General features: G+C 41.7%; 48 protein-coding genes, 1 rRNA gene and 2 pseudogenes. 7 read left to right on the forward strand and 44 right to left on the reverse strand.

Annotated elements, in window-relative coordinates; translation table 11 throughout:
- The 11 genes from M3221_RS22290 to lacZ all read right to left on the reverse strand — a co-directional run.
- Positions 1 to 104, reverse strand: a 16S ribosomal RNA gene (locus M3221_RS22290); the annotation flags it as partial.
- A gap of 788 nt (positions 105 to 892) precedes the next feature.
- Entirely contained in the window at positions 893 to 2,470 is a 1,578-nt protein-coding gene (locus M3221_RS22295; RefSeq protein ID WP_251273878.1) for an FAD-dependent oxidoreductase, read from the reverse strand.
- A gap of 185 nt (positions 2,471 to 2,655) precedes the next feature.
- Entirely contained in the window at positions 2,656 to 3,498 is an 843-nt protein-coding gene (locus M3221_RS22300) for an STAS domain-containing protein (protein WP_251273880.1), read from the reverse strand.
- A 399-nt stretch (positions 3,499 to 3,897) separates the two neighbouring features.
- Positions 3,898 to 4,665, reverse strand: coding sequence for a TIM barrel protein (locus M3221_RS22305; RefSeq protein ID WP_251273882.1), 768 nt, complete (start codon positions 4,663 to 4,665; stop codon positions 3,898 to 3,900).
- A gap of 194 nt (positions 4,666 to 4,859) precedes the next feature.
- Entirely contained in the window at positions 4,860 to 6,218 is a 1,359-nt protein-coding gene (locus tag M3221_RS22310) for an RNA-guided endonuclease TnpB family protein (RefSeq protein WP_251273884.1), read from the reverse strand.
- 374 nt (positions 6,219 to 6,592) lie between these two features.
- Entirely contained in the window at positions 6,593 to 7,861 is a 1,269-nt protein-coding gene (locus M3221_RS22315) for an ATP-binding protein (protein WP_251273885.1), read from the reverse strand.
- Between the two features lie 300 nt (positions 7,862 to 8,161).
- Entirely contained in the window at positions 8,162 to 8,944 is a 783-nt protein-coding gene (locus M3221_RS22320; RefSeq protein ID WP_251273887.1) for a hypothetical protein, read from the reverse strand.
- Between the two features lie 385 nt (positions 8,945 to 9,329).
- Complete coding sequence (gene cstA / locus M3221_RS22325) at positions 9,330 to 11,123, reverse strand: carbon starvation protein CstA (protein ID WP_251273889.1); 1,794 nt, start codon at positions 11,121 to 11,123, stop codon at positions 9,330 to 9,332.
- A gap of 132 nt (positions 11,124 to 11,255) precedes the next feature.
- Positions 11,256 to 12,005: a LytR/AlgR family response regulator transcription factor gene (locus tag M3221_RS22330; protein ID WP_251273891.1), complete on the reverse strand. Its 750-nt coding sequence runs from the start codon at positions 12,003 to 12,005 to the stop codon at positions 11,256 to 11,258.
- On the reverse strand, positions 11,980 to 13,758 hold the full coding sequence (locus tag M3221_RS22335; protein ID WP_251273893.1) for a sensor histidine kinase: 1,779 nt from the start codon (positions 13,756 to 13,758) through the stop codon (positions 11,980 to 11,982). Before M3221_RS22335 ends, M3221_RS22330 begins: the two co-directional genes overlap by 26 nt.
- Before the next feature lie 239 nt (positions 13,759 to 13,997).
- Positions 13,998 to 17,135 carry a beta-galactosidase, LacZ type gene (gene lacZ / locus M3221_RS22340; protein ID WP_251273895.1) on the reverse strand — a complete coding sequence of 1,046 codons (3,138 nt, stop codon included), beginning with the start codon at positions 17,133 to 17,135 and terminating at the stop codon, positions 13,998 to 14,000.
- A 349-nt stretch (positions 17,136 to 17,484) separates the two neighbouring features.
- On the opposite strand from lacZ, the gene M3221_RS22345 reads away from it, so the two are divergent.
- On the forward strand, positions 17,485 to 18,099 hold the full coding sequence (locus M3221_RS22345; RefSeq protein WP_251273897.1) for a restriction endonuclease: 615 nt from the start codon (positions 17,485 to 17,487) through the stop codon (positions 18,097 to 18,099).
- 67 nt (positions 18,100 to 18,166) lie between these two features.
- Here the strand turns inward: M3221_RS22345 and M3221_RS22350 are convergent, their stop codons facing one another.
- The 18 genes from M3221_RS22350 to M3221_RS22435 all read right to left on the reverse strand — a co-directional run bounded on the left by M3221_RS22350 (position 18,167) and on the right by M3221_RS22435 (position 31,320).
- Positions 18,167 to 19,846 carry a glycoside hydrolase family 13 protein gene (locus M3221_RS22350; protein WP_251273899.1) on the reverse strand — a complete coding sequence of 560 codons (1,680 nt, stop codon included), beginning with the start codon at positions 19,844 to 19,846 and terminating at the stop codon, positions 18,167 to 18,169.
- A gap of 209 nt (positions 19,847 to 20,055) precedes the next feature.
- Positions 20,056 to 20,457, reverse strand: coding sequence for a gas vesicle accessory protein GvpU (gvpU, locus tag M3221_RS22355; RefSeq protein WP_251273901.1), 402 nt, complete (start codon positions 20,455 to 20,457; stop codon positions 20,056 to 20,058).
- 1 nt (position 20,458) lies between these two features.
- Positions 20,459 to 22,252 (reverse strand): GvpT/GvpP family gas vesicle accessory protein, encoded by a 1,794-nt coding sequence (gene gvpT / locus M3221_RS22360; RefSeq protein ID WP_251273903.1) that lies wholly within the window; start codon positions 22,250 to 22,252, stop codon positions 20,459 to 20,461.
- A gap of 15 nt (positions 22,253 to 22,267) precedes the next feature.
- Positions 22,268 to 22,600, reverse strand: coding sequence for a gas vesicle protein (locus M3221_RS22365; protein ID WP_251273905.1), 333 nt, complete (start codon positions 22,598 to 22,600; stop codon positions 22,268 to 22,270).
- A gap of 24 nt (positions 22,601 to 22,624) precedes the next feature.
- The gene (locus M3221_RS22370) at positions 22,625 to 22,909 is read right to left on the reverse strand and encodes a gas vesicle protein K (protein WP_251273908.1); all 285 of its coding nucleotides are present in this window, start codon (positions 22,907 to 22,909) and stop codon (positions 22,625 to 22,627) included.
- On the reverse strand, positions 22,875 to 23,150 hold the full coding sequence (locus M3221_RS22375) for a gas vesicle protein (protein WP_251273910.1): 276 nt from the start codon (positions 23,148 to 23,150) through the stop codon (positions 22,875 to 22,877). The genes M3221_RS22370 and M3221_RS22375 overlap by 35 nt, the downstream gene beginning before the upstream one ends.
- Before the next feature lie 15 nt (positions 23,151 to 23,165).
- The gene (locus M3221_RS22380) at positions 23,166 to 23,972 is read right to left on the reverse strand and encodes a GvpL/GvpF family gas vesicle protein (RefSeq protein WP_251273912.1); all 807 of its coding nucleotides are present in this window, start codon (positions 23,970 to 23,972) and stop codon (positions 23,166 to 23,168) included.
- Between the two features lie 13 nt (positions 23,973 to 23,985).
- Positions 23,986 to 24,240, reverse strand: coding sequence for a gas vesicle protein GvpG (locus tag M3221_RS22385; RefSeq protein WP_251273914.1), 255 nt, complete (start codon positions 24,238 to 24,240; stop codon positions 23,986 to 23,988).
- Positions 24,240 to 25,007 (reverse strand): GvpL/GvpF family gas vesicle protein, encoded by a 768-nt coding sequence (locus tag M3221_RS22390; RefSeq protein WP_251273919.1) that lies wholly within the window; start codon positions 25,005 to 25,007, stop codon positions 24,240 to 24,242. The genes M3221_RS22385 and M3221_RS22390 overlap by 1 nt, the downstream gene beginning before the upstream one ends.
- A 14-nt stretch (positions 25,008 to 25,021) precedes the next feature.
- Positions 25,022 to 25,942 (reverse strand): gas vesicle protein GvpN, encoded by a 921-nt coding sequence (gvpN, locus tag M3221_RS22395; protein WP_251273920.1) that lies wholly within the window; start codon positions 25,940 to 25,942, stop codon positions 25,022 to 25,024.
- A gap of 24 nt (positions 25,943 to 25,966) precedes the next feature.
- A complete protein-coding gene (gvpO, locus tag M3221_RS22400; protein WP_251273922.1) occupies positions 25,967 to 26,230 on the reverse strand; it encodes a gas vesicle protein GvpO in 264 nt (87 codons plus the stop codon).
- 62 nt (positions 26,231 to 26,292) lie between these two features.
- Positions 26,293 to 26,553, reverse strand: a complete 261-nt coding sequence (gene gvpJ / locus M3221_RS22405; protein WP_242234394.1) for a gas vesicle protein GvpJ — start codon at positions 26,551 to 26,553, stop codon at positions 26,293 to 26,295.
- Positions 26,554 to 26,579: 26 nt separating this feature from the next.
- Positions 26,580 to 26,981: a gas vesicle protein GvpQ gene (locus tag M3221_RS22410; RefSeq protein WP_251273924.1), complete on the reverse strand. Its 402-nt coding sequence runs from the start codon at positions 26,979 to 26,981 to the stop codon at positions 26,580 to 26,582.
- Between the two features lie 37 nt (positions 26,982 to 27,018).
- Positions 27,019 to 27,561: a YtxH domain-containing protein gene (gene gvpT, locus M3221_RS22415; protein WP_251273926.1), complete on the reverse strand. Its 543-nt coding sequence runs from the start codon at positions 27,559 to 27,561 to the stop codon at positions 27,019 to 27,021.
- A 51-nt stretch (positions 27,562 to 27,612) separates the two neighbouring features.
- On the reverse strand, positions 27,613 to 27,873 hold the full coding sequence (gvpJ, locus tag M3221_RS22420; RefSeq protein ID WP_251273927.1) for a gas vesicle protein GvpJ: 261 nt from the start codon (positions 27,871 to 27,873) through the stop codon (positions 27,613 to 27,615).
- A gap of 378 nt (positions 27,874 to 28,251) precedes the next feature.
- Positions 28,252 to 29,265 carry a FecCD family ABC transporter permease gene (locus tag M3221_RS22425; RefSeq protein ID WP_251273929.1) on the reverse strand — a complete coding sequence of 338 codons (1,014 nt, stop codon included), beginning with the start codon at positions 29,263 to 29,265 and terminating at the stop codon, positions 28,252 to 28,254.
- Positions 29,262 to 30,266, reverse strand: coding sequence for a FecCD family ABC transporter permease (locus M3221_RS22430; RefSeq protein WP_251273931.1), 1,005 nt, complete (start codon positions 30,264 to 30,266; stop codon positions 29,262 to 29,264). The genes M3221_RS22425 and M3221_RS22430 overlap by 4 nt, the downstream gene beginning before the upstream one ends.
- Before the next feature lie 76 nt (positions 30,267 to 30,342).
- The gene (locus M3221_RS22435) at positions 30,343 to 31,320 is read right to left on the reverse strand and encodes an ABC transporter substrate-binding protein (protein WP_396395287.1); all 978 of its coding nucleotides are present in this window, start codon (positions 31,318 to 31,320) and stop codon (positions 30,343 to 30,345) included.
- A 365-nt stretch (positions 31,321 to 31,685) separates the two neighbouring features.
- Between M3221_RS22435 and M3221_RS22440 the strand changes: the two genes are divergently transcribed.
- Positions 31,686 to 32,234, forward strand: a complete 549-nt coding sequence (locus tag M3221_RS22440; protein WP_251273933.1) for a ribonuclease H-like YkuK family protein — start codon at positions 31,686 to 31,688, stop codon at positions 32,232 to 32,234.
- Between the two features lie 178 nt (positions 32,235 to 32,412).
- Here M3221_RS22440 and M3221_RS22445 read toward each other — a convergent pair whose 3' ends face one another.
- Positions 32,413 to 33,768: an aspartate aminotransferase family protein gene (locus M3221_RS22445; RefSeq protein ID WP_251273942.1), complete on the reverse strand. Its 1,356-nt coding sequence runs from the start codon at positions 33,766 to 33,768 to the stop codon at positions 32,413 to 32,415.
- A gap of 223 nt (positions 33,769 to 33,991) precedes the next feature.
- Between M3221_RS22445 and M3221_RS22450 the strand changes: the two genes are divergently transcribed.
- Both M3221_RS22450 and M3221_RS26410 read left to right on the forward strand, forming a co-directional pair.
- Positions 33,992 to 35,629: a PucR family transcriptional regulator gene (locus M3221_RS22450; RefSeq protein WP_251273944.1), complete on the forward strand. Its 1,638-nt coding sequence runs from the start codon at positions 33,992 to 33,994 to the stop codon at positions 35,627 to 35,629.
- Positions 35,630 to 35,684: 55 nt separating this feature from the next.
- Positions 35,685 to 35,816, forward strand: a complete 132-nt coding sequence (locus M3221_RS26410) for a hypothetical protein (protein WP_285881855.1) — start codon at positions 35,685 to 35,687, stop codon at positions 35,814 to 35,816.
- A 38-nt stretch (positions 35,817 to 35,854) separates the two neighbouring features.
- Here the strand turns inward: M3221_RS26410 and M3221_RS22455 are convergent, their stop codons facing one another.
- From M3221_RS22455 to M3221_RS22500, 10 genes and pseudogenes are all read right to left on the reverse strand, one after another.
- A complete protein-coding gene (locus M3221_RS22455; protein WP_251273946.1) occupies positions 35,855 to 37,357 on the reverse strand; it encodes a sodium:solute symporter family transporter in 1,503 nt (500 codons plus the stop codon).
- Positions 37,358 to 38,164: a carbon-nitrogen hydrolase family protein gene (locus M3221_RS22460; RefSeq protein WP_251273948.1), complete on the reverse strand. Its 807-nt coding sequence runs from the start codon at positions 38,162 to 38,164 to the stop codon at positions 37,358 to 37,360.
- A gap of 344 nt (positions 38,165 to 38,508) precedes the next feature.
- Positions 38,509 to 38,853 (reverse strand): annotated as a pseudogene (locus M3221_RS22465) (biotin/lipoyl-containing protein); the annotation flags it as partial.
- 277 nt (positions 38,854 to 39,130) lie between these two features.
- Positions 39,131 to 40,484: pseudogene (locus M3221_RS22470) on the reverse strand (aminotransferase).
- Positions 40,485 to 40,514: 30 nt separating this feature from the next.
- Complete coding sequence (locus M3221_RS22475) at positions 40,515 to 41,972, reverse strand: CoA-acylating methylmalonate-semialdehyde dehydrogenase (protein WP_251273952.1); 1,458 nt, start codon at positions 41,970 to 41,972, stop codon at positions 40,515 to 40,517.
- A 1,360-nt stretch (positions 41,973 to 43,332) separates the two neighbouring features.
- On the reverse strand, positions 43,333 to 44,769 hold the full coding sequence (locus M3221_RS22480; RefSeq protein WP_251273955.1) for a DHA2 family efflux MFS transporter permease subunit: 1,437 nt from the start codon (positions 44,767 to 44,769) through the stop codon (positions 43,333 to 43,335).
- A gap of 39 nt (positions 44,770 to 44,808) precedes the next feature.
- On the reverse strand, positions 44,809 to 45,549 hold the full coding sequence (gene nfsA / locus M3221_RS22485; protein WP_251273957.1) for an oxygen-insensitive NADPH nitroreductase: 741 nt from the start codon (positions 45,547 to 45,549) through the stop codon (positions 44,809 to 44,811).
- Between the two features lie 26 nt (positions 45,550 to 45,575).
- On the reverse strand, positions 45,576 to 46,910 hold the full coding sequence (locus tag M3221_RS22490; RefSeq protein WP_251273964.1) for an NtaA/DmoA family FMN-dependent monooxygenase: 1,335 nt from the start codon (positions 46,908 to 46,910) through the stop codon (positions 45,576 to 45,578).
- A 494-nt stretch (positions 46,911 to 47,404) separates the two neighbouring features.
- Positions 47,405 to 47,830, reverse strand: coding sequence for a MarR family winged helix-turn-helix transcriptional regulator (locus M3221_RS22495; RefSeq protein WP_251273966.1), 426 nt, complete (start codon positions 47,828 to 47,830; stop codon positions 47,405 to 47,407).
- Positions 47,831 to 48,142: 312 nt separating this feature from the next.
- Positions 48,143 to 48,502 (reverse strand): winged helix-turn-helix transcriptional regulator, encoded by a 360-nt coding sequence (locus M3221_RS22500; RefSeq protein WP_251273968.1) that lies wholly within the window; start codon positions 48,500 to 48,502, stop codon positions 48,143 to 48,145.
- 225 nt (positions 48,503 to 48,727) lie between these two features.
- On the opposite strand from M3221_RS22500, the gene M3221_RS22505 reads away from it, so the two are divergent.
- Positions 48,728 to 49,474, forward strand: a complete 747-nt coding sequence (locus M3221_RS22505; RefSeq protein ID WP_251273970.1) for an NADPH-dependent F420 reductase — start codon at positions 48,728 to 48,730, stop codon at positions 49,472 to 49,474.
- 228 nt (positions 49,475 to 49,702) lie between these two features.
- On the opposite strand, the gene M3221_RS22510 is transcribed toward M3221_RS22505, so the two are convergent.
- The 4 genes from M3221_RS22510 to M3221_RS22525 all read right to left on the reverse strand — a co-directional run bounded on the left by M3221_RS22510 (position 49,703) and on the right by M3221_RS22525 (position 51,638).
- Positions 49,703 to 49,975, reverse strand: a complete 273-nt coding sequence (locus M3221_RS22510; RefSeq protein WP_251273972.1) for a DUF1871 family protein — start codon at positions 49,973 to 49,975, stop codon at positions 49,703 to 49,705.
- A gap of 142 nt (positions 49,976 to 50,117) precedes the next feature.
- The gene (locus M3221_RS22515; protein WP_251273974.1) at positions 50,118 to 50,552 is read right to left on the reverse strand and encodes a DUF4275 family protein; all 435 of its coding nucleotides are present in this window, start codon (positions 50,550 to 50,552) and stop codon (positions 50,118 to 50,120) included.
- Positions 50,553 to 50,812: 260 nt separating this feature from the next.
- Positions 50,813 to 51,004, reverse strand: coding sequence for a hypothetical protein (locus M3221_RS22520; RefSeq protein WP_251273981.1), 192 nt, complete (start codon positions 51,002 to 51,004; stop codon positions 50,813 to 50,815).
- 175 nt (positions 51,005 to 51,179) lie between these two features.
- Positions 51,180 to 51,638 (reverse strand): hypothetical protein, encoded by a 459-nt coding sequence (locus M3221_RS22525; protein WP_251273985.1) that lies wholly within the window; start codon positions 51,636 to 51,638, stop codon positions 51,180 to 51,182.
- A gap of 250 nt (positions 51,639 to 51,888) precedes the next feature.
- On the opposite strand from M3221_RS22525, the gene M3221_RS22530 reads away from it, so the two are divergent.
- Both M3221_RS22530 and M3221_RS22535 read left to right on the forward strand, forming a co-directional pair.
- On the forward strand, positions 51,889 to 52,632 hold the full coding sequence (locus M3221_RS22530; protein WP_251273992.1) for an amidohydrolase family protein: 744 nt from the start codon (positions 51,889 to 51,891) through the stop codon (positions 52,630 to 52,632).
- Between the two features lie 420 nt (positions 52,633 to 53,052).
- Positions 53,053 to 53,257: isocitrate/isopropylmalate family dehydrogenase (locus tag M3221_RS22535; RefSeq protein WP_251273994.1), on the forward strand; the 205-nt coding region annotated here is incomplete at its 3' end.

The following is a 53,257-nucleotide window of genomic DNA, read 5'->3' on the forward strand; positions in this document are numbered from 1 at the left end:
CCGCCGCTGACTTCCGGGAGCAAGCTCCCTTCTGTCCGCTCGACTTGCATGTATTAGGCACGCCGCCAGCGTTCGTCCTGAGCCAGGATCAAACTCTCCAAAAAAGTTTGACTTGCTCATTTGTTTCCATTAAAACACGGGGTGTTTTTAATGGAAGATAAAAATTTAAAACGTTGACGTTTATTTTGTTCAGTTTTCAAAGATCAATTTTCTTCATTGTCGTTATCGACAGCTAAATAATCATATCATGCATCAACTTTTAAGTCAACAACTTTTTATCAAAAAATTATTTTAATAAATCATTATTGTGACTCAAACTTCTTTAACTTTACTATACCGTTAGAACGGCAGACAATCACCTTAATGCATCTAGCGCATAAAGTCCATAACATTTTTCCGTTAGTAAATTATATTGAAATAATTAAACCAAATGAATACATGTTATTAGTTTAGGTTGCCGCAGAAGCGACGTTTAATAATATAGCATGCTTATTTTTCTTTATCAACAAATTTTTTCGTGTTTTTTATTCCCTTTTCAGGTTTTTATTTCTGACAAGGAATACAACGACAATAGCTGTATGTTTGAATAAGGAGCAGCCTGCGTAAGATACTACTGCTTAAAAGGATCTTCCTTCTTCATAAGGCTTGCATTTTTGCCGGGTAATGAGGTGATTAAAAAAGGCCGATAAACCCGTCGCTTTTCCAATTATACTGTCTATGTTTCAAACACACTTTCTGCTGGATTTGTTCTCTTCTTAACAATGACGGCGAAAACATTTTGAACATAACATTGAAAATGAAACAAGAAGCCCTTATGCTCACCCTACAATTAAGGACTTCTTCATTTATTATAGAAGCTGTTTAATTTTTTTGATCAATAATTCATATTAGCTCAATATCCCGAGTCTTCTGAGGTGAGATTGTCCAGCATGCGGTGATCGTGCCGCTGTAATGGCTTTTCGGCCGGCCCTTCCACTACTTCTCCTGTATAGGAAAACCGAGAACCGTGGCACGGACAATCCCACGTACGATCGCCGCTGTTCCACGCAACTTCACAACCGATATGCGTACAGGTTGTATCGACAATATGCAGATTTCCTTCGGTATCCCGATATGCCCCTTTACGGTGTCCATTAATTGTAATCGCTGCTCCTTCATCATTAGCCAAATCCTCTACACTTTTCGTCGGTTTTTCTAGTTTTCCCTTGATCAAATGACCGACCACATCTGCATTATCCAGCAGGAAGTTTTTTAAGCTTGGATGGGCATAAAAACGTGACGGCGAATATAAATCCTCATAAGGATTTGATTTTTTCCGAACGATATCCCGAAATAAAAGCGCAGCTGCCGTACTATTGGTCATTCCCCATTTTCTGAAGCCGGTCGCAATTAAGACATTTGATACTTCCGAAGTGATTTGGCCGATATAAGGGATTTTGTCGAGCGTCACTAAATCCTGGGCTGACCAGCGATAAAGAACATCCTCGATTCCTAAAACATTCTCTCCAAATTCTTCAAGCGCGTTGTAATAGTCAATGGTGTCTTTTCCTTGGCCTGTTTTATGGTTTTCTCCTATAACCAGTACCATTTCTTCTCCATTGATTGTCACAGAGCGCAGGGAACGGGCGGGCTCTTCAACATTGCAGTACATTCCGCCTGGATAAGGCTTTTTTGTTTTAGCCGCAAGAACGTAAGAGCGGTCTGCATGCATTCTGGTTGAGTAAAGCCCGGTCCCTTCGTAAAAAGGAAAATGAGTGCAGGCAAGAACAAATCTTCCTTGAACACGAGATCCTCTGCGGGTGAGAACAGTTGGATACTCTCCTGTCTCAATATTCACGCATGTCGTATCTTCAAAAATCAAACCGCCCTTGTTCGTAATATCCTCGACGAGATGAGCGAGATATTTCAATGGATGAAATTGAGCCTGGTCTTTCATGACAAGTGCTTTTTTTACATCCATTTCAAAAGGAATACGATCAACCAGGCCGCCGTTAATACCAAGACGCTGATAAGCTTCTGCTTCTTTTTCAAGTTTTCGTGTATACTGGTCTGCAGACGTGTACAGGTACGCATCTTGTATACGGAAATCGCAATCAATTTGATGTTTCTCTACGGTTTCTTGAATAAAGCGAAGCGCTTCTGCGTTGGCCTCATAATATAATTTGGCTTTGTTTGTTCCGAAATTGTGCATAAATTCGTCGTAAATCAATCCATGCTGAGCAGTAACTTTCGCGGTCGTATGCCCAGTTGTACCATTTAACAATTTCCCTGCTTCTAAAACGACCACTTTTAATCCTTCGTTCACTAAAAGATAAGCAGAAGTAAGGCCGGTGATTCCCCCGCCTACAATTACAACATCTACAGAGAGATCCTCTTCTAAACGAGGAAACGCCGGCAAATCAACGGAATCTCTCCAAAATGACTGCGTATCCCCCGGCAGCTTCCCATTCAGCCTCTTATTTTGCTCCACTTAAAAACCTCCATTTATGATTTCAGTTATACGGCCAGCCGGCTGGCTGAGGTTCACTTATTTTGCTTGACCATTCCCCTATAGGTTGCCATTTTTTTCATTGACATATACATAAAAGGAGCTACTGAGAAAATACATGTAAAGAAGCTGCATGGACATAAAAAAGAAGCTGCTCTGCAGCTTCTTTATAAAAGACCAAAAGACTCATTTAAGTCTTTTAATGCCTGTTCTAAATTGGATTTGATTTTTAATTGGCCTGTATCAATGCCTAGATTTGTCATCGTTTGGGCTACTTCCGGCCTGATGCCAATTAAAATGGTTTCTACACCAAGCAGTCCCAGCGCTTTTTCGATTTTAAAAATTTGATCTGCGACCATGGTATCAACGACTAATACACCCGATAAATCAAAAAGAAGATGGGACAACCGCTTTTCAGAAGCTTTCTGCAGCACTTCTTCCATTAAAAGACGCGCTCTTTCTGTATCGATATTTCCAATAAGCGGCAATACAGCCACTCCTTTTGCGAGTGGTACAACGGGTACGGATAATTCTAGAAAAGCGCGTTTTGAATTTTCAAGGGTTTCTTCGTGGCACTGAACGTAGGCAGAGCTGAATGCATAAACGGCTTGATCTAAAAGCGGGTCTAAAATAGAACCTACCTTTAGCGACGTGGCCAGCGACATATCGTGATTCAGCATTTCCTCCCCCAGCACTTCCCAAATACAAGTTCGATAATAACTCGTTCCTTTTAATGCTTGATCTAACGGAATACCTAAATCACATACGCGCTTGCCTGTTTCTTTTCCCCATTTTAAAAAAAGCTGGCCCCCTGTGTCTGCATCAGCTTCCTGAAGAAGACTTTCCCCGAATAACTTGACGAAATTCGCCCGGATGTCGATGATTTCTTTTTCAGTCATTGGGAGTTTTTGTGCTGCTGCTTTGTTGATTGCTTTCTCATGTACCCGTTCGGCAATTTGATATTTTTTTTCTAAAATTTTCTCCCCAAGAAGTTGCAACTCGTTCTTCATTTTTTCCTCCAAGACCTTATGTATTTGCTGCATGTATAGATATATACCCAATTATAAAAAGGCTTCAATCCTTTTCACTCTTAAATTACACTCCGCTAATAAGCTGTAGTTTGTCGCCAATAAAACTGCTCTTATCTTTTTGTGGGTTCAATTATATCGTAAAAAAGCTGATTCGAAGGACTCAACTTTGCAGGATAGCTGCTCACTTACACGAGATCATTCAACATTAAACCTGTTCAAAAAGTTATGTATTTACAAAAAATAACAAAAAGGTGCGGATGCCTGCTTAACTTGTAAAAAAAGAAAGGCACAAGGCCTTTCTTTCTTTATTATATTACAGAAAACAGACTACATCTATTCTCAAATAGATAGCAGATATAGGGTTCCAACAGTGCCCCTTTATCCTGTGTGATGTTTTTGATGAATTTGGACTAAATCTTCGACTGGATTATGAATCGGGAAGTATTCAATGCCTACATACCCAGAATAATCGGTTTGTTTAATTGCATCGAAAATATTATCGTAATTTAACTCGCCGATAAACAGCTCATGTCTTCCCGGAGTACCTGCTGCTTGTATATGGGCGATGTGATCAATGTTATTAATCATTCGAGAAGTCACATGTCCTTCCATAATTTGAACATGATAGATATCGTAACAAACTTTCACCAAAGGATGATTTATCTCTTTTACAATATCAAATGCTTCTTCTGATGTATTCAAATAATAACCACTTAACTCTGCATCTACTTTTATATTAAGCGGTTCAATGGCCGTTGTAACATTGTGTTCTTCTAGAATAGGGATGCTTTCTTTTAACCCTTCAACTAAGCTTTTCCTCATCTCCTGGCGTGTTAAACCGTCCACTTCAAAACCAACCATGTGAACCATCAGTTTGCTACCGAGATAATTAGCCGCTTTTGCTGTTTCTTTTAGTGCTTCCAGCGCTTTTTCCCGATTAGAAGGATCCACAAAACTTTCGGGCTTCACAACAATGCATGCAATATCTATCCCTAATTCCTCTTTTGTTTCTTTGATTCTTTGGAGGTCCTTGTCATGAGGAGACCAAAATTCAACAATGTTCAGCTCTTTTTCGTGCAGTATGCGCATTGCCTCACAAGGATCCTGATCTTGAAATAAGCTTTCAATATTAAAAGAAATTTTCATTTCCCTACTCCTTTATCGTGATTAAACCAGCGCTTTTGTTGATTTTTTGACCATGCTATAGCCTGATTACAAGGACTATAAGAATAGATAAACGTGTTATACCCGCTATCAAAAATAGTTAGTGAACCTCTCCACCTAAATCAAAGATTTTGATGGAGCATCCCTTATCTTGAATACAGTACAACATCAGCTGGTTAAGCTTCCTCCGGAAGCCCGAGTGCATGATGGAGACTAATGAACGAAGATAAGGTCTGAGATGTTCTTATTGCCAGCTCAGGGACTTTTGCCTGAAGTGACAACCATTTCGTTTCCGAAATGGATTTTTGAAAAGCCCGAATGAAATAACGGGCTCCAATATTATAAGAAGCGGACAAATCCGCATGATAGACTTTGCCAGTTGAAAACGTGGCAAAGTCTTTTTTCGGGTTCCGTTCCACGTTTCCAGAGCCATCAAGTGCAAGGGCGCTGGTGTTTCGCGGATTGACCCGGGATATGCGCATGCCGAGGCAGTGCGCCATTTCTTCTACCTTGTTTTGGATGCCTATTTTCCCCCACCCGTGAAGCTTGAAACGAAATTTCCTGGCTCCATAAAACCCCTTTGGGGTTTTCATTCTACCCAGGTATTCGAATACAATGACATCACACCCGTGCTTTGTCGCAAATTTTATAATTTCATGGCTTGTGTGGCGGACAATATGCTGCTGGTACCCATTGATCTGCCGCCAAAAATTCGGTGCATGAATGCGGCCGCTTGCCCGCTGGGCTTTCCGCAGTTTGTTGGTTAACGTCTGCAGACGGTCTTTTTCTTTAGGCTGGTTAATAAATGTCCGGCCTAAGACAGTGCCTTTTGCATCGATAACCGAGCAAACCGCAGAGTTCGTCAGTCCGAGGTCTACTGCACACACTTTTTGCTCTTGAATAGCCGTTTTTGTTAAAGTAACTTTATTTTTATAGCTGATAGAAAGGAAGAATTTCTTTCCCCGCTTAATCAGCTTAGGATTGTTCTCTTTCCATTCCCAAACACCGCGCTTATAATGGTCCTGCCCTTTAAATTCGATATCCACCCATACCCAGTCATTCTGGTAAAATACCTTAATTTGTGCTGATGTATCGGATGTTCTGTTGAACATGTTCTCTCGATAAAAAACAGGGAATTCCTTATGTTCCGCCTGCAGACGGGGCGGCTGTTTCTTGAATTTTTTTCCTTCGGAAAGAGCATACTTCTGCTCTTTTTCCCAGTTTTGGTAGTTAGAGCGAAAGCTCTTTACTTTGCCAAAAGCAGAAGCAATGGCACTTCTGCGGAAGTAGGAAGGAAATTTGTAAAAACGTTCGTTAAACTCTTTATATTTTGGAAGAGGGTTTGATTTGGTTGCGTGAATCAGTTTTTCTACTGCTGGCACAATTGACTTTGTTGTCAGGCCCTTGATATCATCAAATTCTTTGTCAATGACCTCAATCACATAGGTCAAAGCGGCATTGTAAATATCCAGAGTATCATTGAAGATTTCGGTCTGGTTTGTAATTTTGTGCAGGAGTGACTTCGCAACTTTCATAACCAAACCCTCTTTTCCATTTTTTAGTCCTTATAATAAGTTGATCGTATCAAAATGGAAATCAATTGTAAAACGAAAAGGAGGATCAGTATGAGTGATGAGAAGTAAGAAGCGGCAACCGGTGTAATGAAAAAATATATAAAAGAACAGGGAGAATAAAGACCTTAGCGCCTAACCCCCACTAAATCGAAGATTTTGAAGGGGAATGCGGCGCTAATTTTTTGTTCAATGGTCTTTCCTCCTGCCAGCCTGAAAGTTAAAACTTTTATGGTTGTTCTATCGTAAACAACCACTTATAGCTATTAACAAGCGGCTGGCACCTTTTGAACCGAAAAGCTGCTTTATTTACAAGGAGAAAGGCTCACCGTGACAGTTTAAGACATCTCTGTAGAAATAGCCGGCAATACAATAGAAAAACAAGTTCCTTTATCGATCTCACTTCTTACTGTAATGCTCCCGTCCATACTTTGAATAATACTAAACGAAACCATTAACCCTAATCCCGTTCCTTTTTCTTTTGTTGTAAAATAAGGTTCGCCAAGACGGTCGATCTGCATTTGGGTCATCCCTTTTCCCGTATCGGAAATGTTAATAAAGAGACGACGGACCTCATACTCTATTTGGATGGACATTTCCCCGCCGCTTTCCATCGCTTCTATTCCATTTTTCATAATATTAATGAGAGCCTGTTCTAATTTTTTTCTTTCACCCAGCACATAGAAGGACTCATTTTCTTTAAAGCTCAACTTAATATTGACGCTGTTCATGTTTGCTAAAGGCGTAAGAATATTCACGACCTGGTAAATCTCTTGATGTACTAGGATTTTCTCCATTTTTTCAGGTGTAGGCTTAGCGAAAGTTAAATAATCATTAATAATGTCTGTCGCTCTGTCTAATTCTTGAATGGACAGCCTGATATACTCTTTTATTTCTGGAGAAATCGAGCTCTCATGTGATAACTGCATAAATCCTCTGCTCGCCGTCAGCGGGTTTCTTACTTCATGGGAAATACTCGCAGCAAGGTTGCTGACAATGTCCAGCTTTTCTGCTTTTATTAATTTTTGCAGGACATCAAGATTTGTTTTAATGACTTCCCAAATAGCTGTAGCGATCCACATACTTACAATGTTGAGCAAAAAGTAAACAATCCACATATTGGGTGTTAAATGAATATCCGAAACCTTTATGGCAGCAAAGTAAGTGAGCAGCAAAGAAATAAAAACCAATAAAACGCTTGATAGTAACTTTTGTTTTAAAGGCATCTTTATATAGTATTTAGAGACAAGAGCAGCTAATACTGCCATCGCAGCATACGACCAAAGGGTCACATAAAAGCCGCTTCCCCCTACAAAATAACGGATTAAAAAAAGAGCCGCCAGTAGAAGAAAACCATTTTTTGGCCCCGCATATAAGAATCCCAGCAGAAGAGGAACTCTGCGAAGATCCCACGTAAACCCGTTTCCGAATGAAAAAGGGAAAAACATGCACATTGCTAAGGAGATCAGCAGGAAGATGACAAACCAGGTGTCTTTAAACCTTTCAAAGCGGTAGGAGTACTTCAATAAATAAAACATTTGCATTAAAAACAGAGGAAGTAAAACAAATAGAAAATTAATGAGTAAGTCCTTCGTTATCAGTTCCATCGATGCACCGCCCATTGAACACATAAGGAAATCGTTCATATAATTTTCCTAAGCATAATCTATTTGTTCTCACTCTCGCAATCTTCTTTTTAAAAAGTCCGGCTCGTTTTAACGCTATTTAGATTTTTCTTAATGAATGGTTAAATGCTTTAGATGATGAATAAAACACTATTTCTACTTACTATAGAAAAAGAAAACCCCTGGAAGCCAGGGGTTTTCTCATCCTTTATCGGTTGTTTGCCAGGTATGTGGAGTGGCAAAAGCTTTCATTTATTTATGTTACCAAACATTCTACTATTTTTACGGTGATACAGTGTCTCCTGCCGTTTCATCTGTTTCCACTGCCGGAGCAGTTCCCTCATACGGATCTTCAACTACTGGAGCTGTTGTTTCATCTGTTTCTTCTTCAGGAGTTGTGGTTTCAGTTGTGTCTTCCTCAGGAGCCTCTGTTTCATCCGTTCCCTCTTCTACTGGAGCTGCGGGTTCTTCCACTGTTCCTTCTTCAGGAGTTATAGTTTCAGTTGTGTCTTCCTCAGGAACCTCTGTTTCATCCGTTCCTTCTTCTATAGGAGCTGCAGGTTCTTCCACTGTTCCTTCTTCAGGAATTTCTACTTCTGGCGTCTCTGGAACGATTTCGATCGTGCCTAATAGATTCTGAGTGTCTAAGACCTGCGTCACTACATCACCGATCTTGTTTTCTACTTCTATCACTTCAGGTGCATCTTCCCCGGATTTTTTCGCTACTGCATTCAATTGGTTGGTCGCTGCGTTCGTCCGGTTAAGCAGTGAATTCAGCTGGCTCAAATACCCATCGTATTCTTCAGATGTCAGCGTTTCTGTGCTTTCGAGTCCAGAAACGACAATGGCAAGTTCACTTTCAATGGAAGATACTCTTTTTTCAATAGGATTCAAACGGTGTAAAATCGAACCTCCGCTTTTTTCTTTTGCAGCTGCTTCTGTCCCTACGGACGCCTGCACGGCTGTTTTAACGTTTGCTGCCTCAGCGTCTGCCTGCGCACCGAAAGCCAGGCCAAGGGCCAATGCTGGAGCTGTTGCTTTTAAAAGTGGTTGTTTGATTTTCATACTTCTCCTCCTTGTAAGGGTTACTAGGTCTTACAAGATACGTTATACCATCTTTTTTTCTTCTACACACGTATTTTTGCCGTTTTTAACCAAATTGAAAAGGGGATGTAATGTTAGGTCAAAAATGTTCAAATCGAAATGGAAACGTAACCATGAATTAACATTCTTTAAAATACCCTGTAAATCCAGCCGATTTCGAGACCAACAGATCATACTTACATTCGTACTGACTATCGTACCCTTCTTTGTACTTGCTGCCCTATGAATAATCGTACTTTTCACGGCAGGAAAGCATTTCTGTCCTCACATTACACGAAAAAGAGTCTTTGTAAGACATTCTGCATATAAAAAAGACCTAACCGGAAACGTTAGGTCTTTTTTATCTTTAAGCTGTTTCTCTGCGCATTTTTACGGCTGGGTTATTCCAGTTTTGCAGCCAATTTTTTATGGCCGCTGCCATAATCACAACGCCCAGGATCAGCATGATAATCGAAAGCATGCCATTTAAAACGCTGTATCCTGCTGCATCTGCATTCAGATATACGTTTTTCACCATCCAGTAGCCAGCATAGTTAACAGTAACGTATAGATAAGAAAGCGGAATTAAGCATGTCAGCATATAGCGACGCTTGTCTGCTATTTTCAAAATGATGGTTGCTCCGATAATTAAGCCGATAGACGCCATTAATTGGTTTGATACGCCAAACAGTGCCCAAACCGATCCGATATCTCCAGAAAAAAGCAGATAGCCCCAAAGCAGGCAGGCAAGTGCACTGGCAAAAATACTACCCGGTATCCAGTCCACACGCTTCAGCGGTTTATAAAAAGCACCGCCAAAATCCTGGATCAAATATCGTGCTACCCGTGTTCCTGAATCAATTGCAGTTAAAATAAACAAAGCTTCAAACATAATAACAAACTGGAAGAAGAAAGAAGCCAGATTATGGAACCATGGAACATTGGTGAAGATATACGTCATGCCGACCGCAAGCGTTACAGCGCCGCCAGTCCGGCCTTCTAGATCCAAGCCGATATCCTGGCTCAGCTGGGCTAAGTTCACCGTTTCCATTCCAAGCGTCCGAAAAACTTCGGGTGTGGAGTTAATCGCAAAATAGTCACCCGGGTGCAAAGCAGTCGCTGCCACCAGTGCCATAATCCCAACAACACACTCGACCAGCATCGCGCCGAAGCCAACTGGTTTAATGTCACTCCAGCGGTCCAGCATCTTCGGTGTTGTACCTGATCCGACAAAAGCGTGGAACCCGGAAATGGCCCCGCAGGCAATTGTAATAGAGATAAACGGCCAGACAGGACCGCTTAACACAGGTCCGCCTCCATCAATAAACTGTGTAAGAGCCGGCATTTCAATGGTCGGATTTACAATAAACACACCGGCAATCAAGGCGACGAAAACGCCGATTTTCATAAAGCTGCTCAAGTAGTCACGTGGTGCTAACAGCAGCCAGACCGGCAGTGCTGCAGCAAAAAAAGCATAGATAGGCAAAATAAGCGAGAGCGTTTTCACATCCAGTGTCAGCCAATCTCCTAACATGGTTCCTTGAATGTATGGACCACAAAAAACAGCAGCCATAATAAGGAGGAATCCCACAATCGAGGCACCTTTTAAATTGCCTGTTTTTTTATGGTAGAGACCCACACCCATCGCAATCGGAATCGTAATGCCGACTGCAAACGTCCCCCACGGATTGTGCTCGAGTGCATGAAGCACGACCATGGATAAGCCGGCCATCGTAATCGTAATAATAAATAACATGGCAAGACCTGTACAAAAGCCGGCTACCGGACCCAATTCTTTCTTTGCAATTTCAGCAAGCGACTCGCCTTTTTGACGCATAGATGCAAATAAAACAACCGCATCGTGAACAGCGCCGCCAATAACCGCTCCAATCAAAAGCCAAAGAAGACCTGGCAGATAACCAAACTGAGCAGCCAGAATAGGACCGACAAGCGGGCCTGCTGCAGCGATGGCTGCAAAGTGATGCCCAAACGTGACCCACCGATTCGTCGGCACATAATCTTTGCCATCCTCAAGCTCATGGGCAGGCGTTTTTTTCGAATCATCGAGTTTTAACACTTTTACAGCCATAAATGTTCCATACAAGCGGTATGCAATCATTAAAATACAAATTGAACCTATTACCATTGTAATCGCATTCATTTCAAGGGCCTCCCCTATATGTTTTTGCCCTTTCACTATACCAAATGAAAATGAATTGTTAGCGTTTTCAACTCAATAAGCAGCATTTGCACCGTGAAATGCAAAAATAACCGGCTGAGTTGCAAGAAAGCATTAAAACCCAATTAACTGCTTTAGCTCTTTTACATATGTACGGCTGACCGGCACTTTTGATCCGTCTTTCATGATTAAATTATAAGTTGAATTAAACCATGGCTCGATTTGGTCAATGTGATTGATATTCACTAAAAAGCTTCGGTGTACTCGGACAAAAGCAGAGGAGCTGAGCTTTTTCTCAATCGCGGTTAGGGATTCCTGTGTTTTGTATTCAGAAGACATCGTCTTAATCAGGGTTTTTCCTTCTGAAGAAGCTGTATAAAGAATCGCTTCTCTGTCAATCAGCACAATGCGTTCATCGGCTGCCACCGCCAGTTTTCCGGTTTGCAGCTCGGCAGAAGGCTTTGGCATTTCTGCAAGAATGTCTGAGCGCTGCCCGCCGATCATGCGGATTGTTTTAATTTTGTCGATCGTTTGGTTGATTCGATTTTCGTCAAATGGCTTCAGCACATAATCAATAGCATTCAGTTCAAAGGCCTGCAGGGCAAACTCATCGTAAGCAGTTGCAAAAACAATCGCCGGCTTATGTTCAAGGTGGCGAATTTCAGCCGCCAGCTCTAAGCCGCTTTCTTCAGAAAGCTCAATATCCAAAAAAACAAGATCTGGTTTTGTTTGTTTAATTTGCGGAAGCGAGTCGGCTATATTGCTCGCTTCCCCTGTCACTTCTACTTCGCGGGTCCTGAGCAAGAGATATTTCAACTCATCTCTTGCCAAGGGCTCGTCATCCACTATAAACGCTTTCATCATAATAAGCTGGACCTCCTTTTCTTTCTAACGGCAGGCGGATCAATATCGCTGTTCCCCTGTTTTCTTCGCTCGTAATCGTAAATGAAGCTTGTGTATACATTCCTTCTAAGCGGCTGCGAATATTCACCAGTGCGGTTCCCGTACCGTGCTTGGACGAAACGGTTTCTTTTCCCAGCCTGTCGAGCTTCTCCTCTGGAATCCCTTTTCCGTTATCCGTTACTTGAATGTGTATATGCGTTGGGTCCGAAAAAGCCTCGATTCTTACTTCTCCTTTTGTTTTGGAACCAGAGAAAGCATGCCGGATGCTGTTTTCAACAAGCGGCTGAAGAATAAACGGCGGCACCAGGCTTTTCTCAAGACCTGGTTCAATATCAAAAAAGACCTCATACCGGTCAGGAAACCGTGCTTGCTCAAGCGACAGGTACGCTCTCACATGTTCAATTTCTTTCTCAAGTGGAATGACCATCTGCCGTGCTCCCTGCAGATTGCTTCTGAAAAACTGGCTTAGCTCCAGCAGCAGCTTTCTAGCCCTTTCCGGATTGGTGCGGCATAAAACCGAAATGGTATTAATGGCATTAAACAAAAAGTGTGGATGAACCTGAGCCTGCAGCGCTTTTACTTCTGCATTTTTTAAAAGCCTGCTTTGCTGTTCCGCCTGCGCCAGCTCCAGCTGTGTAGAAAATAAATTGGCCAGCCCTTCAGCCAGCTCCCGTTCTACCTCTGTTAAATCACTCGGATTGGTAAAGTAAAGCTTTAATGTGCCAACCGTTTGGCCGTACACTTTCAACGGAAGGACAACGGCAGCCCGAAGCGGACAAGCTGGATTTGTACAAATGATTTCTTCCCGGCTTTTCGCCGTAAGTACCCTGCCTTCCTGCAAGACTTTTTTCGTCAGCCCTGTTGAAAACCCTGCTGTCGGTTTATGATGGTCTTCTCCTGTTCCAGTGTGGGCTAAAACGCTTTTCGTATTCGTGATCGCAATGGCATCCGCTTCTGTGAGCGAAAGCATGGTCTCCGCTACAGCCCGGCAGGATTCGGCATTCAGTCCTTGTCGAAAAAACGGCAGCGTTTGATCTGCAATGTAGAACGCCTTGCTCGTCTGCAGGGCTTTTGTGCGTTCCTGCTCGCGTAAAATGTTTTGGATCAGCAGCATAAAAAGAAGCATCCCAAGCCCATTGATCGTAATCATCGGAAGACCAATGACTTTCACCAATTCCCAGGCCGGATCAAACGGTTTAACCATCAGAAGAATCATCCCCATTTGGATGATTTCCATTAAAATGCCGACCACGATAGCAAAAGGGGTATTAATAGGGGCTTTCTGCTTATACCGCATACCAAGCCAGCCCGCTGCACCTCCTGCTAAGACAGCAGAAAGCGCACAAGCAGCAGCTGTAAACCCGCCAAGAAAAAAGCGATGGATACCCGCGATGAAGCCGATTCCAAGCCCGACAACAGGGCCGCCTAGAAGGGAGCCAATGGCGATGCCGAGTATTCTTGTGTTTGCAATGGCACTGTCCGGCTCCAGGGCGATGAGCCAGCTGTTTTCAGTAATCGCATTTGACTGGATTTGGATTCCTGTATAATTACTGATTACACCCAAAAAGCCGAATATCGCAACGAGGAGCAGTTTTTCCCGGGTGCCTTGGTTGTTATGAATCAATTTGCGGAAATGTTTCATTTGGGAAAAAAGAAAAACGGAAATGAGAATAATCCCCACCCGTTCAATCATAAGAGGAATAAGATTAATCATGATTCATCGCCTTCCCGCCAAGTCATGGTACTGTTTCTAAAGGATGAAAAGGGAAAAATACATGTTTTCATCCCTTTTATTTTAACATAATCATTAAAAGACCTTAACGCTTCCCTTCCGCGAGTAAGGAAAGGTCTGCTCTTCTTAAAATCCACACAACAACAAAGGACGGACTCTCGTTAAAGAGCCCCCCCTTTCAAAGATTTTATCCTCTTTTCGTCTGCTGCTAAAAAATTTCGTTATAATCGTTCCTTTTTTGTCCCTTTCAAACCAAATGAACAGCTATATGTTTGATCGGCAAAAAGAGTAAACTCCGGATGGGTTTTCGCCTGCCAGCTGTCGTCCCCGCCGACACCCATCTGCTTCAACTGAACGCGCAGGACAGTATGATCACTCGGCGGCAGTTTGTAGCTGTGGCTGGCTTCTTCCAGCTGAAACGGTGTGTACGGCAGCGCATTTAGTTCCACTGTCCGCTGCCCTGTGATGGATAAACCTACTCCCTTTTTATTGGTGACCATTGCCCACCGGACCTCGGTTTTATGCCCGCACTCCTGCGGTTTTAAATACGGTACCATCTGCTCTTCCACACTGCCGCTGTATACACCGATTCTGGCACCGTGTTTACGATCCCAGTAGCTTTCATGAGGACCTTTCCCATACCATTCTATCTCATTGAATTCTTTTTCCATCGTCCACAAAAAGCCCACTTCTGGGATTTCGGGCATCCCTTCCCCAGGCTTGAGCTCAAGCTCTGTTAATATTTCACCGTCCGGGGCCACTGTATACCGAACGACGCAGCAAGAGTGAGCAGCATCTGGCAGATCATACACAGCGGTTACGACCATCGACCGATCCAGCCTGTCTGTTTGAAAGGACAGCAGCACCCGATGTTCCGATGCTCTGCGCCACGGCTCGCTGCGTTCGTGAAGCTTGCTGCCTCGGTCATTATCCGTCATCGCCCGCCAAAAGTTTGGCCGCGGTGCGCTTTTTAACAGCTCCTGTCCCGCATACTGATAAGAATTTAGCTCACCCGTCCGCTTGTTAAAAATAACGTTAAAATCATCGCCTTTTACCTGCACCGTTTCCGGATTTTCTTCCGTCTGCAATTCTCCGGCTGCTGTCTGCTTTGGCCTGTGTTGGACAAGCGGGGGAACAACAAACTGTTCAAAGGCCACTTCGTGTCCTTTTTGGGCCCAGCGTGTGTTTTCTTTTAAAACAAGGCGAATGGTTACGATCCGCTCTTTTGTTCCCTCTCTTTCCTCTGTTAAATCACCCAGGCACACCGTACCGGATGACTGTGGTTTCACCTCAATTTCTTCCGTACCGGCCAGCTTCACTTCTCCATCTTCCATCAGGTTCCATTCAACCTGATACTCGCTTAAATCGGTAAACAGGTGCTGGTTCAAAACCTTTATAAGACCATTTTTTACATCCATCGCTTCAAACCGAATATTTTGATAGCACTTTTTCACTTCGTACAGCTTTGGCGACACCGTACCGTCTGCAAAAATCAGCCCGTTTCCAGAAAAATTTCCGTCATGCGGTGTTTCACCGAAGTCTCCTCCATAGGCAAGATACGGCTGGCCATCCTCTGTTACCGCTTCCAATGCTTGATCACGCCAGTCCCAAATAAAGCCTCCCTGCAAGATCGGATACCGATCAAATAAATCCGTGTACTGGTATAAGTTGCCGCAGGAATTGCCCATGGCATGGCTGTATTCACATAAAATATACGGCTTGGCTCCGTCTTTTCCTACTGCTTCAAGCGCATACTGCTCGACTTTTTCCGGGGGCACATACATGGTGCTTTCTATATCGCTTGCTGCTTCCGACTTCCGATAATGATATATTCCTTCATAGTGAACAAGACGGGATGGATCTTTTGCTTTCAGCAGATTCCGCATGTGGAGAAAGTTATCGCCGCCAAATGATTCATTCCCAAGTGACCAGATCAGCACGGATGGATGGTTTTTATCACGCTCCATCATGGACTCGCACCGGTCAAGTACATTGGTTTTCCATTCCGGCTTGCTTCCCGGAAGAGCTGCTCCTTCTTCTTTCTGCCCGTATTTCCATGTTCCATGTGTTTCCAAATTGGTTTCATCAATCACATACAACCCATATTGATCACACAAATCATACCAAAGCGGATGGTTTGGATAATGAGAAGTACGGACCGCATTGATATTGTGCTGCTTCATCAAGACAATGTCTTGCAGCATATCTTCTATTGTCACAGCCCGTCCTTTTTGAGACGAAAATTCGTGCCGGTTAACGCCCTTAAACACAATACGCTGGCCATTGATTTTCATCAGGCCGTCTTTTAATTCAAATGTACGGAAGCCGACCTTGCAGCTCTCGGCTTCGATTAAAGTACCATCTTCTCCTCCAAGCGTTAAAACGAGCGTATACAAATTCGGCTGCTCGGCACTCCATTTCTTTGGATTTTTCACAAAGACTTCTCCTGATACAGCTGCCTGTCCTTGTTCATTAAATAGAACTTCCATGATTAAAGGGCTTTCAAAAATAGATAGATTTTGATCATCGTACAGCATGGCCTGTACAAAAAGCGGGCTTTCTTTCTCCTGCTCATAGTTTGCTGCCTTGATGTCTACTTTCAGTACTGCATCTGTATAGGTTTCATCCAGCTCTGTCCGGACAAAAACATCTTCTATATGATGAATAGGCGTTGAATACATATATACATCTCTGAAAATCCCGCTCATCCGCCAGAAATCCTGGTCTTCAAGCCAGCTTCCGTCGCACCAGCGGTATACTTCAACTGCCAGTTTGTTTTCACCCTCGGCCAAATAAGGAGTTATATCAAATTCAGCCGGTGAGAATGTATCTTCACTGTACCCGGCTAATTCCCCGTTTATCCATACATAAAAAGCCGATTCTACTCCTTGAAAGCTTATATAAACCGGCTGGTTCTTCCATTCTTCCGGAACCGTAAACGTGCGAATATACTGGCCGACGGGATTATACTGTGTCGGAGCAAAAGGCGGCTTAACATCTTCTTTTCCTTCCCACGGGTACCGAACATTTGTATAATGCGGGTAATCATATCCCTCAAGCTGCCAGTGGGCAGGCACCTTAATTTTTCCCCAGGCGGAGCAGTCAAATTCCTGCTCAAAAAACGCTCGCTCCCGCTTGTCAGGGTTCTCAGCAAATGAAAAAAACCATTCTCCATTCAGTAACCGGCAGTAATCTGATGCCATTCGGTCACCCGCTAATGCTTCCTCTACGGTTCGAAACGGCATCAGAGTAGACCGGGCCGGCAGGCGGTTCAGCTGAAAAATCTCCGGATTATTGTTCCATTCGGGAAAGCCATTTTGCGGCGGACTATATGTGAACTTTTTTGATTGTTTTATCATGTAGATCCTCCATCTGAGATTCTCTCATTTTGCTTTCTTACTCGCGTCTATTCTTTTCCGTTTCATCATTTTCTTTATGAAGCGCTCTCCAGCCGTCTTTGTTCTGAAAGCATCACTACTCTTTATTGATTCTACTATTCAGCCCCTTTTTATTTGATGAAAAATTCAGACAATAGTCTCTTCTTATATTATGCAAGTTTTTAAGAGAAGAAAAGTATAAAGCAAGCGCTGATTAAATTCTTTTTTGCCTGGATAAATAGGAAAACGGTGAAAAACAAAAAGGAATCATAAACGTGAATAAAAATGAATAAGGTAGCGGAGGCTGACTTTCAAAGAAAGGAAAGATAATATGGCTAAAAACAAACCTAAAAAAAGCCCCCAGCTGCTCTCTAACCAGCTCCTTATCAGTTTTCTGATTCTGCTTGTCATTCTTCATTATGCAGCGGATCATTTGCTGGCTGCGGGCATTGCGTTACTCTTCATGATGACCTCCGCCGCGTTGTACTTTTATTTCCAGTGGCAAAGACAAAAGTCAGCCAAAAACAAAATGGTACAGTCAGGTATCAAAGAAATTGACGTAATGAATGGAAGAGAATTTGAAAACTATCTCGGTGCATTGTTTGAAGCAATGGGCTATGAAGTGGAAGTAACACCCGCTTCCGGAGATTATGGGGCGGATTTACTGATGGAGAAAGATGAAACTTTTATTGTGGTACAGGCTAAGAGATACAGCAAAGCAGTAGGCATCTCTTCCATACAGGAAGTTTTCTCTGCCAAAATGTATTACCAGGCGGATGAAGCGTGGGTCGTAACCAACAATACGTTTTCGAAGAATGCCTTTGAGCTTGCCAAGAGAAGCGGCGTAAAGCTGATCGCGAGAAGGGAGCTGATTGAGCTGATTACGGAAAATATGGCGGAGACGCCTCCTCCGGTTTTTACTATTCATACATGGAATGAAAAATGAAACATATCTCAATACCCTGCCTCACTCGTACAAGCCAAGGAGGCAAGGTCATTTTTCTGCTTCTTTATTATTTTTTCAGTAGATAGACTCTGGATTCATAAGGAGTCAGCGTAATGGAAGGCGTGAGCGCTCCCTCAGCGGGTTCATTGCTGACCAGCAGCTCTGCTGATTCATACTCAATGTTTTTTGGTAACTGTAGATCGGCTGCTTCTGCAGAAAAGTTATTGAGCACAAGCAGTGTCTCATTTTCGAGTATACGTGTATATGCATATACTTGTAGATGATCATCTAAAATTAATTCGTACGTTCCATAGGCAATCACTTCATGCTGCTTGCGGAGCTTGATGAGCTTCTGATAATGATAAAATACAGAATCAGGATTGGTCAGGGCTTGTTTTACGTTGATTTCCTCATAGTTCGGATTGACTCCTAGCCACGGAATACCTGTGGTAAACCCGGCATTTTCACTGGCATCCCATTGCATTGGTGTGCGGGCATTATCACGGCATTTGGCGTGGATGGCTTCCATTACTTTTGCATGGTCCCCACCTCCTTTGGTTACACGCTCCTCGTACATATTTAAAATTTCCAAATCATTATATTCGGTAATATCAAACTGTACGTTTGTCATCCCAATTTCTTCGCCTTGATAAATGTATGGAGTTCCTTTGAGCATATGCAAGAACGTGCCAAGCATTTTCGCTGATTTTACCCGGTACTCTCCATCATTTCCAAAGCGGGAGACCATACGGGGCTGGTCATGGTTATTTAAATACAAGCTGTTCCAGCCTTTTCCTTCTAGGCCATACTGCCATTTAGACATCACTTCTTTTAACTCCTGCAGCTGCCATGGCCGCATATCCCACTTACCGCCTGGCCCAGCATCCAGGTCCATATGCTCGAAGGTAAAAATCATATTCAATTCTGTTCCTTCGCTGTTGGCATACCGCTGTGCATCTTCAACTGAGGTACCCGGGCATTCACCGACGGTCATAATATCATATTTTGACAGGACGTCCCGGTTCATTTCCTGTAAGTACTCATGAACGCGCGGCCCATTTAAAAAATAGTCGCCGCCCCACGCATACCCGCCTTCTTCCTGCTGCTGGCCATCCGGCAGTCCTTCTACTTTGGAAATCATATTAATTACATCCATCCGGAACCCGTCAATGCCCCGGTCCAGCCACCAGGTCATCATGTCATACACTTCACGTCGGACGGTTTCGTTTTCCCAATTTAAATCGGGCTGCTTTTTGCTGAATAAATGAAGGTAGTATTCATCGGTCGCTTCATCATACTGCCAGGCTGAACCACTGAAAAAAGAAACCCAGTTGTTTGGTTCCTTCCCGTTTTTACCAGGGCGCCAGATGTAATAATCGCGGTATTCGTTGTTTTTCGATTTACGCGACTCTATAAACCAGGCATGCTCATCCGATGAGTGATTGACAACGAGGTCCATCATCAGCTTCATGCCTCGTTCATGAAGACCGGCGAGCAGTTCATCCCAGTCTGCCATCGTACCAAACTCGTCCATAATATCCCGGTAGTCGCTAATGTCGTAACCGTTATCATCATTGGGTGACTTGTAAACAGGTGAAAGCCAGACAACGTCTACCCCTAATTTTTTTAAGTAATCAAGTTTGGAGATAATCCCCGGCAAATCACCAATTCCGTCTCCGTTAGAGTCTTTAAAGCTTATTGGATAAATTTGGTAAACCACACTTTCTTTCCACCATGCTTTCTCCATTGTACCCGCCCTTTCTATCCTTCTTTAACCGATCGGTCTACAAGGCCTCTTGTATGGTTTCTTGCTGAATAAAAAATGCATTTTGCCTTCAAAGCACTTTATCCGTTGTGGACGACCCGGAAACATGGCCCGCAATTATTTTCCGAATCCTTCTTTAAAAAATAAGAGCAATTGCCAGTTCTGCTGACAATTGCTCACTCTTTCTTTCCTTATCTTTCTTTGTCACTGCTATCGAATATTTTTCCTAAAAAGAAGCCGTCTATTTCACTTAGTTTTCCCCGCCAGAGAATTTTTCCTTTTGAAGGAGTAGGCTTGCTGTCGCCGCAGTAGACCTTTGTGTCTTTCATATGAAGAAAATGTGCTTCTGTATCGTTCGTGCGCGACGCTTCTCCGGCTTTTTCAAGCTGGTCACTGACCATTTGTGCCGTTTCGTTTCCACCTTCAAAAGTTTCACTCAGCATGTGGAAATATTCTTGTGCAGATACCAGTGTACCTGTGATCACAGCACCTTTTACATTTAACGTAATATCTAAGGAGAAATCGTCTTTGTTTGCCGCTTCGACAAAAAACTCAAGAATACTATCTTTGGCTGCACTCGAACTGCTGCTCATATTACGTCTCCTTTCTCATCTCATTTAAAAGAAGGTACGTGTCTTCTACTTTTTCCTCTACTTTCTCATTGGAAAGAACATTATAATAGGTTGCTTTCTTTTCGTTGTTTGAATCGCTGGACAGTGATACTGCTTCCTTGCTATTTTGCTTCTTTGATTGATCATCTTTTTCGATATCATTCTTTTTTACATCATTACTGCTCTCATTCTTTTCTTTATCTTTTTGATCCTGTTTTGGCGTTTCATTTTCATTATCATTCTCCTGCTTTTCTTCCTGACCTTCTGTTTTGCTATCCTTTTCCTGGTCTTGGTCCTTAGATGGATCTTTTACTTTTTCTTTTCCTGCTTCATTCTTATTCTTCTCATCAAGTTCCTCGTTTTCTTTCTGATTCTCATCCGAATTCGGCTTTTCTCCGCTATCTACTTGATTTTTTCCAGCGTCTTGAGAATCTTCTTTTTTATCTTCATCCTTCTGTTTATCTTGTTCTGCCTCTTCATTTTTCTTTTCATTCTCGTCTTTGTCATTGTCATCGCTTGTCTTTTGATCTTCTTCTAGAGGCTGCTTTTCTTCGTTATTTATTTGACTTTTTTTTTCAGCGTCCTCAGAACTTTCGTCATTTTCTTTTTTATCCTGCTCTTGCGTTTGAACTTCTTCATCATTTTTTCTTTTATCCGGCTCATCGTCGTTTTGGTTAGAATCTGCTGCTTGGTTCTTATCTTTTTCTCCAAGCATTTTTGTAAGCATTTCTTCTATTTTACCTAGACGGTCCTGCAGCTTTTCATTTTCTTCCTTTAATGCCTCATATTCCTTGTTCGCTGATTTTTCATCTGACTCTGATGGTTCCTCTTTACTGTTTTTCTGAGATTCTTCCGATTTTAATTGTACCTCTTCATCATTTTTTTCATTACCATCTGGTTGAGCTGGTTGTTCTTCGCCAGCCTCTTTATCTTTTGATTCGGGTTGTGCTGTATCATCATTCTCTTTGTTTCCTAGTTGCTCTTTCGATTCTTTTTTATTTTCTTCGCCTGCTTGCTCTGTCTTCGGTTCCTTTTTATTTTCTTGATCGTCCTGCTGAGCTTTTGATTCTTCCTTATCCTCTTCGTTTTCTACTTGAGATTGGCCCTCTTCGTTATTTAAAGGCTCTTGCAAATATGATGATGAGCCTCCGTCGTTATCCGACTCTTTCGATTTTGGCTGCTCACTTTTACTGCTTTCCTGTTTTGGTGAATCTTCTTTTTCATTCTTTCCTTCATTTGATGCTGTGGTTGATTCAGTTTCCTCACTCGAACCACTTTTATTTTGCGTTTTGTCCCCTTCCTGGCCGTTTTTTGTTTCTATAAATTTTGTCAGCATTTCTTCCAGCCGGTCTAACCGATCATTGAAATCGCTGCTTTCTTGATTGGATGTTTGCTCATTTTTGCCAGTAGACTTATGATCGGTCTCTAGTGTGAGGCTTGTCTCATTTCCGCTGTTCTGTTCTCCTTCATCATTCGCATACCCTTCTACTGAAACATCTTCTTTTTTGTCCAGAACCTTTCCAGCTGAGTGTTTAATAGAAGCCACTGCTTTTTTTGATCTTTCTTTCATTGCCTGGCCCAAGCCGGAGCCTGTGCTCTTTAACTTATCCCGACTTGCGTTTTCCAGCAGTTTCTTTCCATTCTCGGGTGTAGCCATATAACCGACGGCCGCGCCAATTAATCCTCCTGCAAGAGAACGTCTAAGTGAGCTGCTATTTGAGCTGTTCTCGTTTTTTGTTTCCTGGGTCTGCTTTTCCGTTTCTTTTGCTTTTTCCATGATAGAACCTCCTGCTTAGTAGTTGAATTCTTTAGCATCAATGCGATTTGTAGATATCTTCTTTTCCAGAGATTCGAGCCTCTCATGAAGTCTTTTATTTTCTTCTTCAAGCGCTTTCGTATGATGATCGGCTGCTTTTGATGTCAAATACGGATCGGTTTCCCACCAGTCCATGCCGATTTCTTTTGCTTTATCAACAGAAGCGACAATCAGGCGTATTTTGATGGTTAACAACTCAACATCCGCAATACCGACCGTAATATCTCCTGCGATTACAACACCTTTATCTAATATTTTTTCCAATACATCCACGATCGTACTGGATTGCATGGAATGTTCGACTGCCATGTATAGTCCTCCTCGGCATTTTAATTAAAGTAAACTTCCTAAAGGACCAAGATCGATATTTAAATCATCCGCCTCCAAGCCGAAAATTTCTTTTAATTCTTCCATTTTTTCTTCCAGGTTCATCAGAGCTTCTCCTAAATTTTCGATTTGCTCATCCGTCAGCGTGCCGCCTTCTACCCTTCTAATCGCATGTCTTTCTACGATTTGTCTTAACAGCTCAATGACCGTTAGCACTAACTGCGCCAACCCATGCTCTGCATTGTCAGGGTCTAAGTTAATTTTTCCATTTGTCTGGCTGGCCGGTTGCATGAGTGAGATCCTCCCTCTGTTTATCAAATTGTACGGAAGAGATGGTTTTGCCGTTTTCCTGCTGAGCTTGAACAAGCGATTCTACCGAAGCAATAAGTACTCTTAAATCCAGATAAACCAAGTCAACTCCTGCTATGGAGATGACTAAATCTGCTTTTATCGCCACTCCCTTGTCCAGGATGACATCCAAAATATCAATTAAAGCAATATCCTTGTTCTCGATCGATTCCTTTAGTGACATTGTTCTCTTCCTTCTTTATGAAAAGCTAGAAAAGTGATAGGCCGGCCAGGGCCCAGATGCTTGAAACTGCCAGCCTTTTTCCTTCATATCCTTTTCATATTGTTGAATTTGTTTTAAAAAATCTTCGACTTTCGATTTGGAAATGAGGTATACACCATTCCATGTCATCTCCTCCTGCCTTCCAGTCACTTCGCTGCTCCACGTTCTTTTTACGTTTCCTCGAACGGCAAACTCACTTAGGCGGGAATGAATGTGTTCACTTACTTTGTTTTTTTCTTCTTCGAGCTCGGACGCAATGACCTTGTCCAATTTTTTCTTTTCAAAAAATTGCTTTCCTCTTGGCAATTGACTGATTTCCGCTCTTTTTGCTTCTATAGTTGGGTTATTCTCGCTTACTTCCTTTTTTAATTGTTCGTCTTCACAATAAATTTTTACATTCCATTCTTCTTTTCCAGTGATAAAAGCAAACGTATCGAGCATTTTGCCTTCGTTTGACTGAACAGCCGCTTTCAAGCTGTCTTCGTTTTTGTACAATGTACAAAACTTCAATGGAATTAAGGTATACATTTTTGCGAGCTTCATAACTGTTTCATGATGGTGAAAGGCTTTTTCCTGAAGCCATTCCATATCATTATTAATCCGGTCTTTAATGATTTCTTCTGCGTATTCTTCAGTGTCTAAGCTGCACACAATAGCCGTCAGCTTTCCGATCGGAACGGTATATAAATCTTCTGTATGATCAAAACCTTTCAAAGACGGAAGCGGCTGGCTGGCTGCTTCCTCCGTTTGAGCCAATCCATACAAATAAATTAGACGATCCATGTTCTTACTGCCCTCATTTCTTCTTTGTCATCTGCTCCCATTGTTCCATTTCCATTCGTTTGGCCATTTCATACCGTATAATCAGTTCTTCTTCTTTCGCTTTGTAAGCTTCTTCTGGAATTTCCCCAAGCTCGTACATCATCTGCAGCTGAATGAGCTTTTGCTGAATGGTAGGCAAGTCGTACAGCTCTTTATCTGCTTCTTCTTTTACCTTTTCTCCAATTTTGATGACAAGGTTGATCGGCGCAGAAATCAGCTTGTGCAGCATTAGGCATCCTCAACTTTTAATCTAATATTGACGAAGTTATAAGCCGGCCACGGACCGCTGTAGTTGAATTCGACTCGATCCTCCCATTGGTCGTGCAGCTCATTTACTTTCTGGTCAAATGCCGCTTCTTTTTCACGATCTACTAGAAATGCTGCATTTAGAAGCATCTTCTCTCCGATCGGATCATTCACTTTTGATGCTTCTGCCAGCTCCTTTAAAGGATGGAAGATATCCTGTTCTGTCTCTTTTTGCAAAGATGTCACGAGTTTTTGGGCGGCTCCCCCCAGCTGAATTCGTTCATAATAGCTAGCTGCTTCTGATTTCCCTTTTACTGCCTGAGCCATTTTTTCTATGCTGGCATCCTCGCTCACTTTTGATTCAAGCCATTCTTTTTTGCCGATGACTTTCAAACCGAGTTCTACCTTTCCCTTTATTTCCGGGAAAAGCTTTTCAAATTGCGGATATAAATTTTCTAAAAGCACGCCGACATCTTCTTTTGAATGAAAAACATTTCCGAAACTAACCGGTATCACAGTGTCATTTTTCTTCATCACAAGAGAAACCGCCTGCTGGTGCATCATCAAATTATCTTTGTTCGGATGGTAAATTTTCATCGGCACCTCCGCAGCTACCATGGCTGCATCTTTGAACCGGATGGTGAACAGCTCTCTTTTTTCTTCTTCCATCTCTATTTCACCGAAGCTTTCATCTGCTTCCATTTGAATTCCGCAAAAAATATAAATTCCCATTGATTCTTCCTGGCTCATTGTAAAACGCTCCTTTATTCCTCAGTAACTTTCATATTGTGACACGCGTGTATCACTAATTCTTCTGCTGCTTTCATTGGGTTATCCGATTTGATGCACCGACTCATTTGATGCGCTAATACGTCAAGACATAAACGCTGAAAAGCAGCGTTTGACCCGTCTACTGGAATCTCTTCTTCCGCCACTATCCTGGCAATCATTAATGAAGCGCGCAGGCTTGGTCCGTTGTCCGCTTCGCATTCTTCGCGTAACTGGGCAACAAGAGCGGTAATGGCTGCCGCCTTCTCCTGAGCGATATCGATCTTTTCCGAAATGATGGCTGCTTCTTGATCGTGTTCTTTATGGTCAATAAAAATGGTAATCAGGCGATCAAGCAATGCTTCTTGTGTTTGATAGACTCCTGCATATTCCTCAGGATTGCTGGTGAAAATGACAGCAAAATCAGGATGAACCCGAACAAAGGGTTCTGTTAATTTTGTTCCGTACAAAGGAAGGATTCCTTCTTCTAAAATAGACAAAAAGATATTGTTAGTGGCTGGCTTCGAACGGGTAAACTCATCGTAAACAAGTGTGTAGCCATTCTTTACGGCTTCCAGCAGCCGCCCGTCTCTCCATGTTTCTGTTACGCTTTCGTCTCTTTTGTATACAGAACGAACGTAATTATCGACTACTTTTTTACTCGTGTAGCCAGTAAAGTCACCAATTAAATCTTTATTGTTTAATTCATGGTTGCCATGGATCAGCATGACGGGTTTTTTTCTTTTCTTTGCCAGAGCGAGCGCCAGCGAGGTTTTTCCAGTTCCAGACGGGCCTGTTAAGTGAATAGGGTAGCCCGCTTTTAAATATTGCAGCGAGCGGGAAAGCAAGTCTTCTGTCTCTGGATCATGGACAATCTCTTTTGAATTTTTATTGATCTTGTTTTTTAAGACGGTCACTCTTTTTCCTCCTACTCCCGCGTCCTATGCTTCATAATTAATTGAACTTCTATACCGAATATCTCGTCGTTTATAAGAAGCTACTTCCTTCTCTTCACTTAATAAAACCTCGTATACACCGATCATTTCGTCTTTTGCGTACTTTTTCATATATTCTTTTTCTTCAATTACTTCCACGGTCAGCTGCCAGCCATTATCGTTTTTTTCTACGGAAGTAATTTTGTGAACTGGAGCTACGAATTCGTTAAAGAACTCTGTAACATTCCCAATAATTTGTTTAATTTCCATTATGTCCTCCTGCTAAAGAATGACAGGCCAGGGCTTCCTGCACCCTGGCTCTGCTTTCTTTATTAAATGCTAAACCGTGCATTTCTTTCATTGGATTGAGCAAGCAGCCCATTTTCTTCAACGTTATCTCCAAGCAATCCGACAGCCTCCGCATAACGCAGCCATGTATCGACACTGGCAATGACCACCCGGGCTTCCACCGTTAAAATTTCAATTCCGACTACTGATACTCTTACAAAAGCATCGATGACAATCCCTTTATCTAAAATCCGGTCAATAACCTCTGCTAAACTAGAACTATCTGTACTTTTTTGAACAGCCATAATTACTTTCTCCTTTCGTGATGATATTAAGAACCGATTGTTTTAATATCATTGGAAGATTTTATGTTTTTTGCACGTTTGATTTTAGTAGCACTCTTAATATCCTTGGATGTTTTAATATCACTGATTCCCTTAATATGCTTAACGCCTTTTACTTTTCGGTCATCGTCTTTTTTATTGACTGAAGACATTTTCTTTTGAAATTCTTGTCCAGCTTCCACTGCTTTTCCCAGCTTTTCACGGGCTGACAGCAGGACCTCCTGGACTTTTTCTTCTGCCTCTCCTGCTTTTTCATGGATGTTTTCTTTAAATCTCTCTTTTGCTTTGTCGACGATGACTTCTTTCACTTTCTCTTTCACTGGCTCCGGAGCGTGTTTGATCGCGCTTTTTGCCACTTTACCAGCCGCTTTTTTCACGCGCTTGTCCATCTCATCACCCCCTCCGGATTCCTTTCAAAAGAACTTCTTATTTCTGCGTGCCTGCCAGGTCGTTCAGCATTTTTTCCATTTTTTGAAGCCGCTCATTGAGCTCTTTGTTTTCTTCTTTGATTTTTTCATACGCTGGAGACTGGGTTTCCTTTTCTGAACTGCCTGTTCCTTTGTTCTCCCCACTTTCCTTTAGGGGAGATAGCAGCTTTCCATCAATTTTGCTGATATATCCTTCAGCTAATTGTCTGATGCTGTTTTGTGCCTGGCCGGCCAGGAGTTCCTGTGCGGTTTTCCTAAATTCCTTTTCCGCTACCTTTACAAATTCAGAATCACCTAAGTTTTTCATCAGTTTTTTGCCGGTATCCGGATTGGCGAGCAATCCTATTCCGGCCCCTACTACGCCGCCCAGTATAGCCAGATTGATCGAATAGTTAGGGCTGTCTTTTGTTTCTGCCGACTGCTTTTCATCCTTCGTCTGGCTGCTTTCTTCCTGGTTTACCTCTTCTTTTTGCGTACTGTTTTCGGCTGCTTCCTGGTTTTGATTTCCTTCTTGTTTTTCATTGGCTTCTTGGGTATTCATCCTCTTAACCTCTTCTCTTGATAGATTTCTTCTATGGCTTTTTTTTATACTTTAGTAACTTAACCGTGATGTCTGAGATTGGTTTTGATATGCAAGGCTTTCCGTTTCAGCTTCATCACTTAATAATCCAACCGCTTCTGCGTATCTTAGCCATGTATCCACACTGGCAATAACGACTCTGGCTTCGACTGTAAGAATTTCTATACCTACGAGTGATACTCTTACAAAAGCATCAATAACAATTCCTTTGTCGAGAATTCGGTCAATGACTTCTGCCAGACTTGAACTATCTGTGCTTTTTTGAACACTCATACTTTGTCTCCTCTCTGCTTTTGACATATTGGGAGGTTGTTGAGCTATTTTATTTTTAGGTTTAGTCTGTACATACCTTTCCTCTCCATGAGTAAACATGGTTTTTATAGGAATTAGGAACTGTTTTATTAAATTCATTAAATATTTGTATTTAATGGATATATTATGAAAAACGTAATTTATGATAAATGCAATAAATAGCGAAGGATTTGTGTGCTTTGATCAGGTATGGTTTTGTTGAAGATATATATCTAAAAAAAAGGGCCCTAAACAAACAGAGATCTGTTTGTTTAGGGCCCTTTTTACATATGTTTCTTTTTTATCACCCAATCGCCCAGGCGTAAATGGGCGATTGACGTTTTACTTTCGAGGATTTTCTTACGCCTTCTTCCCTTCACGCCGCAGCAAATAAAGAAAATAAGGGGCACCGATGACGGCTGTTACAATGCCGGCCGGTATTTCAATAGGAGGAAATAAGCCTCTTCCTAAACTGTCTGCTGCCAGCAAAAACAACGCGCCTATTAAAGCAGAAACCGGCAGCAAAAATTTATGCCGGGAACCGGTGAGCTTTCTTGCTACGTGAGGCGCGATCAATCCAATAAATCCGATTGATCCAATAGCCGCCACACACATTCCGATAATGATAACAGAGAGGCTGAGCAGCACATATCGCAGCTGCTTTGTTTTTTGCCCCAAACCCGTTGCCAGGTCATCGCCAAGGTTTAATATATCCAGTTTTGCAGACAGCAGCCAGAGTGCCATCCCAAACGGCACGCTTGGAAGCAGCATCCAAACCTGCTCCCAGCCTCTTCCCCACAAGCTTCCCGCCAGCCATAGAAGGGTGCTGTTTACGTCATCAGGAAACTTAATCATAAAATATTCAATACCCGCCTGGAAAATAGCACCGAGCGCAATCCCGATGAGCGCCAATGTGGCTGGCTTCACACCGTTTTTATGCGCAAATAGCATTAAAGCGGCTGCGGCCGCCGCCGCTCCGAGAAAAGCCGAAACGGGCAGCCAAAAAACAGGTGATTCTGGAAACAGGACAATCACAATCACTGCAGCCAGTCCGGCCCCTTTTGTGACACCAATCACATCCGGTGACGCAAGCGGGTTTCGCAATATTCCCTGCAGAACCGCACCGGCCATCGCCAGTCCTGCTCCAGCGATCATGGCAATATACAGCCGGGGCAGGCGGTACTCGTGAAGAATAAAGGCATGGCTGGAAGCGCCGGTTCCCGCTAAATCCGCCATAATATCTAGCGGTGAAATATAAACGGCCCCTACTCCAAGACTGACAGCCGATAAAAGCAACAGCAATACTGTCAAAATGAAAAGCAATACCAGAGGGCGTCTTTTTTTATTCAATGTTGTTTGTTCGGTTATTCTCATTGTTTAATGCCCCTTCCCTGCTTGGCTAAGTATAGGAAGAACGGAGCTCCGATCAAGGCGGTCACAATTCCAACCGGTGATTCAAACGGATACGCAATAAAACGGGAAAGAATATCCGCATACACAACAAGAAGTGCGCCAAACAGAGCCGAAAACGGAATGATTCTTCGATAATCCCCGCCAACGAGTTTTTTTACAATGTGAGGGACAATCAAGCCGACAAAACCGACCGGTCCTGCCACTGCAACAGATGCTCCTGCCAGCACAATCACCAGCAGTCCCGCCAGAATTCGAATTTGTGTCACTTTTTGTCCAAGGCCCTGTGCCAGGCTTTCTCCTAACACAAGAATAGAGATCGACCTGGAAAGCGCGGCAGCTAAAATCAATCCGCCAAGTGACCATGGAAGAATCAATTCTACATGCGTCCAGCTTTTTCCGTTTATTGCGCCGACCATCCAGTAGAGAGCATCCTTGCCCTGATCACTAAAAAGAACGACTCCCTGTGTTAAGGAAGACAGAAAAAAGTGAACGGCCATTCCGGCCAGTGCAAGTTTAACCGGTGTCATTCCGCCGCCTGAAGCGAAAGAGTATACAATCACGCCTCCCAAGGCTGCTCCTAAAAACGCCGCATATACGAGAGAAGCAGAAGAAAGACCCGGAAAAAGAACGAGTGACGAAACGACAAACAAGGATGCTCCGGCATTTACGCCAAACACTTGCGGAGAAGCCAGTGCATTTTTCGTAATCGCCTGCATGAGGGCTCCAGCAACAGCGAGACTGGCTCCCACGAGAACGCCAATCACCGCCCGCGGCAGGCGCAGCGTCCGAATAATCACCTGTTCTTTTGATTCATCCCAATGGATAAAAGAATGAAGAACAGTCTGCGCTTTTATATCGGCAGCGCCTACTGAAATGCTAAGAACGATGCCTATTAATAATAAAATGGTTCCAATTAAAGCGGTAAGATATGTCGTTACTTTTTGTTTTGATGCTCTGTTCATTTCGTTCCCAACACTTCCTGACAAGATTTAAACAGAAAAGGAAGCAAGGAGACGTTTCCTTACTTCCTTTTTTGTTTTATTTGTTTTCACCAAGCATTTTCAGCATATCGGCACCAATCGCTTCGGCAGAGGCAACTCCGCGGAATCTTGTCCACAAGTCACGGTCCACGTCATACACTTGTCCATTTTTAACTGCTTTTAAGTTTTTCCAGAGCGGATTGTTTTTCCATTCATCCGTAATGAGCTTGCCATCATTATTGGCTAAAAGTAAAATATCCGGATCAATTTCTACAAGCTGCTCTAAATTCATTTCAGCATAAGGCTCTTCCTGCTGGATCGCATTTTTGAATCCAAGGTGCTCAAGAAGTTCACCGTCATAAGAAGAAGATGTATGTGCCTGGAATGATGTATCCCGAACAACAGCAGGCAAAATCGTCGCGTTTGGATCTGCTTTCAGCTTTGCTTTTGTTTCTTCAATCGTTTTTTCATGTTCAGCCAGTCTCGTTTTGGCTTCCTCTTCTTTTCCGACCGCCTGGGCAATCGTATTAAAAGCATCCAGGTTTTCCTGGTATGTGGATTCACGGCTTTTCAGTACAATCGTTGGAGCAATTTTCTGCAAGTCTTCATATACATTTTTATGGCGTTCTGCATCTGCAATAATCAAATCCGGCTGAAGAGAGCTGATCACTTCCAGGTTCGGCTGCTCACGTGTTCCTACAGATGTATAGTCTGTTTCTTTCCCAACAAGCTTTGCAATCATCTCTTTCTTTTCATCGTCTGCGATCCCAGCGGCATCTATGCCAAGTGCATTCAATGAATCTACAAACGATAATTCAAGCGCTACAACTTTCTTAGGTGTACCCTCGATTTCCGTTTCCCCCATCTCATGGGTGATCGTTTTGGTATTCCCGCTTTCTGTTTGGCCAGCGCTTTGGGCGTTTTCGGAATCTGCTGCTTTTTGTGTACTGCTGCAGCCCGACAAGGCTAATAGAAAAGCAATGGCTAAAAGCAGACCGGCTCCTTTTACAGAACCTGTTTTCATCCACTTCAACATGGCAAATAACTTCCTCTCTGTTGCTAATATGTATGATGTTTTGCTCTTTGATAATGATTATCATTTTTACACAAAGAAGACGCAAGGTTATGTACATTGTGTTTTTTAAAAAAATTAAATCTAAGTGAATACTTTCACACAAAGTAAAAAACTGCTTGCATCCCCCTTTTTTTCTTCTTTTAAGAAAAAAAGCCTTCTTGGTTTGATTCTCTTTATTAAAAATAATTTTTTTCCCGTTTCCTGCATAAGCATTACAAAAGCCTTTTATAAAATCCAGGCTGCAATCATAAAAAAAACAGGACAACCATGGTGAACCGGGCCTCGCTTCATTTGCATATATTACTATAAAGAGGAGCTGTCTTGATATGAATCATTCTTTTCCTTCTTCCCATCAACCGGATTTACGATTCAGGACAATCAATCAAAAAGGACTTACCTTTGAAGATGTATTTCATCAAATTCTCTGGTTTATGAGCCAGGACCCTGGCGGAAAATATCGGCTTATGATCGGTTCCGATTCGCAGGTTCATGGAAACGAAACCGTTTTTGCCACTGTCATTGTGATTCACCGCAAAGGAAAAGGGGCATGGGCTTTTCTGCGAAAAATCCGCTATCCACGAAGATACGAAAATTTGTATGAAAAAATCTCTACTGAAACATCGCTTACAGAAGAAATCGCCAGCTTATTTACTGAGGAACATAAAATGCAGATGATTGATATTGTTCTGCCTTACATTTATAAAGGCTCATCTTTCACGATAGAAGGGCATATTGATATTGGATCGGAGCAGCAAAATAAAACGAGGATCTTTATAAAAGAGATGGTTTCCAGAATGCAGTCTGCAGGGCTGGAGCCAAAGATTAAGCCGGATTCGATCGCCGCATACGGAGTCGCCAACCGCCATACAAAGTAAGAGTTTTAGTTTAAGAAAGCGGAAGCACTACACCCCCTTTTTGTCCTGCTTTTTATTTTTCCCTCCATCCCCTTTGCTTTTTCTTTTTTTGTGCAGCCGCTTTCCCCCCACTCAAAAACCTCTTTTACATAAGCAGAAAACCCCTATCTTTTTTAAAAGAATAGGGGCTTAAACCGTATTATAGTTCTGTAAATACTTTTTTGAGTACAAAAATGATAAAATCTACATCCTCGTCTGTGCAGGACAGCGGCGGACTCAATGTCAGCACGTTATTGGATCCTTCTACCGTATCTCCGTTCTTGCCAATAATCAATCCTTCTTTTTTACAGGCAGCGATCAAGCTGGCAACCCGCTCAGCTGATGCGGGCTCTTTTGTTTCTTTGTTTTCAACCATCTCAATCCCGAGCAAAAACCCGAGCCCGCGAATATCGCCGACGTGCGGATGTTCCTTCAGCTCCGCCAGTTCTGTTTGCAGGCGGGCGCCAAGAAGTTCAGAACGTTCCACCAAGCGCTCCCGCTCAATAATCTCCAGGTTTTTCAGTGCGACGGCGCAGGCAGCCGGATTGCCGCCGAACGTATTGATATGGCGGAAGTGGCTGTTTTCAGCACTGTTTTTAAACGTTTCATAAATATCTTTACGCACAGCCGTAACCGAAAGCGGCAGATAAGCACTCGTCAGCCCTTTCGCCATGGTGATGATATCCGGCTTTATGCCGAAATGCTGATGTCCAAAATATTTGCCGGTCCGGCCAAAGCCGCAGATCACTTCATCGATAATAAGCAAAATACCGTATTTACGGCAGATTTCCTGTACCTTTTCCATGTAAACCGGGTGCGGTGTTAAAATGCCTCCGCCTGTAATAAGCGGTTCCATAATAATACCTGCAATTGTTTCTTTCTGCTCCCAGATGATTTTTTGCTCAAATTCTTCTGCCCGCATGATATTATAGTCTTCAACAGACATCCCGGCTGGCCGGCGGTAAGAATCCGGCGGCGAAACATGCAAAAAGCCAGGTGCAAGCGGTTCATATTTAAATTTGCGAAGCGCCTGTCCTGTAGCGGACAGGGCACCCATTGAACTGCCGTGATAAGCCCGGTGCCGTGATAAGAATTTAAACCGGGACGGCTCTCCATTTTGCTGATGAAACTGGCGGGCAAGCTTAAACGCTACTTCATTTGCATCGGAACCGCTGTTGGAGTAAAAAATCATATATCCTCCGCCCAGCAGCTCATTCAGCTTTTCGGCCAGTTCAATAGCCGGAACATGACTTTGTGTCATGGGTACATACGCCATTTCTAGCATTTGGTCATATGCGGCTTTCGCCAGCTCTTCCCTGCCATAACCAACATTGACGCACCAAAGCCCTGACATCCCATCTAAATAACGGTCCCCCTGGTGATCTGTAATCCAGGCACCCTGACCGCTTTGAATGACCATAGGCGGTTTTTCTTCAATATAAGGAGAAATATGATGCCAAACATTCGCCCGGTCTTTTTCAATCAGTGACGATACATCTGTTTTTGCTGTTTTCATGTTTATCGCTCCTTTATCTTGATATCGCCAGAAAAGTTCTTTTCCGTTTCATTTGACACATTGTCTCTTTGAAAAAAAACAGATTGGCAGAAAATCTTACATAAATGGATGAATGCTGATTGAATTTCTGTCATACTTTAATTTACAAATTATTCGAATAATTTTCATGTGACATAGTGTAAAATAATTAACCTGCTAAAGTGGACGAATTGGAGGCAGCCGTATGAAAAAAATTGAATTGACGATCAATGAAATTTTAAAGCGGGAGACTTTTCGCAATGCCAGGCTTCTTGCCGGAACAAAAGGGCTGCATCGCCCGATCAAGTGGTCCCATATTTTAGAAGTAAAAGACTTTGATATGCTCATTAATGGCGGCGAGCTGATTTTAACAACAGGCATTAGTTTTCCTGACGATATATTGACGCAACTTGACTATATAAGCAGACTTATTGCTAAACAAGCAGCCGGCTTGTGTATTGAGTTTGGCTCTTCCGTAACTAGTCTTCCATCAGAAGTGTTATCATTTGCTGACCAGCATCATTTCCCAATTATTGTATTTGAGAAAACGGTTAAGTTCGTTGATATCACCCATGACTTGCATACGATGCTCATTAACCGCCATCAGCGGATGCTGTCTGATCTGGATCATTTATCGAGCCGGTTTATGCGTCTTTCCCTGGCACCGAATGGCATCTTTAAAATCCTGCAGGAGATGTATGGTTATTTTCAGCAGCCGGTTTTCTTTCTTTCTGAAGGAAGCAAATCCTTTTACTGCCCGGCTGATACAAAAGACCAGGAAGCCGTTCTGCGAGCGATGCTGTACAGCGAGCAGCCGGATGGACTGTCTGGCCGTCTTCTTACCGTAAACGGAACAGTGTATGCGGTAAAGCCTGTTCAAGTGTTTGAGCAGGTTCGGGGGTATCTTTGCCTGCAAATCAGCGATTCCTTCTATGATGATTTTTTCCTACTCGTTCTTGATCGTGCTGGACTGGCTGTTTCACAAATTTTGCTTCGCACGCAAACACTTGAGGAACGAAAACAGCATGCAGAAGATGAGCTTGTGCGCAGTCTTTTGCAGGGGAAAGAAGTCCGGGCGGAACATTTGAGCACGTATGTATCGGCAGCGGTTCATCAAATGCATTATCGTGTATGTGTGATTCAGTTGAATGCCAGCCAGTCCAATAAAACGGATTGGGAAGAATGGAAACTTCAGCAGACAATGCAAATCCGCTCTTTGTTTCAAAAGCATGGATGTATACCGGCTCTTTCTACAAGTAATCATGAAATCGCCGTGCTTGCTTTTTTTAGACCGTCTGAAACGGGCACTTATGATAAATTCAGCCGCATTACAGAAACGATCAGCCAGATGAAAGCCTTTATTTCTTCTCCTGTCTGTATTGGTGTGAGCAGTGTTTTTACGCACCTTTCTAAAACGAAGGAAGCCTATGATGAATCAAAAGAAAGTCTGGAGCTACAGCGATCCGGCATTACAGTCAGCCCTTTTTATGAAAAGTTAGGCATTTACCGGCTGCTTTTTGGGTTGCAGAAAAGCGGACTGCTTGATCGGTATGTGCATGACTATCTTTTCCCTGTACTTGAGTATGACACCAAAACAAATGGCAGCCTGCTGGAGACGTTAGCCGTATATTTAGAATGCGGCGGCTCCAAAAAAGAAGCAGCCCAAAAATTATTTATCGTCCGCCAGACTCTTTATCACCGGCTCTCAAAATTAGAATCACTGCTTGGTGAGAACTTTATGGAGCCTGTTAATCGGCTTGCTTTAGAAGCTGCTGTGCAAGCTTATAAGTGGCAGACCGGCCAAATGTCTCAAGAGCCCTCTTTTCAGCATGATGTACTGTGAAAAACGCCCCAGACGAATGTCCAGGGCGTTTCTTCTTATATCAAGATGTAAGTTCTTGGTTTTTCTCTGGCTGCTCGGGATTTTTCTCGGCTACAGCCGGCCTACGAAAAAAGATATCTTTTATGCAGGCAGCGGCAATAAACAGCATGCCTGCGGCGCACCAGACAAACAAAAATCCGTAAAATAGTTTAAACACCTCAAGCGACATGTGATCCGTCTCCCCTCTTATATCTTCTGGATTTCATGCTCTGGCTCATACTCTTTCAACGGAGCAAAATCATACTGCTTTCTTGAAAACGGTAAACCGATTAAGATGACAAGAAATGGCAATGCAAGCGATAAGATGTTGCCGATAAACCAATTTAAATCCGGATTATCAATCATAAAGTACGCAGATAAGCCGCCGGCCAAACCGACCATCATTGAGCAAATGGCAATGGTGCTGTTTAACCTTTTTGACCAAAGTCCGATAATGAGTGAAGCGGTCGGTGCTGCAAATAAAATACCGCTGAAAATGTCAATTTTTAAAAGAGACATGCCGTCTAAGAACATAGCGGCAATACCGATAACAATACCGGCAGCAAACGTCACGAGGCGGCCAAAGCGCATTTGTTTTCTTTCATCAGCTTTCTTATTCACATACCGCTTATAAAAGTCTAATGTCAACATCGCCTGTACACCTGCGAGCCCATTTCCTCCAGTAGTTAATCCCGCCATAAAAATCATAATAACAAAGACGACCGCGCCAAAACTTCCAAGAAAATGCTCAAATATATAAGGCGCTACACCCGTTGATACACCTAAATCTTCAGGGGTTAATTGAAGGAAATAAACGCTTCCGCCAATCACATTCCCAAAAATGATCGGAATAGGCAGCCAAGCAATAATCGTTCCAATCATATATGCCCAGAACAATCCTTTTGAGCTGGATGCAGCGGCGGCAGTGGAGTAATATCCCTGGCTCAGGACAACTTGTCCCATCGCAATTACAACAGCCGACAAGCCATAGCGCCACCCAGCCGGTCCAAAAAAGTTTAAAGCATCCGGATTATGCTGTGGATGATCGGTATTCGTTACCGCATCCAGCATACCGTAATACATGTTTTCAAGTCCGACCGCTTTCACAATCAACGGCATCGTAATAAAGATTACAATCATAATCATAAAAAATTGAAATACGGAATTGTAAATAGAGCCTTTTAAACCAGCAATGGCAATAAAACCAGAAAATAAAATGGCGGATAAAAGAGCCACTACCTTATAGTTTAAATGAAACGTATATTCAAATGCATACGCAATGCCGACCGCCTGCATGACACATACATACAAGACAAGAGCAATACCAAAGACTAAGTAAATATTTGCGAGCCGGCTGTCAAACCGTTCCCGAATAAATTCAATAAACGTCGTAGTCCGCGGCATAATGTTACGAAGCCGCAAAGCAATCGGAATAAAAATCATAAATGGGACAACCGCTCCCCACGCATAGTTAAAGCCTCCGTTTACACCGTACCATACACCTGCTTCTGCTGAGGCCATAATCGTTCCTGTCCAAATCCAGGCGACACAGACACTTGCAGCCACCAGGCCAAACGGAACGCTGCGCCCAGCCGTAAGCATTTCATCTACACGCTTAGAAGACTCATTCCGGCTGATGATAAGAGATATTAAAATAAGAATAACCGTAAATCCTAAAATGATTCCATATCCTGCGAAGGTACTATTCATTTATAGCCTCTCCCTTCCCGCTGCTTCCGGTATATATAAATCCGGCCGGCGGTCTTTTAAATAGAAAAAAGAGGACCTGGCTTCTTCAATCTGGGCTAAATCCAATTCCGTTATATAAAGCTGCTCATCTCCAGAGCCTTTTACAAGCAGCTTCCCAAACGGGCTGGCAGCGGCGCTTTCACCAAAAAAGTGAGTCGTTTCCTCCACACCAATTCGATTGGTTGTCGCCACGAACACTTGATTCTCAGCAGCCCGGCTTTGAATGTAAATATTTTGAAAGTGTTCAAGCGGTTTCATATTAGCCGTTGGGGCTAAAATCATTTCTGCTCCTTTATCAGCCAGGCTTCGCGCCGTTTCTGGAAATTCTGTATCGTAGCAAATCATGACGCCGATTGTGCCAAATTCCGTATTCCAAACGGGAAAGGAGCTTCCTGCTGAAAAATATTTATATTCTTCATCCCACAAATGAACTTTTTGATAAGTGCCTAACAGCACGCCGTCCTGATCAATAATGGCCGCAGAATTAAATAATTGTCCATCTTTCTTTTCTGGAAATCCAGCAATAACTATGACTCCACGCTCACGTGCTGACTGCTTTAATATTTGAATACTTTTGCCGCCTGCTTCTTCAGCAAGCTCTGCTGTTTTCTCACGAGTAAAATAACCGGTTGTCGCCATTTCTGGAAACAATACAATGTCGCATCCCTGCTCAGATGCTTCTTTGATAAATTGAATCATTTTTTCTAAATTTGCTTCTTTGTCATATAACACCGGCTGAAATTGTGCTAACCCAATTTTCACTTTCATATAACATCCCCCTTTGAAAAAGCAATTTTTCCTGTCTGTTTTTTTGAATTCTCCAGTAACACGATGATCCTTAAAAATCATAATAAAAATATATCAAATATTCTGACAAAATAAATTAGACACAATGTTCATACCTGAATAGAGTAGAATTGACAATGTGAAAATGGGCAAGACTCATTTTTACAACCTTTATTTTTACTTCCGCTGGGCAGCTGACTCTTGTACCCATAAAGAAAAACACCTCCAAGCTGGCTTTTTAGGTATTTACATACCCGTTTTTCAACTTAAAGGTGTTTTTGTTTGTCTCACTCTATAGGGTAGTACCCCCAGAAAATCGTTGCTTTTTATTTCTCAAGCCCCACAAGAAGATCGCCCGTAGAAATAGCTTCGCCGTTTTGTACATGGACAACGGACAGCTTTGACAGTTTCATCAAATGATGCCTGTACCGTTGTCTCCATTTTCATCGCTTCGGTAATCATGAGATGATCCCCGCGCTTCACTTTATCTCCTTTTTCAAGGATGACCTTGATGACTGTACCCGGCATCGTCACTGCAATATGACCCTCGTTTTTCGGATTAGCTTTCACTTTCGCATTAACGGCTGATTTGATGCTCTCATCTTTAATCACCACATCATGCGGGTTCCATCCGCCTGCGGGTGGCCGATCGAAATAAGTTTCACAACTACTCATTTTGTACAAAAATACTGGATTTAAGGAAATTATATCCATAAAAAGTACCGTTGTTTTCTCTTGAGTGTCCACATGCAATAGCTGAGTAGTTCCTTTATTTATCTAAATATAATGGACATGCAAAAAATAGCCACTAGACACAGTGTTAAACATTCATATTTATTATTTTTACATTAATGAATTCCAGAAAACGACAAAACGACGGGCAGGCCGATCGTTTTGTCCAATTATGATCAAAGCCCATTCATTAGCATATGGTTCATGGCTAATTCATTACAATTGAAGTATGCTTTCTTTTAACGCTTCCACAATAAAAGCAAAATCATCTTCTGTAATACTCAATGGAGGAGAAAGCTGCAAAACATTATTATTCCCTGCGACAGTGTCTCCATTCTTTCCGATAAGCAAGCCTTTTTCTTTACACAAATCGATAACTTTGTTCATTTTCTCAATGGCAGCCGGTTCTTTTGTCTGCTTATCTTCTACTAGTTCAATGCCCAGGAGAAGACCTTTCCCGCGAACATCTCCTACGTTTGGATGCTCTTTGATTACTTCCAGCTCCTGCAGAAGACGTTTACCTAACTCTTTAGAGCGTTCAATGAGTTTCTCATTCTCCATGATTTCTAAATTCTTTAAAGCCAGTGCGCAGGCAGCCGGATTTCCTCCAAATGTGTTTACATGGCGGAAGCGGTCATAATCACCCGTGCCTGTATAAGCCTCATAAATCTCTCTTTTAACAGCAGTTGCTGACAAAGGAAGATAAGCACTGGTAATACCTTTTGCCATTGTAATAATATCTGGCTTCACGTCATAGTTCATAAATCCGAACGGTTTCCCTGTCCGGCCAAATCCACATATAACTTCATCACAAATAAGCAGCGCACCGTGTTGCTCACAAATTTCTTTTACTTTTTTCATGTATCCATCAGGAGGCATTAAGATCTCGCCCCCTGTAATAATCGGCTCCATAATCACACCCGCAATGGTGTCGCTTAACTCCCATGTCATGACACGATCAATGTCATCGGCGCTAGCCAGTGTCTGGACATCCTCTGGGTTGCGGTACGTATCCGGCGGCGCTACGTGCAGAAACCCTTGGCCCAGCGGCTCATATTTGTATTTTCGCTGTGCCTGGCCTGTTGCTGCGAGAGCCCCATCGAGTTGCCATGATAAGCGCGGTAGCGTGAGATAAACTTATAACGTCCATGCTCCCCTTTTTGCTGGTGATATTGACGGGCAATCTTAAACGCTGTTTCATTCGCTTCCGATCCACTATTAGAAAAGAAAATAACGTAATCTCCGCCCAGCCATTCATTCAATTTTTCTGCTAACTTAATAGCCGGAACATGACTTTGTGTTAAAGGAAAATATGGCATTTCCTGAAGCTGTTTAAAAGCTGCTTCGGCAAGCTCTTTCCGGCCATACCCGACATTTACACACCACAGGCCGGACATTCCGTCTAAATAACGGTTGCCGTCTATATCCGTCACCCATGCTCCTTCTGCTCCGGTGGCAATTATATTTGCCGGATTAGGCGCCGCTCCCCGCATGGCATGCCAGAGATACTGTTCATCTGTTTTTGTAAGTTTTGTGTTTGTTCTGTCACTTGCATGATCATCAGCTCCATTCTATTCTTTTATAGTTTTATATCCATTTTTTAATAGCGGGCCGTAAGCATTTTCTTGCGGGTATAGAATGCCACTCCGTCTTTTCCATTTGCATGAAGATCGCCGTAGAAGGATTTCTTGTACCCTGAGAATGGAAAGAACGCCATCGGAGCAGGAACGCCAAGATTAACGCCCAGCATGCCTGCATCTATTTCTTCACGGAATTCACGAATCGCTTTCGCACTGTCTGTATACAAACATGCACCGTTTGCGAACTCAGACTTATTTGTCAGTTCAATCGCTTCCTCTAAGCTTTCCACCCGGACAATGGACAGCACCGGAGCAAAAATTTCATCCTGCCAGATTTTCATTCCAGGCTGCACGTTGTCAAAAATCGTCGGTCCGACAAAGTAGCCCTGCTCATTCCCTGCATCATTTCTTCCATCTCGAATGAGGGAAGCACCTTCCGCTTGGCCGCTTTCAATGTAACCAAGGGTACGTTCTTTATGTGATTCACGGATAACAGGTCCAAGGAATACACCTTTATCCATCCCGTTTCCTATTTTAATTTCATCAGCTGCTTGTTTAAGCCGGTCGATTAATTTATCCGCAACGTCTCCAACTGCCACCACGACTGCAGCCGCCATACAGCGTTCGCCTGCAGATCCAAAAGCTGCACCTGTAATATTGGTTACGGCATTATCTAAATCTGCATCAGGCATAACGATGGAATGATTTTTTGCTCCCGCTAAGGCCTGCACTCGCTTGCCATTCGCTGCTGCTTTTTTATAAACATACTCAGCTACAGGCTGAGAACCTACAAAAGATACTGCTTTGATATCCTCATTTTCTAAAATGCCATTCACGACATCGTGAGCCCCATGGACAATGTTCAGTACCCCATCTGGAAGCCCTGCTTCTTTAAACAGCTCCGCTAAACGATTAGCCAGCAATGGTGTTCTTTCAGATGGCTTCAATACAAACGTGTTTCCACATGCAATGGCCAGCGGGAACATCCAGCACGGAACCATCATAGGGAAATTAAAAGGGGTGATGCCGCCAATGACTCCAATGGGATAACGATACATGCCTGACTCAACGCCTGTAGCAATATCAGGAAGCTGTTCTCCCATCATTAATGTTGGTGCGCCAGCCGCAAATTCCACACATTCAATCCCTCGCTGTACTTCGCCGTATGCTTCGTTATAGCTTTTTCCATTTTCTAATGTAACGATTTTCGCCAGCTCTTCCCAATTCTCGACCAATAGCTGCTGATAGCGGAATAAAATGCGTGCCCGACGAGGTACAGCAACTTTTCTCCACTTCTTAAATGCTTCTTTAGCAGCCGAAACAGCGTGGTCTAACTCCTCTCGAGTAGAAATAGGCACACGAGCAATGATTTCTCCAGTTGCTGGGTTTGGCACTTCTTCTATTTGCTTGCTTGTTGACTCTATCCACTTTCCACCAATATAGTTCTTTATCATTTGAGCTGTTTGTGTTAATTCCATTGCAAAGCCTCCTATTTTTGAAAGTATAGTAATCCTTTGAATTCATTATATGGATCGTATAAACTCATACCATTAGACAGTGTGTAAAATATTCCTTGAACTTTTTCTGCATCTTGCGCGATCGTATATAAAACCATTTACACGCCGTCACAATAATGAAGTAAGTTTGGCAGAACTTTTTCAATAAGATTTAACCGGTTTAAGGTTTAGGTGGCCTGTCTTTCTTTTGCAGCGTAGCTGTCTTACAGAAATGGCTCTTCATCAGTGTTAGCTTGATAGGCATGTGCTAGAACAAAAAAAGCATCCTCGTTTGGATGCTTTAGCTTGTAGACCAATAAAATTTATTGCTAAAGGATTTCTTTCGTTTCTTTTTTATGCAATACGTAATACTTATATAATTTATGAATACATAGTAGTGTTTGAGTTTTAATGATAGGGCAAGGGAATTTTTTAAGAAGCTGTTAGAAGTTTTGAAAAAAATAAAAGCAGACAGGCGGGGAACCCGGCTGATGCATAAATTTTAATTCTTAGAAGTTAGGATGCTAGGACGAAAGAATAGTAGCATGTCTGAAAAAACGGGATAATATACAATGACAGTAAAAATGTATGCTTTGTATCTTTTGGACACTTAACTTCATTTGTTGATCATCCTTATTTTCCATATTGGATAGCCAGGCAGAATTTAAGTATTTTCGATTAACTATAGAGAGATAACCAAATAAGCAAGGAAATCGGCTTGTAGAAAGATCCTTTTATTTTAATTATTTTATATAAATATATTAATATAAAAATTTATTTATATTGCTTTTAGACTTAAAAATCCTGACACAATAAGGTTTTTTAGCTTCTTTCTTTAGAGTTTCTTAGCAGAAAAATTAGAACAAATTGCTTTATCATTCCTGCTCGATTAAGTGATACGATCATTCGAGTGAGGTGAGCAACATGGAAACAAAACAGGATAGGATATTGATCTAAGTGTAATCTATAACATTCAAGAATGTCCTGATATTAAAAGTGCCGTTGCAATAATTGCAGAAATGCTCATTTTAAGAGCTCAGTAAAAATATAGTTTTTCTTCGTGAATGTCGCCATTGTAGAATGAAGACTATTTAATTCAATTAACGAAAATAGGAGAAGAATTTTATAATCCCTCTCCCATTGTTTCGTATATTATTATTTCGATTTGGTCAAACTAGAAATACAATTTAATAAAAGAAAATAGTCTCTTACAGCCAAGAATCTTCTTGGCTGTTTTTAATTTGATTACTTTTCTTTTTTTTATAAGAATAGTGTACTCATTGTCGTTAACTTCAATGAGGTAAACATTCTCTTTTTCATTAACGGAGTAATCTCAGTGACATCAATGTGTCGAATGCACCGCCTCGCGGCTGACTACGACGCGACGGATAAAGAGCGCTATGACCAAGCCAATCAGTGCTATGATCATCGTGAACAGGAACACGTTTTGTGATCCAGCCGTCATCGCGTTTGCAATTTCAGCCTGTTTGGCCGGAGCGGAGGAGCCGTGCAAGTATTTCTCCATACCGCCCGTAAGGATACTGATAGCGACCGCTGTTCCAATCGCGCCTACGACCTGCTGCAGTGTGTTCATGACTGCCGTGCCGTGCGGGTATAACTCCGGCGGCAATTGATTTAGCCCGTTCGTTTGAGCAGGCATCCATATCATGCCTACCCCCACCATGAGCCCGATATGCAGAGCCACGATAAAGGCCACTGAAGAAGCAGGAGACAGGGCAGTAAAGAACCATAACATGACTGCAACCATCACGAGTCCGGGAATAACGAGCCATTTCGGCCCATATTTATCGAACAAGCTCCCCATACGCGGGGAGAGGATACCGTTCAGCGCGCTGCCCGGCAAAAGCATGAGTCCCGCAGTGAACACAGACAGTCCTGCACCCGTCTGCAGAAACATCGGCAGGATAATCATGCTCGACATAATGATCAACATACACGACAGTACCAGGAGCAGCCCAACGACGTACATTGGGTACTTGAAAACGCTCAGATTCATCATCGGATCGCGCATAGAGTTCTGCCGCAGTATGAACAGCACCAGCGCGACGAGCCCAACAATGATTGAAGTGACCACAACTGCGCTGCCCCAGCCTTCAGATCCTTCGCCTGCCTTACTGAAGCCGAAGACAACTCCTCCAAAGCCGATCGTTGACAATGCGACAGACAGCAGATCGATCCGGGGCTTTGTAACATCGGTGACATTTTCCAAGTACTTCAGTCCTACCAACAACCCAATAATTAGGAACGGTAGCGAGAACCAGAAGATATAATGCCATGTTAAGTACTCGATTAATAGACCGCCTATGGTCGGGCCGGTTGCTGGGGCAAACATGATCACAAGTCCAACGAAGCCCATCGCCGCCCCCCGCTTTTCCGGCGGGTAGATGACAAGAATCGTATTGAACATGAGCGGCAGCAATAATGCCATGCCTGCCGCCTGTAAAACGCGAGCGACCATCAACATCTCAAAATTAAACGCGAGCGCCGCAATGAGTGTACCCATGATTAAGCTGATGAGCGAACCTGTGAACAGCTGTCTCGTTGTAAACCTCTGCAGCAGCAGCCCGCTTATTGGCATTAAAATACCAAGAGTCAGCAGGAAACCGGTTGTTAACCACTGTGCGGTTGCGGCCGAAATTTGGAACACGTCCATTAAATTAGTCATTGCGATGTTTAAAGCGGTCTCGCTAAACATGCCGACAAAACCACAGATAAGCAGCGATGCCAGGATGGCACGCGTATTGTATTGCTTCTTCATTTCTATATCTCCTTATAAATCAATGTAAGTAATAACCGTTTATTTTTTGGCAAATCCTTGTTTGTTTAAATACTCGAGCATGAAGGGCTGTTTGCTTCTTTCAAGATGATCCTCAATATGGTCTTTCCATCCCTTTACTTTCTTCACTGTGAAAGGCGCTTTTACAGGACGATCTTGGTAATATTCACGCATCTGTTGGTCATAAGCTGCTAATTTTTCTTCATCGAGTGGCTGATACTGATTATCAAACATGACCATCGATTGGGGCAAACGTGGTTTTAGTTCAGGTTTCTCTCCAGCAGGATAACCTATGCATAGACCGACTAAAGGAACCACATACTTTGGTAAATGTAATACCTCAGTTAATTCTGCAATATTAAGCCTTACTCCACCGATATATACACCACCGAGTCCCATTGATTCAGCTGCAGTTAACGCATTTTGAGCCATCAGCCCAGCATCGAATGAACCGATTAAAAGAAATTCAATATAGTCAAGGTCAACATCCGGGGCAATTTGATGATTCCGGTTAAAATCTGCACAAAAAATCCAAAACTCTGCTGCTTCTTCAATATAAGGCTGATTGGCAGAGAGCTGCATCACCTTTTTTCGAAGATCTGGATCTGTAATTCTAATGATGGAAACGGCCTGTAGAAGGCTGAAAGACGAAGTTTGATTAGCTGCCTTAAAGATTGCCTCCCGTTGTTCCTCTGTCAGTGGTTGATCTGTGAAAGACCGAATGGATGTATGATTATGAAGCACTTCAAGGGTATTATTCATTTGAATCCTCTCCTCTATTAATTATTTTAATATTTAGCACTTCCGTATTGGTAAGGCACTCCCATATTCTCGCGCAGTGTTTTTCCTTCATATTCCTTGTGGAACAAACCGCGGTCCTGCAAAATCGGGACAACCAGATCCACAAAATCAGCCACTCCATCATAGGCTATATCCGGAACAACGGAGAAGCCGTCACATGCACCGGCCAAAAACCATTCTTCCAAAAAGTCAGCAACTTGTACGGGGGTACCTGCAACTACCGGATGATAGTTAATGACCCCATGGGCAAGAACATCTCGAATGGACAGCCCTTGTTTCAGCAGTTTTAAAGCTCTGGGGGAACGTGGATCCATTGGGTTGGCATATGCCTTTTTCAACATGTCAGCTGATAAAGGTTGATCAATATCTACCGAGTGCACCGATAGTGGTAAACCAACCATAGAACCAAGGTATCTTACCCTGCTTGGAATCTCCTCAGGATTAAAACTCATAAGCTGTCTTCGCCGTTCTAAAGCTTCTTCTTCAGTTGAGCCTAGGGAAAACATAAAACCTGCATACATCTTGATGTCATCGGGATTTCTGCCAAAACGAGCAGCACTTTGTCGAAGCGCTTGCCTGTGTTCACGAGCAGACTCTATATCATAAGGATTTGCATAGACACCAGATGCGTACCTACCCGCCAATTCCAACCCTTCACTCCCTCCCCCTGCTTGGAAAATAACGGGCTGGCCTTGCTCAGAGGGGGGGATTGGCAAGGGGCCACGAGATGCATAATACTGCCCTTCAAGATTTATAGGCCGAATTTTGTTCATGTCGGCAAATTTTCCTCCTTCTACATCTAACGTCCAAGCGTCTGATTCCCAACTCCCCCACAACGCTTGAACAATTTGTATGGATTCATGAGCCATGCCATATCGTTCTTTGCGACTGGCAATCTGAGCACCAAAATTTGCCGCCGCTAATGGATCGGATGTGGTGACCGCATTCCATCCTACACGTCCATGACTTATAACGTCCAGTGCTTTGAACTGACGTGCTATATTATATGGATAATTGAATGTCGTTGAAAGGGTAGCAACAAGCCCAATATGTTTCGTTTCTCTGGCTACAGCCATTAGTGCTAATATAGGATCCATAGGGAACATAGGAGTCTGAGGACCTAAGTCATTGGATAATGCAGGAGTATCCGCGATGAAGATCATTTGAAATTTTCCTTTTTCAGCTAATTTAGCCCGCTCCACATAACTGTCCGTATTTGTGTAAGCAGCTGGGTCGGTGCCAGGCATTCTCCAAGCGCTGAATTCGGCCCCGTACCCAGAAACCATTTGTAGTGCTAGTTGCATCTCTTTTCTTTTTTTCATGTATCTCTTCTCCTTTATTTTAAATAAGCTCCAAGTAACCAAAAGACCATGAGGTAAGTTTTACTAATTAAATTTCAGTAGGCGAGAGAAAATTGAATAATATTTAGCTTACTAACTAATCTGCTGGTGATCACCCAGCAAGGACAGTTCTTCTTTTGATTTTCTTACTAAGTTTTCGCGTGTAATACTCATATCCTTTGGGATTAAGTACGTCTTCGTTGTAAAAGGCTAGTGCAATGTCTGGTTCCCGCTTTCGAAATAACAGGGCTTCCTTGTGGAGAACGGCTATTATTCAATGTACGTCTTTAGAAAAATATTCTCCTCTTAAATGAAGCAAATGCGTTTTAGCCATACTGCTATCATTGTTTCGGCTGGACACATCGCCTTCATTGGTTCCCATAATCCTTTTCTCAGTAAATAAACAACATAGAAGTATTTAATGTTTATGGCACTAAATAATTATTTAGCCTGCTAATTATAAACGTAGAGAAAACTTAAAATAAGTTTTTCTCCATTTGCTTCATTAGTTTCCTTAACAGTAAGAGATCTTCCGGTGAAATGGAATGCAGTAATTTTTCCTGTTGCTGCTTCCATTTGAAATCAACCGGTTTCTCTAATTCTTTGCCTTTGTCTGTTAGAAAAATCCGCATAACCCTTGCATCTTGTTCATCACGTTTACGGTATATGAACCCATTTTGCTCCAGCGATTTAACCATATTTGTTACCGTAGGCGGTTCGCATTTTAAATGTTCACATAGCTGCATTTGTGTTATTCCATCGCCTAACCACAAACGAGCGAGTAGTTTATCCTGGCCTACATGAAGATTAAGTTCTCTTAGGCTTTCGCTATAATCTCGACGCATTTGGGATGAAACTTTATCTAACGACTCACGAATATCGCATCCAACCTTATTGTTCATAGATAAACCCCTACTAGTCAAAATATATTTAGCGGACTAAATATATCATGGTGAAATTTAGCTGTCAACTTATATCAAGAAACCCAACACATTATTTTGGGATGAATTCATCTAGATGAAATTTTATCTATAATTATTTTGGCTTATTTTATTTTCATCGTCTCCAATCCCTCTTCCACTATCTGCCCGTTAGCGTAATAAGAAAAGGCTGCCCACATCGACACCCATTGATCTTCTACTCTTGCCCTCGTTAATTTAAGTACAACACTGCACAATGTTGGCTCAATTAATAAAAAATATTATCTTATTATTTCACTCAGGTTTCTCTCCGAATTTTTTGCCGAAATTCTCCATCATATCAATTATTGGGATAAATTCATGCCCTTTAGTTGTTAATGAATATTCAACACGTGGCGGTACCTCAGGAAAAACCTCTCGTTTAATTAATCCATCTGTTTCTAATTCTCTCAACTGTTTTGTAAGAGAACCTTGTGAAATATCCCATAAAAAAGCTTTGATTTCACTATACCGACGCTCTTTGGACTTTAAAAACCAAAGAATGAGATATTTCCAACGTCCGGAGAGTATGTTTTGGGTATAAGCAATGCCATATACTTCCCTGTGTTCCTTTATACACTCTTTGTCAAATCCATCCTTACATATTCTAGACACCTTTTCACCTGCTTCCTACTGTTAAGTACATAAAAATGTACTATGTCAATTTTAATTGCCTACTTCAAAAAGATGAGAAATGATTTTATTCTAGTATATGTAACAGAAATACTCAATACGTTTTTAATATCTAATGAATATATGTATGTGGTTTGGTAAACATATGATTGTGTAACTTTAAGCAGTTTAATTCTTTGATAGACAAATTCTTTAGGAGGAATAATAATGAGATTTGGAATTATAGGTGCAGGAACAATAGGGACAATTATTTCTAAAAAATTAGTTGAGAATGGACATGATGTCAAAATTGCAGATGCTCGAGGAATTGAACGTTTAGAAGGAAAAGAGCTTGCTGGAACGCCTGTGAGTGTAGAGGATGCAATTAAAAATATTGAAGTTCTTATAATATCTCTCCCTATAAAAGCACTGCCGAGCATTCGGAACATTATCAATCAAGTCGGGGAGGAAGTAATCATTGTAGATACTTCAAATTATTATCCTTATAGAGACGGCAAAATTGAAGAAATCGAGAACGGGATGGTTGAAAGTGTTTGGGTTTCAAATCAATTAGGCAGACCTATCATTAAAGCTTTCAACAATTTATTAGCCCATACTTTAGAAAATGAAGGAACCTCCGAAAGTCCTAGTGAAAGAATTGCCATAACAATTGCTGGTAATGACCTATCACAAAAACAAGTAATTATGGATGTAGCAAACGAGCTAGGCTTCGACACAGTAGATAGTGGTTCTTTAAGTGATTCTTGGAGACAACAGCCCGGAACTCCTGCTTACTGCACAGAGCTAACAAAAGATGAACTAACGAAAGCATTGAAAAAGGCAAACAAAGAAAAAGCACCATTACTACGAGATAAGTCCATGGAACGGTTTGCAGAGCTCCTTGCAGGAAAAAAAGAAGTTGAATTATCACATAAAGATTTTGTGAATATAAACAGAGAAATATACAATTCATAAAACAAAAGGTGCACTCAGTTAGAGCGCACCTTTTTGTATATCCATATATACCCATAAAGTTACGGAGAAATATGTTTTCCTCTTTCCTTTTTGCCGCCAAACAATCCGTAATATTATTGATAGTTCTGGGAGCTTACAAAAAGCCTTTCCAGTCCGAACTCAAATTTTTCAAAAACTGAAATTTAAGTATGATTGTGTTTTAAATCCCTTTTCCATTAACCTGCTTCGTTAATTCAATAGCTCTTTTAAAATTTTATCAGCAATCATTAAGCAATCTTTAGATTTTTTATAGTCATCTTCGAAAGCTTTATTGATTCTTTCAGCTAATTCTTCAGCATTATTCACTTGAAGAGCTGCCGATGCAATTCGATGAATTTCAAATTCGTATTCGTCATCTGGGCAATCAAGAGCCAGCAAGCCCATAGGGTCCCATTCATTAATTATCTTTCCGACTACTTGCAATGTCTTCTTAAATTTGTCTTTAAGGTGTTTATGCGACAACCGACTCCCCCCTTTACTCATTAATAATAATTCTATATCTTGTTAAATTAATCTGCTCCTTTAGTTGAGGAAGAAAAAGACCGGCTGCTGTTCCAGCCGGTTCTTAAATTCTTGCCCCCATTACTTGAATAAGAAGGATTTGCTATTCCTCCTTTGACTGATAAAAGTATGGTCCACAATATTCTTCATGAGTAAAAACATATGTCCATGTAAAATCTGTATCAACTACATAAATATCTTCTAAATAATCGTCAACATCTTTTAATATGTCTTCTGCCTTTAGACTTTTGGCGTTTTCAAGCAATAATACACTTTGATTGTCACGGTAAAAAATATAACAACCATTTTTCTTAACCTTATTAAATGCATCCCTTGCTTTTTGTTCTTCTAAACAAGAAAGTTTATTATAGCTAAATACATGCCATAAGTGCTGATAAAAATAAATTTTTCCTTTTTGGGATTTGCTAAGGTGCTTGGCGAATGCTTCTTCCCACTGTTTCCGTAAATCTTCTTTTTTGCTTATCAGTTTGGTAACAAGGATTCCTTTAGACTTTAACAAATTAATCTGCTGTATCATTTTTGAAAATAACACCTCTTATTCCATTCCTACATTATAACTATTCAGCTTACTTTATTTCCTTTTGTTTTACTAATCTGCTCTTTAGTGAGGAAAAAAAGACCGGCTGGAACAGCAGCCTGTTCTTAAACTCTTGCACCCCGTTATTTGAACAAGAAACCATGTCATAACTCATAAGTTTTGACACTTACATAAATAAAAAAGACTGTCTATTGACAGTCTTATTATTGAATTAAAACCTGCTTTACTTAGTGATTTCTTTATTTGTCATTATCCAAATCACTATCCAGAAAAGACTTTTTATCCTCTTCAGTCCCATACTTCTTTTCAATAAATTGACCAATCACTGACTTGTTAATACCATCCTTTACTGCTGTTAAAATTACTATATACAAAATAAATAGACCAACAATCCAAAGGATAATAGAAAAAACTAAGGAATCGAATGCCATTATGTCCCCCCAAACTAATAACCAATTCCTTACATTACTTTACCACAAAAAAACATTCCCCTCCCTCAACAACCCTGCCCCGTTGTTAGCTGAATAAGAAAAGGCTGCCGAAATGACAGCCGAGATATTAAACAAAGCACCCCGTTAGTTGAACAAGGAACCCCTTTAAATCGATTCATTTAAGCAGTGTTTTTAAAGCTTCCTCAATATCTGTTTCTAGGTCATTTTTTGATAAATCATATAGTGTGCCTGAACCTTTAGAGTAACCACCAAAGTAATACCACAATCCAATTGTATCTGCATAAAAATCATCATCAAATTTTGGACCATCATAATCTATCGCTATTTGAGAACGATACTCTTTTTCTAGACATTTTTCGGAAGTTAAGCCCTTTATTTCATCTCCATCAATATCCCTGCCAATCCAAATTATTAGATTGTTTTTTCCCTGAATTTCGAATACATTTTCATACTTTCTTTGGAGAACTTTACTACATTCTTCTCCTAACTTTTCTAATTCAATTATCTTTCTTTTTAACTCTTTGTTTATTTCACTTTTTGGAATTAGAATGTACTTGTCATAAAGCTTATTTTGTTCATCCTTCTTAAATAACCTTCTGAATTTATCAAGCATATTTTTCCCACCTATCTAGAGAAACCGTTATTTAAGTATTCGATTTCTTATTAAACTAACCTGCCCGATCGTATTTGAAATGACAGAAACATGTCATAGCTTGCGCTTATCAAAAATTAATGCGTAATCCTTATTGAACTATCGGAGCAGTTTAAATCAATAAGATATAGTTATGAGTTTTCATTAATAATTCATAATTCCCCTTATGTATCTTATTTGATATGTTAAAGAAAAGAAAGGGGGGATTATAATGAGAATTTTTGATGCACATTTTCATATTATTGATTTTGATTTTCCGATTATCGAAAACCAAGGATATACACCACCGAGCTATGTTGTAACAGATTATCAAAATGAAACCGCTGATTTGAATGTATTAGGTGGAGCGATTGTGTCTGGGTCTTTTCAAGGATTTGACCAAGAATACTTATTGAAGGCACTTAAACAAATGGGTCCAGCATTCTGTGGCGTTACGCAATTGCCCTTTACTGTGACGGATGATGAAATTGTAAGCTTACATAACAATGGGGTAAGAGCATTACGATTTAATATCAAACGAGGTGGTTCAGAAGATTTATCAAAGCTCGATTACTTTGCTAGAAGAGTTTATGATTTGGCTGGGTGGCATAGTGAACTTTATATTGATGCAAAAGAGTTACCTGAAATTGCATCGACTATTGAAAAATTACCTGCTATTTCAATTGACCATTTAGGATTGTCAGAAGAAGGACTAACGCATTTGTTAAAATTAGTTGATAAAGGTATACACGTAAAAGCAACAGGTTTTGGGCGTGTGGAACTAAATGTTGAAAACGCTTTAAAATCCATATATGAAACAAATCCTGATGCACTTATGTTTGGCACAGATTTGCCATCAACAAGAGCGAAAAGACCTTTTGAATATGGAGATATTGAATTGATTCAGCATCTATTTGATGAAAAAGCTGCGGATAAAATCTTGTATACAAATGCTTTAAAATGGTATTTCAAGTAATTCGGTTCCCATTAGATTAAGAATGAAATATTAAAGTTTTTGAGTGTGTACACTTAAACTAACGGAGAGCGTTAGTTGCAGCATAAAAATAGGAAACCATTGGAAATTGAGTCCCCTTTGTTTTATCCAATTATCAACATTAAATTTTAACAGAGCCTATTTTTTAGAAACCGAAAAATTAAATGGTCAATAAAGAAAAACGCTATTGTACTTATTTTTTTAAATCATTTACAGTAGGTAGGGATCAAAAGTTCTTCACTGTTTTATCGAACTTAGTATCTATTTGCATTTAGTTTTAGATTAAAAGATTATCTAGCCCGAATTTCCAATACATACCTGTAGATGTGGAGGAATGAAAACTCATTTTTTTCCCACTATAATTAATTTGCAAAAAAATATAATATGAAGGAGAAATTAGTCATGACACAAGGTGAGAAAATTACTGTAACGAACGGCGTGTTGAACGTCCCAAACAACCCTATTATTCCCTATATTGAGGGCGATGGAATTGGTCCTGATATTTGGGCAGCTGCTTCACGCGTTTTAGATGCAGCGGTTGAAAAAGCGTACAATGGCGAAAAGAAAATCGTTTGGAAAGAAGTTCTTGCGGGTGAAAAAGCCTTTA

Origin of the sequence: Domibacillus indicus (genome assembly GCF_023715895.1) — a bacterium.
GTDB classification, from domain to species: Bacteria; Bacillota; Bacilli; order Bacillales; family Domibacillaceae; genus Domibacillus; species Domibacillus indicus_A.

What these genes read in the sequence shown, in the direction of transcription:
- M3221_RS22365 (WP_251273905.1), bottom strand. Translation starts at nt 22,600, where the DNA reads ATGGCAGTCGAACATTCCATGCAATCCAGTACGATCGTGGATGTATTG.
- M3221_RS22495 (WP_251273966.1), bottom strand. Translation starts at nt 47,830, where the DNA reads ATGAACAATAAGGTTGGATGCGATATTCGTGAGTCGTTAGATAAAGTT.
- M3221_RS22320 (WP_251273887.1), bottom strand. Translation starts at nt 8,944, where the DNA reads ATGAAAATCAAACAACCACTTTTAAAAGCAACAGCTCCAGCATTGGCC.
- lacZ (WP_251273895.1), bottom strand. Translation starts at nt 17,135, where the DNA reads ATGATAAAACAATCAAAAAAGTTCACATATAGTCCGCCGCAAAATGGC.
- gvpT (WP_251273926.1), bottom strand. Translation starts at nt 27,561, where the DNA reads ATGAATACCCAAGAAGCCAATGAAAAACAAGAAGGAAATCAAAACCAG.
- M3221_RS22330 (WP_251273891.1), bottom strand. Translation starts at nt 12,005, where the DNA reads ATGATGAAAGCGTTTATAGTGGATGACGAGCCCTTGGCAAGAGATGAG.
- M3221_RS22445 (WP_251273942.1), bottom strand. Translation starts at nt 33,768, where the DNA reads ATGAAAACAGCAAAAACAGATGTATCGTCACTGATTGAAAAAGACCGG.
- M3221_RS22530 (WP_251273992.1), top strand. Translation starts at nt 51,889, where the DNA reads ATGAGAATTTTTGATGCACATTTTCATATTATTGATTTTGATTTTCCG.
- M3221_RS22380 (WP_251273912.1), bottom strand. Translation starts at nt 23,972, where the DNA reads ATGGATCGTCTAATTTATTTGTATGGATTGGCTCAAACGGAGGAAGCA.
- M3221_RS22515 (WP_251273974.1), bottom strand. Translation starts at nt 50,552, where the DNA reads ATGATACAGCAGATTAATTTGTTAAAGTCTAAAGGAATCCTTGTTACC.
- gvpJ (WP_242234394.1), bottom strand. Translation starts at nt 26,553, where the DNA reads ATGGCTGTTCAAAAAAGTACAGATAGTTCTAGTTTAGCAGAGGTTATT.
- M3221_RS22315 (WP_251273885.1), bottom strand. Translation starts at nt 7,861, where the DNA reads ATGGAACTGATAACGAAGGACTTACTCATTAATTTTCTATTTGTTTTA.
- M3221_RS22440 (WP_251273933.1), top strand. Translation starts at nt 31,686, where the DNA reads ATGAATCATTCTTTTCCTTCTTCCCATCAACCGGATTTACGATTCAGG.
- nfsA (WP_251273957.1), bottom strand. Translation starts at nt 45,549, where the DNA reads ATGAATAATACCCTTGAAGTGCTTCATAATCATACATCCATTCGGTCT.
- gvpT (WP_251273903.1), bottom strand. Translation starts at nt 22,252, where the DNA reads ATGGAAAAAGCAAAAGAAACGGAAAAGCAGACCCAGGAAACAAAAAAC.
- M3221_RS22370 (WP_251273908.1), bottom strand. Translation starts at nt 22,909, where the DNA reads ATGCAACCGGCCAGCCAGACAAATGGAAAAATTAACTTAGACCCTGAC.
- M3221_RS22490 (WP_251273964.1), bottom strand. Translation starts at nt 46,910, where the DNA reads ATGAAAAAAAGAAAAGAGATGCAACTAGCACTACAAATGGTTTCTGGG.
- gvpU (WP_251273901.1), bottom strand. Translation starts at nt 20,457, where the DNA reads ATGAGCAGCAGTTCGAGTGCAGCCAAAGATAGTATTCTTGAGTTTTTT.
- M3221_RS22345 (WP_251273897.1), top strand. Translation starts at nt 17,485, where the DNA reads ATGGCTAAAAACAAACCTAAAAAAAGCCCCCAGCTGCTCTCTAACCAG.
- M3221_RS22425 (WP_251273929.1), bottom strand. Translation starts at nt 29,265, where the DNA reads ATGAGAATAACCGAACAAACAACATTGAATAAAAAAAGACGCCCTCTG.
- M3221_RS22520 (WP_251273981.1), bottom strand. Translation starts at nt 51,004, where the DNA reads ATGGCATTCGATTCCTTAGTTTTTTCTATTATCCTTTGGATTGTTGGT.
- M3221_RS22450 (WP_251273944.1), top strand. Translation starts at nt 33,992, where the DNA reads ATGAAAAAAATTGAATTGACGATCAATGAAATTTTAAAGCGGGAGACT.
- M3221_RS22390 (WP_251273919.1), bottom strand. Translation starts at nt 25,007, where the DNA reads ATGAGCCAGGAAGAATCAATGGGAATTTATATTTTTTGCGGAATTCAA.
- cstA (WP_251273889.1), bottom strand. Translation starts at nt 11,123, where the DNA reads ATGAATGCGATTACAATGGTAATAGGTTCAATTTGTATTTTAATGATT.
- M3221_RS22335 (WP_251273893.1), bottom strand. Translation starts at nt 13,758, where the DNA reads ATGATTAATCTTATTCCTCTTATGATTGAACGGGTGGGGATTATTCTC.
- M3221_RS22385 (WP_251273914.1), bottom strand. Translation starts at nt 24,240, where the DNA reads ATGCTGCACAAGCTGATTTCTGCGCCGATCAACCTTGTCATCAAAATT.
- M3221_RS22430 (WP_251273931.1), bottom strand. Translation starts at nt 30,266, where the DNA reads ATGAACAGAGCATCAAAACAAAAAGTAACGACATATCTTACCGCTTTA.
- M3221_RS22480 (WP_251273955.1), bottom strand. Translation starts at nt 44,769, where the DNA reads ATGAAGAAGCAATACAATACGCGTGCCATCCTGGCATCGCTGCTTATC.
- M3221_RS22310 (WP_251273884.1), bottom strand. Translation starts at nt 6,218, where the DNA reads ATGAAAGTTGCGAAGTCACTCCTGCACAAAATTACAAACCAGACCGAA.
- M3221_RS22525 (WP_251273985.1), bottom strand. Translation starts at nt 51,638, where the DNA reads ATGCTTGATAAATTCAGAAGGTTATTTAAGAAGGATGAACAAAATAAG.
- M3221_RS22410 (WP_251273924.1), bottom strand. Translation starts at nt 26,981, where the DNA reads ATGGACAAGCGCGTGAAAAAAGCGGCTGGTAAAGTGGCAAAAAGCGCG.
- M3221_RS22435 (WP_396395287.1), bottom strand. Translation starts at nt 31,320, where the DNA reads ATGTTGAAGTGGATGAAAACAGGTTCTGTAAAAGGAGCCGGTCTGCTT.
- M3221_RS22455 (WP_251273946.1), bottom strand. Translation starts at nt 37,357, where the DNA reads ATGAATAGTACCTTCGCAGGATATGGAATCATTTTAGGATTTACGGTT.
- M3221_RS22475 (WP_251273952.1), bottom strand. Translation starts at nt 41,972, where the DNA reads ATGGAATTAACACAAACAGCTCAAATGATAAAGAACTATATTGGTGGA.
- M3221_RS22460 (WP_251273948.1), bottom strand. Translation starts at nt 38,164, where the DNA reads ATGAAAGTGAAAATTGGGTTAGCACAATTTCAGCCGGTGTTATATGAC.
- M3221_RS22505 (WP_251273970.1), top strand. Translation starts at nt 48,728, where the DNA reads ATGAGATTTGGAATTATAGGTGCAGGAACAATAGGGACAATTATTTCT.
- M3221_RS22300 (WP_251273880.1), bottom strand. Translation starts at nt 3,498, where the DNA reads ATGAAGAACGAGTTGCAACTTCTTGGGGAGAAAATTTTAGAAAAAAAA.
- M3221_RS22305 (WP_251273882.1), bottom strand. Translation starts at nt 4,665, where the DNA reads ATGAAAATTTCTTTTAATATTGAAAGCTTATTTCAAGATCAGGATCCT.
- gvpJ (WP_251273927.1), bottom strand. Translation starts at nt 27,873, where the DNA reads ATGAGTGTTCAAAAAAGCACAGATAGTTCAAGTCTGGCAGAAGTCATT.
- M3221_RS22350 (WP_251273899.1), bottom strand. Translation starts at nt 19,846, where the DNA reads ATGGAGAAAGCATGGTGGAAAGAAAGTGTGGTTTACCAAATTTATCCA.
- gvpO (WP_251273922.1), bottom strand. Translation starts at nt 26,230, where the DNA reads ATGGAAATTAAACAAATTATTGGGAATGTTACAGAGTTCTTTAACGAA.
- M3221_RS22375 (WP_251273910.1), bottom strand. Translation starts at nt 23,150, where the DNA reads ATGTCACTAAAGGAATCGATCGAGAACAAGGATATTGCTTTAATTGAT.